This window comes from Pseudomonas marginalis (assembly GCF_900105325.1).
GTDB lineage: Bacteria > Pseudomonadota > Gammaproteobacteria > Pseudomonadales > Pseudomonadaceae > Aquipseudomonas > Aquipseudomonas marginalis.
Map to the genome: position 1 here is coordinate 228,707 of NZ_FNSU01000004.1, position 56,287 is coordinate 284,993.

Annotated in this window: 52 protein-coding genes and 2 tRNA genes (2 of these 54 cut by a window edge); 28 read left to right on the forward strand and 26 right to left on the reverse strand. The window is 61.1% G+C overall.

Annotated elements, in window-relative coordinates; translation table 11 throughout:
- From BLW22_RS31655 to BLW22_RS31670, 3 genes are all read right to left on the reverse strand, one after another.
- Nucleotides 1–845, reverse strand: partial view of an integrase domain-containing protein gene (locus tag BLW22_RS31655; RefSeq protein ID WP_074848422.1) — the 5' portion only. 136 nt of this gene lie to the left of the window's left edge; only the first 845 of its 981 coding nucleotides appear in the window; its start codon is at nt 843–845; its stop codon lies off the left edge, out of view.
- Nucleotides 846–1,747: 902 nt separating this feature from the next.
- A complete protein-coding gene (locus BLW22_RS31665) occupies nt 1,748–3,076 on the reverse strand; it encodes a tyrosine-type recombinase/integrase (protein ID WP_074848424.1) in 1,329 nt (442 codons plus the stop codon).
- A gap of 164 nt (nt 3,077–3,240) precedes the next feature.
- Nucleotides 3,241–3,316, reverse strand: a tRNA-Thr gene (locus BLW22_RS31670).
- A gap of 188 nt (nt 3,317–3,504) precedes the next feature.
- Here BLW22_RS31670 and BLW22_RS31675 point away from each other — a divergent pair.
- From BLW22_RS31675 to bcsQ (BLW22_RS31725), 11 genes are all read left to right on the forward strand, one after another.
- Nucleotides 3,505–3,915 (forward strand): hypothetical protein, encoded by a 411-nt coding sequence (locus tag BLW22_RS31675; RefSeq protein WP_074848426.1) that lies wholly within the window; start codon nt 3,505–3,507, stop codon nt 3,913–3,915.
- 567 nt (nt 3,916–4,482) lie between these two features.
- Nucleotides 4,483–5,532 (forward strand): cellulose biosynthesis protein BcsQ, encoded by a 1,050-nt coding sequence (bcsQ, locus tag BLW22_RS31680; protein WP_083381414.1) that lies wholly within the window; start codon nt 4,483–4,485, stop codon nt 5,530–5,532.
- Entirely contained in the window at nt 5,529–7,748 is a 2,220-nt protein-coding gene (bcsA, locus tag BLW22_RS31685) for a UDP-forming cellulose synthase catalytic subunit (protein ID WP_065925774.1), read from the forward strand. The genes bcsQ (BLW22_RS31680) and bcsA overlap by 4 nt, the downstream gene beginning before the upstream one ends.
- Entirely contained in the window at nt 7,745–10,012 is a 2,268-nt protein-coding gene (gene bcsB / locus BLW22_RS31690) for a cellulose biosynthesis cyclic di-GMP-binding regulatory protein BcsB (RefSeq protein ID WP_027605102.1), read from the forward strand. Before bcsA ends, bcsB begins: the two co-directional genes overlap by 4 nt.
- Nucleotides 10,009–11,205, forward strand: coding sequence for a cellulose synthase complex periplasmic endoglucanase BcsZ (gene bcsZ / locus BLW22_RS31695; RefSeq protein ID WP_074848428.1), 1,197 nt, complete (start codon nt 10,009–10,011; stop codon nt 11,203–11,205). The genes bcsB and bcsZ overlap by 4 nt, the downstream gene beginning before the upstream one ends.
- On the forward strand, nt 11,187–15,026 hold the full coding sequence (locus BLW22_RS31700) for a cellulose biosynthesis protein BcsC (protein WP_074848429.1): 3,840 nt from the start codon (nt 11,187–11,189) through the stop codon (nt 15,024–15,026). Before bcsZ ends, BLW22_RS31700 begins: the two co-directional genes overlap by 19 nt.
- Nucleotides 15,027–15,043: 17 nt before the next feature.
- On the forward strand, nt 15,044–15,709 hold the full coding sequence (locus tag BLW22_RS31705) for an SGNH/GDSL hydrolase family protein (protein ID WP_027605099.1): 666 nt from the start codon (nt 15,044–15,046) through the stop codon (nt 15,707–15,709).
- Nucleotides 15,709–16,374 carry a DUF4397 domain-containing protein gene (locus BLW22_RS31710; RefSeq protein ID WP_065925770.1) on the forward strand — a complete coding sequence of 222 codons (666 nt, stop codon included), beginning with the start codon at nt 15,709–15,711 and terminating at the stop codon, nt 16,372–16,374. Before BLW22_RS31705 ends, BLW22_RS31710 begins: the two co-directional genes overlap by 1 nt.
- Before the next feature lie 17 nt (nt 16,375–16,391).
- Entirely contained in the window at nt 16,392–17,807 is a 1,416-nt protein-coding gene (locus tag BLW22_RS31715; protein WP_027605097.1) for an MBOAT family O-acyltransferase, read from the forward strand.
- 12 nt (nt 17,808–17,819) lie between these two features.
- Nucleotides 17,820–18,944, forward strand: coding sequence for an alginate O-acetyltransferase AlgX-related protein (locus BLW22_RS31720; RefSeq protein ID WP_074848431.1), 1,125 nt, complete (start codon nt 17,820–17,822; stop codon nt 18,942–18,944).
- Between the two features lie 175 nt (nt 18,945–19,119).
- The gene (gene bcsQ, locus BLW22_RS31725) at nt 19,120–20,049 is read left to right on the forward strand and encodes a cellulose biosynthesis protein BcsQ (RefSeq protein ID WP_065925768.1); all 930 of its coding nucleotides are present in this window, start codon (nt 19,120–19,122) and stop codon (nt 20,047–20,049) included.
- Nucleotides 20,050–20,289: 240 nt separating this feature from the next.
- Here the strand turns inward: bcsQ (BLW22_RS31725) and BLW22_RS31730 are convergent, their stop codons facing one another.
- The 5 genes from BLW22_RS31730 to BLW22_RS31750 form a co-directional block, all read right to left on the reverse strand.
- Entirely contained in the window at nt 20,290–21,477 is a 1,188-nt protein-coding gene (locus BLW22_RS31730) for a methyltransferase (RefSeq protein ID WP_074848433.1), read from the reverse strand.
- Nucleotides 21,458–22,147 carry an ABC transporter permease gene (locus tag BLW22_RS31735; protein WP_065925766.1) on the reverse strand — a complete coding sequence of 230 codons (690 nt, stop codon included), beginning with the start codon at nt 22,145–22,147 and terminating at the stop codon, nt 21,458–21,460. Before BLW22_RS31735 ends, BLW22_RS31730 begins: the two co-directional genes overlap by 20 nt.
- The gene (locus BLW22_RS31740) at nt 22,147–22,839 is read right to left on the reverse strand and encodes an ABC transporter permease (protein ID WP_027605092.1); all 693 of its coding nucleotides are present in this window, start codon (nt 22,837–22,839) and stop codon (nt 22,147–22,149) included. Before BLW22_RS31740 ends, BLW22_RS31735 begins: the two co-directional genes overlap by 1 nt.
- A gap of 74 nt (nt 22,840–22,913) precedes the next feature.
- A complete protein-coding gene (locus tag BLW22_RS31745) occupies nt 22,914–23,666 on the reverse strand; it encodes an ABC transporter substrate-binding protein (protein ID WP_065925765.1) in 753 nt (250 codons plus the stop codon).
- 13 nt (nt 23,667–23,679) lie between these two features.
- Nucleotides 23,680–24,453, reverse strand: a complete 774-nt coding sequence (locus BLW22_RS31750) for an ABC transporter ATP-binding protein (protein WP_065925764.1) — start codon at nt 24,451–24,453, stop codon at nt 23,680–23,682.
- 555 nt (nt 24,454–25,008) lie between these two features.
- Between BLW22_RS31750 and gabP the strand changes: the two genes are divergently transcribed.
- Complete coding sequence (gabP, locus tag BLW22_RS31755; protein WP_065925763.1) at nt 25,009–26,400, forward strand: GABA permease; 1,392 nt, start codon at nt 25,009–25,011, stop codon at nt 26,398–26,400.
- 74 nt (nt 26,401–26,474) lie between these two features.
- Here the strand turns inward: gabP and BLW22_RS31760 are convergent, their stop codons facing one another.
- Complete coding sequence (locus BLW22_RS31760; protein ID WP_027605088.1) at nt 26,475–26,879, reverse strand: hypothetical protein; 405 nt, start codon at nt 26,877–26,879, stop codon at nt 26,475–26,477.
- Nucleotides 26,880–26,896: 17 nt separating this feature from the next.
- The gene (locus BLW22_RS31765) at nt 26,897–27,868 is read right to left on the reverse strand and encodes an alpha/beta hydrolase family protein (protein WP_074848436.1); all 972 of its coding nucleotides are present in this window, start codon (nt 27,866–27,868) and stop codon (nt 26,897–26,899) included.
- Between the two features lie 199 nt (nt 27,869–28,067).
- On the opposite strand from BLW22_RS31765, the gene relB reads away from it, so the two are divergent.
- The 5 genes from relB (at nt 28,068) to BLW22_RS31790 (ending at nt 31,621) form a co-directional block, all read left to right on the forward strand.
- A complete protein-coding gene (gene relB, locus BLW22_RS31770; protein ID WP_074848438.1) occupies nt 28,068–28,262 on the forward strand; it encodes a type II toxin-antitoxin system RelB family antitoxin in 195 nt (64 codons plus the stop codon).
- 16 nt (nt 28,263–28,278) lie between these two features.
- Entirely contained in the window at nt 28,279–28,560 is a 282-nt protein-coding gene (locus BLW22_RS31775; RefSeq protein ID WP_235865642.1) for a type II toxin-antitoxin system RelE/ParE family toxin, read from the forward strand.
- A 41-nt stretch (nt 28,561–28,601) separates the two neighbouring features.
- Nucleotides 28,602–29,567: an arsenic resistance protein gene (locus BLW22_RS31780; RefSeq protein ID WP_074848440.1), complete on the forward strand. Its 966-nt coding sequence runs from the start codon at nt 28,602–28,604 to the stop codon at nt 29,565–29,567.
- An 85-nt stretch (nt 29,568–29,652) separates the two neighbouring features.
- Nucleotides 29,653–31,257, forward strand: coding sequence for a hypothetical protein (locus BLW22_RS31785; protein WP_074848442.1), 1,605 nt, complete (start codon nt 29,653–29,655; stop codon nt 31,255–31,257).
- 94 nt (nt 31,258–31,351) lie between these two features.
- Nucleotides 31,352–31,621, forward strand: a complete 270-nt coding sequence (locus BLW22_RS31790) for a hypothetical protein (protein ID WP_027605084.1) — start codon at nt 31,352–31,354, stop codon at nt 31,619–31,621.
- Between the two features lie 129 nt (nt 31,622–31,750).
- On the opposite strand, the gene BLW22_RS31795 is transcribed toward BLW22_RS31790, so the two are convergent.
- The 4 genes from BLW22_RS31795 to BLW22_RS31810 all read right to left on the reverse strand — a co-directional run bounded on the left by BLW22_RS31795 (nt 31,751) and on the right by BLW22_RS31810 (nt 35,473).
- A tRNA-Phe gene (locus BLW22_RS31795) sits at nt 31,751–31,826 on the reverse strand.
- Nucleotides 31,827–31,929: 103 nt separating this feature from the next.
- On the reverse strand, nt 31,930–32,202 hold the full coding sequence (locus BLW22_RS31800; RefSeq protein WP_027605083.1) for an oxidative damage protection protein: 273 nt from the start codon (nt 32,200–32,202) through the stop codon (nt 31,930–31,932).
- Entirely contained in the window at nt 32,199–33,266 is a 1,068-nt protein-coding gene (gene mutY / locus BLW22_RS31805; protein ID WP_065925759.1) for an A/G-specific adenine glycosylase, read from the reverse strand. The genes BLW22_RS31800 and mutY overlap by 4 nt, the downstream gene beginning before the upstream one ends.
- Nucleotides 33,263–35,473 carry an AsmA family protein gene (locus tag BLW22_RS31810; protein ID WP_065925758.1) on the reverse strand — a complete coding sequence of 737 codons (2,211 nt, stop codon included), beginning with the start codon at nt 35,471–35,473 and terminating at the stop codon, nt 33,263–33,265. Before BLW22_RS31810 ends, mutY begins: the two co-directional genes overlap by 4 nt.
- A gap of 325 nt (nt 35,474–35,798) precedes the next feature.
- Here BLW22_RS31810 and BLW22_RS31815 point away from each other — a divergent pair, with 325 nt between their 5' ends.
- The 7 genes from BLW22_RS31815 to BLW22_RS31845 all read left to right on the forward strand — a co-directional run bounded on the left by BLW22_RS31815 (nt 35,799) and on the right by BLW22_RS31845 (nt 41,498).
- Nucleotides 35,799–37,460, forward strand: coding sequence for an OFA family MFS transporter (locus tag BLW22_RS31815; RefSeq protein ID WP_074848444.1), 1,662 nt, complete (start codon nt 35,799–35,801; stop codon nt 37,458–37,460).
- A gap of 169 nt (nt 37,461–37,629) precedes the next feature.
- The gene (gene hisB / locus BLW22_RS31820) at nt 37,630–38,223 is read left to right on the forward strand and encodes an imidazoleglycerol-phosphate dehydratase HisB (protein WP_017849940.1); all 594 of its coding nucleotides are present in this window, start codon (nt 37,630–37,632) and stop codon (nt 38,221–38,223) included.
- Nucleotides 38,223–38,861 carry an imidazole glycerol phosphate synthase subunit HisH gene (gene hisH, locus BLW22_RS31825; RefSeq protein ID WP_065925756.1) on the forward strand — a complete coding sequence of 213 codons (639 nt, stop codon included), beginning with the start codon at nt 38,223–38,225 and terminating at the stop codon, nt 38,859–38,861. The genes hisB and hisH overlap by 1 nt, the downstream gene beginning before the upstream one ends.
- Entirely contained in the window at nt 38,862–39,119 is a 258-nt protein-coding gene (locus BLW22_RS31830) for a DUF2164 domain-containing protein (protein WP_065925755.1), read from the forward strand.
- Nucleotides 39,120–39,158: 39 nt separating this feature from the next.
- Nucleotides 39,159–39,896 carry a 1-(5-phosphoribosyl)-5-[(5-phosphoribosylamino)methylideneamino]imidazole-4-carboxamide isomerase gene (gene hisA, locus BLW22_RS31835; protein ID WP_027605077.1) on the forward strand — a complete coding sequence of 246 codons (738 nt, stop codon included), beginning with the start codon at nt 39,159–39,161 and terminating at the stop codon, nt 39,894–39,896.
- 9 nt (nt 39,897–39,905) lie between these two features.
- Nucleotides 39,906–40,676 (forward strand): imidazole glycerol phosphate synthase subunit HisF, encoded by a 771-nt coding sequence (gene hisF, locus BLW22_RS31840; RefSeq protein ID WP_003171107.1) that lies wholly within the window; start codon nt 39,906–39,908, stop codon nt 40,674–40,676.
- A gap of 66 nt (nt 40,677–40,742) precedes the next feature.
- Complete coding sequence (locus BLW22_RS31845; RefSeq protein WP_065925754.1) at nt 40,743–41,498, forward strand: substrate-binding periplasmic protein; 756 nt, start codon at nt 40,743–40,745, stop codon at nt 41,496–41,498.
- On the opposite strand, the gene BLW22_RS31850 is transcribed toward BLW22_RS31845, so the two are convergent.
- From BLW22_RS31850 to gpmI, 4 genes are all read right to left on the reverse strand, one after another.
- The gene (locus BLW22_RS31850; RefSeq protein ID WP_074848446.1) at nt 41,489–42,268 is read right to left on the reverse strand and encodes a divergent polysaccharide deacetylase family protein; all 780 of its coding nucleotides are present in this window, start codon (nt 42,266–42,268) and stop codon (nt 41,489–41,491) included. The genes BLW22_RS31845 and BLW22_RS31850 overlap by 10 nt on opposite strands.
- Nucleotide 42,269: 1 nt before the next feature.
- The gene (locus tag BLW22_RS31855; protein WP_027605074.1) at nt 42,270–43,586 is read right to left on the reverse strand and encodes a S41 family peptidase; all 1,317 of its coding nucleotides are present in this window, start codon (nt 43,584–43,586) and stop codon (nt 42,270–42,272) included.
- Nucleotides 43,587–43,616: 30 nt separating this feature from the next.
- A complete protein-coding gene (locus BLW22_RS31860) occupies nt 43,617–44,912 on the reverse strand; it encodes a murein hydrolase activator EnvC family protein (protein ID WP_074848448.1) in 1,296 nt (431 codons plus the stop codon).
- A gap of 185 nt (nt 44,913–45,097) precedes the next feature.
- Nucleotides 45,098–46,624 (reverse strand): 2,3-bisphosphoglycerate-independent phosphoglycerate mutase, encoded by a 1,527-nt coding sequence (gpmI, locus tag BLW22_RS31865; protein WP_065925751.1) that lies wholly within the window; start codon nt 46,622–46,624, stop codon nt 45,098–45,100.
- Nucleotides 46,625–46,775: 151 nt separating this feature from the next.
- On the opposite strand from gpmI, the gene BLW22_RS31870 reads away from it, so the two are divergent.
- Genes BLW22_RS31870 through secB form a run of 3 tightly spaced genes read left to right on the forward strand, consistent with a single transcriptional unit; the run spans nt 46,776 to nt 47,967 of the window.
- A complete protein-coding gene (locus BLW22_RS31870; RefSeq protein WP_065925750.1) occupies nt 46,776–47,189 on the forward strand; it encodes a rhodanese-like domain-containing protein in 414 nt (137 codons plus the stop codon).
- Between the two features lies 1 nt (nt 47,190).
- Entirely contained in the window at nt 47,191–47,445 is a 255-nt protein-coding gene (gene grxC / locus BLW22_RS31875) for a glutaredoxin 3 (protein WP_074848450.1), read from the forward strand.
- Between the two features lie 42 nt (nt 47,446–47,487).
- Complete coding sequence (gene secB, locus BLW22_RS31880; RefSeq protein WP_014716520.1) at nt 47,488–47,967, forward strand: protein-export chaperone SecB; 480 nt, start codon at nt 47,488–47,490, stop codon at nt 47,965–47,967.
- A 141-nt stretch (nt 47,968–48,108) separates the two neighbouring features.
- Here the strand turns inward: secB and BLW22_RS31885 are convergent, their stop codons facing one another.
- Both BLW22_RS31885 and BLW22_RS31890 read right to left on the reverse strand, forming a co-directional pair.
- Nucleotides 48,109–49,257, reverse strand: a complete 1,149-nt coding sequence (locus BLW22_RS31885) for an integrase core domain-containing protein (RefSeq protein ID WP_065924691.1) — start codon at nt 49,255–49,257, stop codon at nt 48,109–48,111.
- A 116-nt stretch (nt 49,258–49,373) separates the two neighbouring features.
- Nucleotides 49,374–49,829: a tRNA (cytidine(34)-2'-O)-methyltransferase gene (locus BLW22_RS31890; RefSeq protein ID WP_046070509.1), complete on the reverse strand. Its 456-nt coding sequence runs from the start codon at nt 49,827–49,829 to the stop codon at nt 49,374–49,376.
- On the opposite strand from BLW22_RS31890, the gene BLW22_RS31895 reads away from it, so the two are divergent.
- On the forward strand, nt 49,828–50,268 hold the full coding sequence (locus BLW22_RS31895; RefSeq protein WP_074848452.1) for a hypothetical protein: 441 nt from the start codon (nt 49,828–49,830) through the stop codon (nt 50,266–50,268). The genes BLW22_RS31890 and BLW22_RS31895 overlap by 2 nt on opposite strands.
- 535 nt (nt 50,269–50,803) lie before the next feature.
- Here the strand turns inward: BLW22_RS31895 and BLW22_RS31900 are convergent.
- The 6 genes from BLW22_RS31900 to glnA form a co-directional block, all read right to left on the reverse strand.
- A complete protein-coding gene (locus tag BLW22_RS31900) occupies nt 50,804–51,952 on the reverse strand; it encodes an integrase core domain-containing protein (protein WP_065924691.1) in 1,149 nt (382 codons plus the stop codon).
- A 125-nt stretch (nt 51,953–52,077) separates the two neighbouring features.
- Nucleotides 52,078–53,514: a nitrogen regulation protein NR(I) gene (gene ntrC / locus BLW22_RS31905; protein WP_027605069.1), complete on the reverse strand. Its 1,437-nt coding sequence runs from the start codon at nt 53,512–53,514 to the stop codon at nt 52,078–52,080.
- Nucleotides 53,511–54,596: a nitrogen regulation protein NR(II) gene (gene glnL / locus BLW22_RS31910; RefSeq protein ID WP_024072896.1), complete on the reverse strand. Its 1,086-nt coding sequence runs from the start codon at nt 54,594–54,596 to the stop codon at nt 53,511–53,513. The genes ntrC and glnL overlap by 4 nt, the downstream gene beginning before the upstream one ends.
- A 296-nt stretch (nt 54,597–54,892) precedes the next feature.
- The gene (locus BLW22_RS31915; protein WP_074848454.1) at nt 54,893–55,318 is read right to left on the reverse strand and encodes a cupin domain-containing protein; all 426 of its coding nucleotides are present in this window, start codon (nt 55,316–55,318) and stop codon (nt 54,893–54,895) included.
- Nucleotides 55,319–55,417: 99 nt separating this feature from the next.
- Nucleotides 55,418–55,957 carry a chorismate mutase gene (locus BLW22_RS31920; RefSeq protein WP_065925748.1) on the reverse strand — a complete coding sequence of 180 codons (540 nt, stop codon included), beginning with the start codon at nt 55,955–55,957 and terminating at the stop codon, nt 55,418–55,420.
- Between the two features lie 275 nt (nt 55,958–56,232).
- Nucleotides 56,233–56,287: the 3' portion of a glutamate--ammonia ligase gene (gene glnA / locus BLW22_RS31925; protein ID WP_024072899.1), read on the reverse strand. The gene runs 1,352 nt beyond the window's last position; only the last 55 of its 1,407 coding nucleotides appear in the window; its start codon lies beyond the right edge, outside the window; the stop codon is at nt 56,233–56,235.

Genomic DNA, 56,287 nt, shown 5'->3' on the forward strand with positions numbered 1-56,287 from the left:
TGGTGGGTGATTTGCTCATAGCGTTCGCACGCATAGGCTGCCCGCAATTCGTGGAAGCCTTTGAGGTTGTACTGATGGAGGATGTCCCGTGCAGGACGGACGATTCCCCGTTGGAAATCGAGGTAGGTTTCGTTCGGTGCAAGTAGGTTGCGGCTACCGTCGGGTAAGACCTGTTCGGCGAATTTCAGCGCCTCGCGAATATGATCATCCGCCCTGATCCAGCGAGGTGCCGAGGCACCTGAGCGGTCCCCCTTGGTGCCATCCTGGATGTTGATCTTGCCGTATTGTTCGGCCTCACGTTTTAAGCGCGGCAGGTCGGCCAAAATGGCCTCACGTAAGCGCATGCCGGTGGCTCGCGCAAATTGAGCGATGGCTGCGGCACGCGGCTTCTGGTGTGCGCAAAGCACCTCTACGACCCTCTTCACATGTTCGCGGTCTTGGCCTTGCGGCACCGAACGACGAACACTGGTGCGCCGCATTCCTAGCGCCTTGCTCGGACTCGGTACTTTCACATACTGATCACCGCGAAGCGCTGCCAGGGTCCGATTGACGCTGGACAATCGGTTTTGCGCAGTGGCGATGGCGAGATCGCTGCGCTCAACCAGGTGACGCAGATGCTCCGCGTAATCCAGCAAGGTCTGCCGATCAATCTGCCGTGCATCATTAACTCCCGGGCCATCCTCCGACCGACACCAGCGCACGAACGTCTGCCAACGATCACTGTGTGCTTTGACCGTCCCGTAATGCCCACCGCCAAACAGGTCTTGCAGCGCTTGCGGCCCGGCGTAGCTCAGTTGCCGGCCATAACCGAAATTCCGCCCATCCCGTCTACCTACCAATGCCATGATCAAACTCCTCTCGAAGCCAAACCCTTGAAGCTTTCCCCACGTCATCCCGCCAAGAATGTTGAGTGTTATCAGGGATCAAGGCCCCTGCGACCTGTGAGGGGTGTCCACTAACGCGGGACTGGCGACTCCTTACGACCGGGAGCTTGGGCATCTCATGATCTGGCCTCCTGAACACTTCCGAGAAAGTGGGCGGGTGGAGGCTGCACTGGCTGACGAGACCAACGCCGCGAGATCCTGAGTCGGGTGAAGGCAGTGATGCGATGACCGGGGCATGCCTGACTGTCAGTCAGGTGCAGTCCATTCCTTGGGCTGCGGCACCATCATCTGCATCTCTGTTGCTGGTGACTTCGGTGTTTGTCACGCCGATTGTCACGAGGGGGAATGCCGCAAAGCCTTGTACGAGTTGGGCTGCAGCAGCGGTAGGAGCGCCCGTCTCTTTCCGGAAGAAAGAGACGGGCGCAGGTTGGCGCAATGAAATGGCCAAGCGGATAGGTTGCTGCAGGGCAGCTATGAAAGGGGGAAGTTGCCGCAGTGGGCACACTGGTAAAAGTAGGCATCCATCACATCGCTGTGACCGTGCGAGCCGCCGGACGCTAATCGCACTTTGGGAGAACCACCACGGTGTGGCGTAGCCTTAAAGGTTCTGGCTACCTGGGTTGCTGTCAACGACAGCACTTGCCCGATCTTTTCTACGCCTGTGGATAATTTGGGTCAAGGCTCGAATTTTCGGGAATTCTGCGGCTGTGGATGAAATTATCCACCGGTGGAAATCAGTGGTTTTCCACAGACAGTTGGGTGGGCTTTAGATTTTTTAAATGAGGTCCATCCAAGCAGGGCGGCTTTGCAGCCCCGCTTGGATGGACCCGCGTGGAAGGGCGGACTGCGGTGATCTCATTGGCTTACCCACGTTTGGATGCGCCACGGCTATTTTGTAGGGCGGTGATGTTGTTGCCGACTGGGTGAGCGAATTCGTGAGGCGTTACATGGCCGCTGCGATTGGCATCAATGTAGTTGCTCCACCACGCCATGATCAGCCGGCGCTGCTCCAGAAATTCAGCTTTGTGGATATACGCGGCACGCACACGGTTGCGTTCCTTGTGGCTCATTTGTCTTTCGATGGCTGCGTCGGTCCATAACCCGGACTCAAGCAGGGCGCTACAGGCCATGGTCCTGAAGCCGTGGCCGCACACGTCCTTACTGGTGTCATAGCCGACGTTGCGGAGCATGGTGTTCACCGTGTTCTCGGACATGGGCTTCCAGTACTTGTGGTCGCCCGGTAGCACCAACTCTGAAAAGCGACTGAGGCTGCGCAGGCGCTCCAGTATTTCGATGACCTGCGGCGATAGCGGAACCATTTGAATGTCGCCGTTCATCTTGGTCCCACGTGTGGAGTTGCGTACCCCTTCAATCGGTGCGCGAGTATCGGGGATTTCCCACATGGCGCGTTGAAGGTCGAACTCACTCCATCTAGCGAAGCGTAGTTCGCTGGAGCGGACGAATACATGCAACGTCAACAGGACGGCAAGGCGCGTCAGCTCGCGACCGTTGTAGTTGTCGATGCGTTGTAGCAGTTCGGGTAGGCGGTTGAGGGATAGGGCGGGGCGATGGACTGTGCGCGGCGCGTGAATCGAGCCTGCCAGATCCAGTGCAGGATTCATGGTGATCTGCCGAGCCCTTTTGGCCCCGCGCATGATGGTGGATAAGTAGTTCTGTACCCTTAACGCCACATCCATGGTGCCGCGTTCCTTGATGCGCTGGGTGATCTCTAGCAGGTCGTGGGTATCGAGTTCAGCGATCGGTCGTTGGCCGATGTGCGGGAAGACGTGGGTGCGCAGTCGGCTCATTACTGTTTTTGCATGGCCTTCGGTCCAGCGGCGGGACATATCGGCGTGCCACTCCATGGCAACGGTTTCGAAAAGCAGTGCCGCCCGCTGGGCTACGATCTTGGCCTTCTTCTTTTCTTCCATTGGGTCGAGGTTGTCGAGCAGCAACGCCTTGGCTTCGTCTCGCTTACGTCGTGCGACGGAAAGGGTAACGATGGGGTAATTGCCGATGATGAGCGTACCTTCCTTGCCGCTGGGCTTGGTGTACTTCAAGCGCCAGGTCTTCACGCCATTGGGTTTGACGAAAAGGTACATGCCGCCACCGTCGAACAGTTTGTAGGCGCGCTCGCGGGTTTTGGCCGTGCGGCATTGCAGGTCGCTGAGGGGGATCGCTAGACGTGGCATAGGGGTACGCGCTCCTGACCGGGAAATCGCAGTACCCCTAACATACCCTCGGGGAAGGGGGATTTTGTTGGATCCCGACAGAGGGTCCTGGAACGAAAAAACCCGCCAAAGGGCGGGTTTTCGGGGCTTCCAGAGCATTCGGTGGAATGCAATGGAGCCTAATGTGGTGCCGGCACCAGGAGTCGAACCCGGGACCTACTGATTACAAGTCAGTTGCTCTACCAACTGAGCTATACCGGCGTGTTAGGGCGACGATTATAGCGATTGGCAACGTTCTGTAAACCCCTGAATTCTGACTATTTTTGCAGAACCTGAGCTTTTTTCACGAACGCCCCTTTTTCCGGCAAGCGCGGGTAGGATTCTTCCCTCGTCGCCGGGCGGTCTGGCCGGTGCGATGTTGAGTTCATCCCTGCCTAAGGAAGCCCCACGTGAAACGGATTCTCTCCCTGTGCCTCATCCTCCTCGCCGCCGCTCTCAGCGCGTGCTCCATTACCAAGCCCGGCAACGACCCCGCGCTGGTCGGTACCTGGAAAGGCCTGCGTTCGGAAACCGGCAACTGTCAGTTCCTGTCGTGGACCAACCACCTCAAGGCCGATGGCCGTTTCACCATTACCTTCTTTCGCGATGCGCAGCAGACGCAGGTGATTCAGACCGAGCAGGGGTCGTGGTCGGCGGCCGACGGTAAGAACGAGTTGCGCACCGATGGGGTGCGTTCGCCGGATGTGTACACCTATAAGCTGGTGGACCCGGACACCGTGCATTACGTGAGTGTGGCAGCGGACCCCACCAGTGATTGCCAGGGTGATTATGAATTCACCGAGCGGCGGGTTCATCAATAAGCCTGAGCAGTTGTCCGCTGGCTGACGATGGTCAACGCGTTCGCGCTGGGTATCCTCTTGGTTCAATGGGTGGGTTCATTGAAGGTCGAGGAAGTGTCCAGCGGCGTGGGTTTTGCTTAGTTGTGCATAGACGTCGCGGGCGACCGCCGGGCGGGTTTTGCCTTGAATCCAGGCGCGGTTTGCGTATTCTGTCGCGCGATATGAATAGTAGGTTTAATCGCAAAATCGTGTAGGCAAATTTTCGAGACAGATTTGAGGCAACGGATTATTTGTTTATGGGTATGTCAGATTTGTGCCGTTTTTGACCATCAGGCCAACAAAAATCACGATAAATCGGTGCAAGTTCATGTTCTTACAACGAATGCATTTTTATCGCTGGATTCGTCATAAAAATGGCGCCACGCCGTTCGTCGGATAATATCGAGCTAAAAGCATCAAAATACTGACACCATCAATGTGATATCACAGAATGCCTCGGCCAACACATAACTATAAAAATACAAGGTCAGCTCTTCGCTGACCTTTTTATCGCCTTTAAAGCGCAAACCAGGTGGGGAGGGGCAGTGAGTGAGTCGAGCAGATGACATTTCAAAACTATTCAACAAGCTGGGTGCCAACCCGAATGGCTACCGCGAAATCGACTTTATCCATGAGTTTATCGAGGACGATGTAGAGGTCCTGGAAAGCCCGGAGGTTGTTGCTCCCCCGCCTGCAGTGGCAGCTCTCTTGGATGAAGCCCCATCGGCCCCGTTGTTGCGTTTGCTCGAAGAGCTGAACCATGGCGATGCCGACCACCTGCCACTGTCCGAAGTAATATCGGGCCCGCAAGGCGAGGTGTATTCGGAGCAGTCCACGCCGAAAGTGGTGGTGGTGGTTTCGGTTAAAGGGGGTGTCGGCCGTAGCACCTTGTCTGCTGCGATTGCCAGTGGCTTGCAGCGCCAGGGGCACCCGGCGCTTGCCCTCGACCTGGACCCGCAAAACGCCCTGCGTCACCACCTGTGCCTGGGCCTCGACTTCCCTGGCATCGGCGCTACCAGCTTGCTTAACGAAAGCTGGGAAGCCCTGCCTGAACGCGGCTTTGGCGGTTGCCGCCTGGTGGCGTTCGGTGGCACTGACCACGAGCAGCAGCAGAGCTTGAATCGCTGGTTGGGTCAGGATCCCGAGTGGCTTGGCAAGCGTTTGGCCAGCCTTAAGCTGAACGGCCAGGACACGGTCATCATCGACGTACCGGCGGGCAACACCGTGTACCTCCGCCAAGCCATGTCGGTTGCCGACGCGGTGCTGGTGGTGGTGCAGTCGGATGTGGCGTCGTTCAGCACCCTGGAGCAGATGGACAGCGTGCTGGCGCCATACCTGCAACGCGCAAAACCGCCACAACGCTTTTATGTGATCAACCAGTTGGACGCCGCCCACCGCTTCAGCCTGGACATGGCCGAGGTGTTCAAGACGCGCCTCGGCAGTGCCCTGCTGGGCACGGTACACCGCGACCTGGCGTTCAGCGAAGCCCAGGCCTACGGGCGTGATCCCCTCGACCCTACCGTCAACAGTATCGGCTGCCAGGACGTCCACGCCCTGTGCCGCGCCTTGCTCGAACGCATCGACTCGGACCTTCCATGACCGACAATACGTCCTCCACGCCCTTCGTCGAAGGGCGCGCTGAACAGCGCCTGAATGGCGCCATCGCGCGCTTCAATCGCTGGCCTGCGGCACTACGTACGGTGCTGGTATTTGCCAGTTGCGTGCTCGGTGCCCTGCTGTTTTTTGGCGTTATCAGTGCGCCGCTGGACCTCTACAGCCAATGCCTGTTTGCCGTTGTGTGCTTCATGGCGGTGCTGGTGCTGCGCAAGATCCCGGGGCGCCTGGCAATCCTCGCGCTGGTGGTGTTGTCGCTGGTGGCCTCGCTGCGCTACATGTTCTGGCGACTCACCTCCACCCTGGGCTTTGAAACCTGGCTCGACATGTTCTTCGGCTACGGCCTGGTCGCCGCCGAGTTCTACGCCCTGATCGTGCTGATCTTCGGCTACGTACAAACCGCCTGGCCGCTGCGTCGCACCCCGGTGTGGCTCAAGACCGAGCCGGAAGAATGGCCGACGGTGGATGTGTTCATCCCCACCTATAACGAAGCGCTGAGCATCGTAAAACTGACCATCTTCGCCGCCCAGGCGATGGACTGGCCCAAGGACAAGCTGCGTGTGCACGTGCTCGATGACGGCCGCCGTGATGACTTTCGCGAGTTCTGCCGCAAGGTCGGGGTCAACTACATCCGTCGCGACAACAACTTCCACGCCAAGGCCGGTAATCTCAACGAAGCGTTGAAGGTCACCGACGGCGAATACGTCGCGCTGTTCGACGCCGACCACGTGCCGACGCGCTCCTTCCTGCAAGTCAGCCTTGGCTGGTTCCTCAAGGATCCGAAGCTGGCGATGCTGCAAACGCCGCACTTCTTCTTCTCGCCGGACCCGTTCGAAAAGAACCTCGACACCTTCCGCGCCGTGCCCAACGAGGGCGAGTTGTTCTACGGCCTGGTGCAGGACGGCAACGACCTGTGGAACGCCACCTTCTTCTGCGGCTCGTGTGCGGTGATTCGCCGTGAGCCGCTGCTGGCAATCGGCGGGGTAGCCGTCGAGACCGTGACCGAAGACGCCCACACCGCGCTCAAGCTCAACCGCCTGGGCTACAACACGGCGTACCTGGCGATCCCGCAAGCTGCGGGCCTGGCCACGGAAAGCCTGTCGCGCCACATCAACCAGCGGATCCGCTGGGCGCGGGGCATGGCGCAGATCTTCCGCACCGACAACCCGTTGCTGGGCAAGGGCCTCAAGTGGGGCCAGCGCATCTGCTACGCCAACGCTATGTTGCACTTCTTTTATGGTTTGCCGCGTTTGGTATTCCTCACCGCACCGCTGGCCTATTTGGTCTTTGGCGCGGAGATTTTCCATGCCTCGGCGCTGATGATCGTCGCTTATGTACTGCCGCACCTGGTGCATTCAAGCCTGACCAACTCACGCATCCAGGGCCGCTTCCGGCACTCGTTCTGGAACGAGGTATACGAGACCGTACTGGCCTGGTACATCCTGCCGCCGGTGCTGGTGGCGCTGGTCAACCCCAAGGCCGGCGGCTTCAACGTCACCGACAAGGGCGGCATCATCGACAAGCAGTTCTTCGACTGGAAGCTGGCGCGCCCTTACCTGGTGCTGTTGGCCGTGAACCTGGTCGGCCTGGGCTTTGGTATCCATCAGTTGATCTGGGGCGATGCGTCCACGGCTGTGACGGTGGCGATCAACCTGACCTGGACCCTCTACAACCTGATCATCACCAGCGCCGCTGTCGCCGTGGCCTCGGAGGCGCGCCAGGTGCGTTCCGAGCCGCGCGTCAGCGCCAAGCTACCGGTGAGCATTATCTGTGCCGACGGCCGTGTGCTGGATGGCACTACCCAGGATTTCTCGCAGAACGGCTTCGGCCTGATGCTCACCGATGGTCACTCGATCACCCAGGGCGAGCGCGTGCAACTGGTGCTCTCGCGCAACGGTCAGGACAGCCTGTTCGATGCGCGCGTGGTGTTCAGCAAAGGGGCGCAGATCGGCGCCCAGTTCGAACCCCTCAGCCTGCGCCAGCAAAGCGAATTGGTACGCCTGACCTTCTCCCGCGCCGACACCTGGGCCGCGAGCTGGGGCGCCGGCCAACCGGATACGCCGCTGGCGGCCCTGCGCGAAGTCAGCTCCATCGGCATCGGCGGCCTGTTCACCCTCGGCCGCGCCACCCTACACGAACTGCGTCTGGCCTTGAGCCGCACCCCCAAAAAACCGCTTGATACGCTGATGGACAAGCCATGACCTCGAAGATTTTCGCTCGCCCTCATCCGCGCCGTGCACTCGCGCTGATGATCGCCTCGCTGATGGGTTTCAATACCCTGGCGCAAGCTGCCGAGCAAGCGGTGACCACCGTGCCCGTGCAAAGCACCGACAACGGCTACAGCCTGACCCTCAAGCAATTGGGGCGTCGCGACACCATGAACCTGCAAGGGGTGGAGTCTTCCGACAGCGTCAACTTCGACATTCGTGCCGACGAAGTGGTCAAGGGCGCGCAACTGTTGCTCAAGTACAGCTACTCGCCGGCGTTGCTGGCGGACCTGTCGCAGATCAACGTGCTGGTCAACGGCGAAGTAGCCGCCAGCCTGGCGTTGCCCAAAGAGGGGGCCGGCACTCAGCAGGAACAACTGGTGCAGATCCCGCCGAAGTTGATCACCGAATTCAACCGCTTGAGTCTGCAGTTCATCGGTCACTACACCATGTCCTGCGAAGACCCGTTGCACAGCAGCCTGTGGGCCAAGATCAGCAACAGCAGTGAGCTGAAAGTGCAGGTCGAGCCGATCGTCCTCAAGGACGACCTGGCCGTGCTGCCGCTGCCATTCTTCGATAAGCGTGACGCGCGCCGGGTGAGCCTGCCGTTCGTGTTCGCGACCGCGCCGGACAGTGCCGCCCTGGAAGCGGCCGGTGCGTTGTCGTCTTGGATCGGCGGCCTCGCCAGCTACCGTGGCGCGACCTTCCCGACCACCCTCGGCGAGCTGCCGGCCAAGGGCAATGCCATCGTGTTGGTGCAAACCGCCGAAGCCATGGATGTGCACGGTGTCGCCATCGCCAAGCCGACCGGCCCGACGTTGACCCTGATCGCCAACCCCACCGACGCCAATGGCAAGCTGCTGATCGTCACCGGCCGTGACGCGCAAGAGCTCAAGCGCGCCGCCACCGCCGTGGTGCTGGGTAGCCCGGTATTGGCCGGCAACAGCGTGGTCATCACCAAGCTCGAAGCCCTCGCGCCGCGCCGTCCCTATGACGCCCCGAACTGGCTGCCGAGCAACCGCCCGGTGCGCCTCGGTGAGTTGGTCGAGCAGCAGAAACTCAGTGTGTCGGGCTACAATCCCGGCGCCATCAGCGTTGACATGCGCCTGCCGCCTGACCTGTTCAACTGGCGTGAAGAAGGCGTGCCGCTGCACCTCAAATACCGTTACACCCCACAGCAGGTGTCGACCAATTCCGCGCTGCTGATCGGTCTGAATGACCAGTTCATGAAGTCCGTGGCGCTGCCGTCGGTGACCAACCTGGGCGGCGGTCAAACCCTGCTCGACCAGTTGAAGAAAGACGAAAGCCTGCCCCGTGAAGTGACGACCCTGTTGCCGATCAGCTCGGCATCGCCCAAGTCCAAGCTGCAGTTGCGCTTTATGTACGACTACATCAAGGAAGGCGAATGCCGCGACATTATCGTCGACAACATGCGCGGTTCCGTCGACCCGGACTCGACCCTCGATGTCACCGGTTACCAGCACTACATCGCCATGCCTAACCTGGGTGTGTTCAACGACTCCGGTTTCCCGTTCACGCGCCTGGCCGACCTGTCGGAATCCGCCGTGGTCATGCCGGACAACTTCGGCACCGATGAAATCACCGCTTACCTGACCGTGCTCGGCCGCTTCGGCGAAGCCACCGGTTACCCGGCGACTGCCGTGAAAGTGGTACAGGCCAAAGATGTGCAAAGCGTCGCCGACAAGGACCTGCTGGTGCTCGCCACCGCCGCCAACCAACCGCTGCTCAAGCAGTGGCAGCAGTACCTGCCGGCGACCAGCGATGGCGCGCAGCATCAGTTCCTGTTGTCGGACCTGCCGCGTTATGTGCGCAGCTGGGTCAGCCCCGATCCGGCGGCCAATATCCACAAGGCCAATACCGGGATCACCTTCAACAGCTTGAGCAGCAGCACCTGGCTGGCCGGTTTCCAATCGCCGCTCAAGTCCGGGCGCAGCGTGGTCCTGATCGCCAGCAACCAGCCGCAAGGCCTGCTGGAAGCTACCTCCGCCCTGATCGGCGGCGACGACTACAAAGATTCGATCCAGGGCAGCCTGGCGGTGGTGCAAGGCACGCAGATCAGCTCGCTGGTGGCGGACGAGCAGTACTACGTCGGCAAGCTCAACTACTTCAAGTTCATGCAGTGGCAACTGTCCCAGCACCTGGGGTGGATGCTGTTGATCACCTTCCTCAGTCTGGCGGTGGTCACGTCGCTGATCTACCTGTCGCTGCGTGCCCGTGCAAAACGGCGGTTGGCATGAGCCCGCTGCGTAGCATGGCCCTGATAGCGCTGGGCTCGCTGATGTGTGCTGGTGTGGCGCAGGCGCAGAGCTGCGACTGGCCGTTGTGGCAGAACTATGCCAAGCGCTTCGTGCAGGACGACGGCCGCGTGCTCAACTCCTCCATGAAACCTACCGAGAGCAGCTCGGAAGGGCAGTCCTACGCGATGTTCTTCGCCCTGGTCGGCAACGACCGTGGCAGCTTCGACAAGCTGTGGACCTGGACCAAGGCCAACATGTCGGGGGCCGATATCGGCCAGAACCTGCCAGGTTGGTTGTGGGGCAAAAAGCCTGACAACACCTGGGGCGTGATCGACCCCAATTCTGCCAGCGACGCGGATTTGTGGATGGCCTACGCCCTGCTTGAAGCGGCCCGCGTGTGGAATGCACCGCAATACCGCGCCGATGCGCAATTGATGCTGGCCAATGTGGAACGCAACCTGATCGTGCGTGTGCCGGGCCTGGGCAAGATGCTGTTGCCGGGGCCGGTGGGTTACGCCCATGCCGGTGGTCTGTGGCGGTTCAACCCGAGCTACCAGGTGCTGGCGCAGCTACGTCGCTTCCATAAAGAGCGGCCGAATGCCGGCTGGAACGAAGTGGCCGAAAGCAACGCGCGGATGCTCGCCGACACCGCCAGCAACCCCCATGGCCTGGCGGCTAACTGGGTCGGTTACCGCGCGACCAGTGCCAACACCGGGCTGTTTGTGGTCGACCCGTTCTCCGATGACCTGGGCAGCTACGACGCGATCCGCACCTACATGTGGGCCGGCATGACCGCCAAGGCCGATCCACTCGCGGCGGGCATGCTCAAGTCCCTGGGGGGCATGTCCCGGGCGACGGCTGCGGCGGCCACCGGCTTCCCGCCGGAGAAAATCCACGTCACCACCGGCGAAGTCGAGAAGAACAACGGCTATTCGCCGATCGGCTTCTCGGCGTCGACCATTGCCTTCTTCCAGGCCCGTGGCGAAACCGCCCTGGCACAACTGCAAAAGGCCAAGGTCGACGACGCGCTCAACAAAGCCCTGGCGCCCTCGGCGCCGGACAGCGCGCAGCCGATCTACTACGACTACATGCTCAGCCTGTTCAGCCAAGGCTTTTCCGATCAGAAGTACCGTTTTGAACAAGATGGTACGGTCAAACTTTCCTGGGAGGCAGCATGCGCCGTCACACGCTAGCCATTGCGATTCTCGCCGCCCTGGCCTCGACCGCCAGCTTCGCTGAAACCAGCGACCCGCAGTCCCTGCTGATCGAGCAGGGCTACTACTGGCAGGCGAAGAAAAACCCCGAGCGGGCCCTGGAGACCTGGCAGAAACTGCTTAACCTGAGCCCCGAGCAGCCGGACGCGCTTTATGGCATCGGCCTGATCCAGATGCAGCAGAACCACCCGGCCGAGGCGCAAAAGTACCTGGCCCGACTGCAAGCGCTGAGCCCGGTGCCGCGCCAGGCGTTGCAGCTGGAGCAGGACATCACCGTCAACATGCCGGAAAATGCCAAGCTGCTGGAGCAGGCGCGTGAATTGGGTGAGCCCGAAGACGAGCGCGAAAAGGCTGTGGCCTTGTACCGTCAGATTTTCCAGGGCCGCCAGCCCCAGGGCCTGATTGCCCGTGAGTACTACAACACCCTGGGTTTTACCGCCAAGGGCACCAATGAGGCCATTGCCGGCCTGCAGCGCCTGACCCGTGAGCGGCCCAACGATCCGATCGTTGCGCTGTTCCTGGCCAAGCACCTGGCACGTAACCCGGCAACCCGGCCGGACGGTATCCGTGCGTTGGCCAAGCTGGCCTCGAACAACGATGTGGGCGGCAACGCCGATGAAACCTGGCGCTTTGCGCTGGTCTGGCTCGGCCCACCGAAGCCGGACCAGGTGGCGCTGTTCCAGCAATTTCTCACCGTGCACCCGGATGACACCGAGATCCGCGCGCTCATGGACAAGGGCATCGCCCAAGGCAAGGGCGGCGGTGCCTGGCAGCGTGATCCGCAGATGACCAAGGCATTCAAGGCCCTGGACGACGGCGACTTGAAAACCGCCGAGCCACTGCTCACGGCGCGCCTTGCGCAAAAATCCAATGACGTCGATGCCCTTGGTGGCATGGGCGTGTTGCGTCAACAGCAAGAGCGTTTCAGCGATGCGGAAAACTACCTGGTGCAGGCCACGCGCTTGCCCGGTGGCGCCGCATGGCAGTCGGCCCTGAACGACGTGCGTTACTGGAATCTGATCAGCCAGAGCCGTGACGCCCAGCGCGCCGGCCGCGGTGCCCAGGCCCGTGACCTGGTGGCCCAGGCCGAGCGCCTGAATCCGGGCCAACCGGGTGCGGCAATCGCCTTGGCCGGTTTCCAGGCCCAGGACAACCAGTTCGACGTTGCCGAAGCCGGCTACCGCAAGGTGTTGGCCCGTCACCCTGGCGACCCGGATGCGCTCAGCGGTTTGATCAACGTATTGTCCCAATCCGGCCAGCCGGATGAAGCCCTGAAGCTGATCGACTCGGTGTCTCCGGCCCAGCGCGCCAAGTTTGCGCCGAGCGTGAAAATCAACGCACTGCGCGCTACCCAGGTCGGCAAACTGGCCGAGCAGCGCGGTGACCTGAAGGCTGCGCAAGCCGCCTACCGCCAGGCCCTCGACGCCGACCCGGAAAACCCCTGGACCCGCTTTGCCCTGGCGCGCATGTACCTGCGCGACGGTCAGATCCGCAATGCGCGTGCCCTGATCGACGGCCTGCTCAAGACCCAGCCCAACCAACCGGATGCGCTGTACACCAGTACCCTGTTGTCGGCTGAACTGAGCGAGTGGAAACAAGCCGAGGCCACCCTCGGGCGCATCCCCACCGCCCAGCGCACGGCGGACATGAACGAGCTGGCGATCGATATCGCCCTGCATCAGCAAACGGACATCGCCATCGAAACGGCGCGCCGTGGCCAGCGTCCGGAAGCCCTGGCGCTGCTTGGTCGTTCCGAGTCGCTGACCCGGCAAAAACCTGAGCGCGTGGCGGTGCTGGCTGCTGCTTATGTTGAAGTGGGCGCCCCGCAGTTCGGCTTGGACATGATGCAGAAGGTGGTGGAGAACAACCCCAACCCGACCGTCGACCAGAAACTGCTGTACGCCAACGTACTGCTCAAGGCCAACAAGTACAGCGAGGCGGGCGAGATCCTGCGCGAAGTGCAAGGCCAGCCGTTGACCGAGATCGGTCGCCAGCGCTATGACGATTTGATCTACCTGTACCGGGTCAAGCAGGCCGACGCCCTGCGCGAGAAGAACGACCTGGTGGCGGCCTACGACATGCTTTCCCCGGCCCTGGCCCAGCGCCCGAACGACGCATTGGGTGTCGGTGCCCTGGCGCGCATGTACGCGGCCAGCGGCAACGGCAAGAAGGCCATGGAGCTGTACACGCCGTTGATCCAGCAGAACCCGAACAATGCGCGCCTGCAATTGGGTCTGGCGGACATCGCCCTGAAAGGCAACGACCGCAGCCTGGCGCAATCGGCCAGCGACAAGGCCCTGGCGCTCGAACCGGGCAACCCGGAGATCCTCACTTCGGCGGCACGCATCTATCAGGGCCTGGGCAAGAACAGCGAAGCCGCTGAACTGCTGCGCAAGGCCCTGGCGATTGAAACCGCGATGAAGGCCAGGACCCAGGTGGCCCAGGCCGAACCTCAGGGCAAATCGTATAACCCCTTCGTGGGCTTGCCGGGCCAGCGCCGCCAGGTCACCGACCTGACTGTCGCCGGCGCCGTGCCGCCGCCGATCGATGCACCGACCAAGACCGTCACGTCCAGCGCGTTTGCCAGCGCGACGTCCAACGACCTGAGCGACCCGTTTGTGCCGCCGTCGACCATCGCCTCCATCGACAGCCCCGAGCTGAGCCCGGCACGGCTTGCGCTGGATACCATCCTGCGTGACCGTACCGGGTATGTGGTGCAGGGCTTGAGCGTGCGCAGCAATAACGGCGAGAAAGGCTTGAGCAAGATCACCGATGTGGAAGCGCCGTTCGAAGCGCGCATGCCGGTCGGCGATAACACCATAGCGTTGCGCGTCACGCCGGTGCACTTGAGTGCGGGCAGCGTGGGCAGCGATGCGTTGTCGCGTTTCGGCAAAGGCACCACCACCCCGGCGGGCTCCCAGAGCGACACCGGTGTTGGCTTGGCCGTCGCGTTCGAGAATCCGGATGAAGGCCTCAAGGCCGACGTCGGGGTCAGCCCGTTGGGCTTCCTCTACAACACCCTGGTGGGTGGCGTGAGTGTCTCGCGTCCGTTCGAGGCCAATTCGAACTTCCGCTATGGCGCCAATATTTCCCGGCGTCCGGTCACCGACAGTGTCACTTCCTTCGCGGGTTCCGAAGACGGCGATGGCAACAAATGGGGCGGCGTCACCGCCAACGGCGGCCGTGGTGAGCTGAGCTATGACAACCAGAAGCTGGGCGTCTACGGCTACGCGTCGCTGCATGAATTGCTGGGCAATAACGTCGAAGACAACACCCGCCTGGAACTGGGCAGCGGCATCTACTGGTATCTGCGCAACAACCAGCGGGACACGTTGACCCTGGGTATCAGCGGCTCGGCGATGACCTTCAAGGAAAACCAGGACTTCTACACCTACGGCAACGGTGGTTACTTCAGTCCGCAGCGCTTCTTCTCCCTGGGCGTGCCGATTCGTTGGGCACAAAGCTTTGATCGCTTCAGTTACCAGGTAAAAAGTTCGGTAGGCCTGCAGCATATCGCGCAAGATGGGGCGGATTTCTTCCCGGGCGAAAGCACGCTGCAAGCGTCCAGGGGTAATCCCAAGTACGAGAGCACCAGCAAAACCGGCGTCGGCTACAGCTTCAACGCGGCTGCCGAATACCGTCTCAGCTCGCGGTTCTACCTGGGAGGTGAAATCGGACTCGATAACGCCCAGGATTACCGCCAGTACGCGGGTAATGCCTATCTGCGCTACTTGTTCGAAGACCTGAGCGGACCTATGCCTTTGCCGGTCAGCCCGTACCGTTCCCCTTATTCCAACTGATTAAATCGGAGTCATTCATGCCTGTTTCTGCGATTGCCGGCCTAACCATGCTGGTACTGGGCGAAAGTCATATGAGCTTTCCCGATTCGTTGCTCAACCCGCTGCAAGACAACCTGACCAAGCAAGGCGCGGTGGTTCATTCCATCGGTGCCTGCGGTGCTGGTGCGGCGGATTGGGTCGTACCGAAAAAAGTCGAGTGTGGCGGCGAGCGCCTGCCCACCGGCAAAGCGGTGATCTACGGCAAGAACGCCATGAGCACCACGCCGATCCAGGAACTGATTGCCAAGGACAAACCCGACGTTGTCGTGCTGATCATCGGCGACACCATGGGCTCGTACACCAACCCGGTGTTCCCCAAGGCCTGGGCCTGGAAAAGCGTGACCTCGCTGACCAAGGCGATCACCGACACCGGCACCAAGTGCGTGTGGGTCGGTCCGCCGTGGGGCAAGGTCGGTTCCCAGTACAAGAAGGACGACACCCGCACCAAGCTGATGTCGGCCTTCCTGGCCAGTAACGTGGCGCCGTGCACCTACATCGATTCGCTGACCTTCTCCAAGCCGGGCGAGTGGATCACCACTGACGGCCAGCACTTCACCATCGACGGCTACCAGAAATGGGCCAAGGCCATTGGTACGGCCCTGGGCGACCTGCCGCCATCGGCCTACGGTAAAGGAAGCAAATAATGAAACGCATGACCCTGGGTCTGGCGACCTTGCTCGCCAGTGTCAGCGCCTACAGCGCCGACATCCCGTTGTACCCCACCGGGCCGGAGCAAGACGCAGCGTTCCTGCGTTTTGCCAATGGCACTCCCGGCGAGTTGAAGCTGGTGGCGGACGGTTCCAAGGCCAGCCTGGTGTTGAGCGGGGATAAAGCCGTGTCGGCCTTCCTGCCGGTGGTGGGGGGTGACAAGCCGATCAAGGGCGTGTTGAGCCGCGACGGCAAAAACGCCGACCTGTCGGTGACCGTGGCCCCCGGCGAATTCGCCACCGTGGTCGCGTTGGTCGACGCCCAGGGCGCCACGCGCCAGTTGGTGGTGCGTGAGCAACCGGACGACTTCAACGCGCTCAAGGCTTCCCTGGCCTTTATCAACGCCGATGCCGCCTGCGCCGACGCCAGCCTGGAAGCCGTGGCCCAAAAGGCCGAGCTGTTCAAGAAGGTGGCCGAAGGTTCGCTGCAACGCCGCATGATCAACCCGCTGGAATTGTCGGTGCAGCTCAAGTGCGCCGGTGCTCCGGTGGGCCAGCCGCTGACGTTCACCCTCAAGGCGGGTGAGCGCTATAGCGTGCTGGCCGTCCCTTCGGCTGCAGGTTCGAAGTTGCTGTTCGCTTCCGACGCACTCGCTAACTGATCGGGCCCGACACCACCATGGTCTTTGCCTCACTCGAATTCCTCACGCTGTTCCTGCCGGCCTTCCTGTTGATCTATGCCCTGGCTCGTCCGAGCTGGCGCAACGTCATCCTGTTGATCGGCAGCTGGTTGTTCTACGGCTGGCTGAGCCCGTTGTTCCTGTTCCTGCACATGGTGTTGACCGTGGTGGCATGGGTCGGCGGCCTGCTGGTGGACCGTTCCCGTGAGGACGGCAAAGGCCGGGTGCGCCTGTTGATCGCGTTGATTGTGTTCAACACGGCGGTGCTGTGTTGGTACAAGTACGCCAACATCGTCGCCGGTACCGTGAGCGAGGTGATCACCTGGTACGGCGCCATGCCGCTGGATTGGCAGCGCGTGGCCTTGCCGGCCGGCTTGTCATTTATCGTGCTGCAGGCGATTTCCTACCTGGTGGACGTGCACCGTCATACGGTGCCGGTGGAACGCAGCTTCATTAATTACGCCACGTACATTTCGATGTTCGGCCACTCGATTGCAGGCCCGATCATCCGTTATGACTGGGTTCGCCGTGAGCTTAACCAGCGTTATTTCAACTGGCCGAATTTCTCCCTCGGCGCGCGGCGCTTCATGATCGGCATGGGCATGAAAGTGCTGGTGGCGGACACCTTGTCGCCATTGGTGGACATTGCCTTCCACCTGGAAAACCCCAGCCTGGTGGATGCGTGGATCGGTTGCCTGGCTTATTCGCTGCAACTGTTCTTCGACTTCGCCGGCTACAGCGCCATGGCCATCGGCCTGGGCCTGATGCTGGGCTTTCACTTCCCGGAAAACTTCAACCGCCCGTACCTGGCCAGCAGCATCCAGGACTTCTGGCGTCGTTGGCACTTGTCGTTGTCCAGTTGGTTGCGCGACTACCTGTACATCGCCCTGGGCGGTAACCGCGACGGCGTGTGGCGTACCTATCGCAACCTGTTCCTGACCATGGCAATCGCCGGGTTGTGGCACGGCGGCGACAGTTGGAACTACCTGTTGTGGGGGGCGGCGCATGGTATCGCGCTGTGTGTGGATCGCGCCTGGTCGCGGTCGAGCCTGCCGCGCATTCCGCCGGTGCTGTCGCACATCCTGACGTTGCTGTTTGTGTGCCTGGCCTGGACCTTGTTCCGCGCGCCGGACTTCCATTCGGCACTGACCATGTACGCCGGCCAGTTCGGTATGCATGGCGTGGCCTTGGGTGACGCCATGGCCGTGGCCATGCGCCCGGCCCACGGCATGGCGGCGTTGCTGGGCCTGGTATGCATCATTGCGCCGATCTGGCAGGTGCGTTGCGAGCAGCGTTTCGGTACCCAGCCCTGGTTTGTGGTGGCCGCTTCGTTGTGGCCGGTGGCCGGGTTTGTGTTGTCGTTCGCGCTGATCGCCAGCCGCGACGCCGTACCGTTTCTGTACTTTCAGTTCTAAGGACGCCCGACCATGCCCGCTCCTACCGCGCCGACTCCTCCGAGCGACTTGGCTGTTCGCACCAGCCCCCTGGCGGCCTGGGTGCTGGTGCCCTTCCTGGCGGCGGGGCTGCTGTCCTGCGCCTGGCTGATGGTGAAGGGGCCGATCAGCTTCTTGCCCGCCAAGGTCGACAGCGACATGCTGCTGCACGGTGAGTTGACCCACCGTTTCGCCAAGGAACTGGCCAAGGCGCCGATGGCGATCCAGGCGGCCAACCTGGAACGTGGCGCAAGCTGGCTGGCGTTCGGCGACACCGGCCCACGCGTGCGGCCGGGTTGCCCGGGCTGGCTGTTTATCAGCGATGAACTGCGCATCAACCGCCACGCCCAGGCCAACGCACAGACCAAGGCCCAGGCCGTGATCGACCTGCAGCGGCAACTGGGTGAAAAAGGTATCGAGCTGCAAGTGGTGGTGGTACCGGACAAGAGCCGCATTGCGGTTGCCCAGCTGTGTGGCTTGTACCGACCGGCAGTGCTCAACAGCCGGATTCAGGACTGGACGGCCACTTTGCAGGCCGCTGGAGTGTCCGCGCTGGACCTCACTGATACCTTAAAACCCCTCGGGCCCGAGGCATACCTGCGCACCGACACCCACTGGAGCGAAATCGGCTCCAACGCCGGCGCCCAGGCGCTGGCAAAACGCATCCAGCAACGTGAGATCAAGGCTACGCCCGAGCAAACCTTTGAGATCACCCAGGCACCGCTTGCCGTGCGCCCCGGTGATCTGGTGCGCCTGGCCGGTCTCGACTGGTTACCGCCGAAGTTGCAGCCCCCGGGAGAGTCGGTCGCGGCCAGCTCCGCCCACGAAGCGGGTGGCGCCACCAGCAACACTGATGACCTGTTCGGCGACGCCGGGTTGCCCAATGTGGCACTGATCGGTACTTCGTTCTCGCGCAATTCCAACTTTGTCGGCTTCCTGCAGAAAGCCCTGAACGCTCCCGTGGGCAATTTCAGCAAGGACGGCGGCGAGTTCTCCGGCGCAGCCAAGGCGTACTTCGACAGCCCGGCGTTCAAGCAAACCCCGCCGAAGTTGTTGATTTGGGAAATCCCTGAGCGGGATCTGCAGACTCCATACGACGCGATCAGCATTGGTCGGTAATTTGACGTTTTGCCGTTTATCTAAAAAATAGACGGCTTAGCCATCAAAATAATGACACTTTTGTGCGCTTGAAGCAGACTGCCTGCACAAGGGCGACCATAAGAAGACCTGCGGTAAGCAGTCGTATCAGCTGACCTTTTCACGTCTTTAAGCTTCGCCGTGAGGAGGGTGCGCTATGAGCTTTACCGACGGTCTTCTTGCTCTGCTTGGCAAAGATGTCAGGCGTGACCCCCGTGGCCTGAATTCGCGACTGCACTTTTTTGGCAGCATTCCCGTGGAGGATGGCACCCCCTTTCCCCCTCAAGATTCCACTGTACAGTCCGCACTGATGGAGAAGGCCGAGCGGCGCCCTTGCGTGGTGGCGCTGGTGTCGGTCAACGGAGGCGTGGGGCGCAGCACCCTGGCCACCCTGTTGAGCAGTGGTTTGCAGCGCCTGGGCGAATCGGTGGTGGCGGTGGACCTGGACCCGCAAAACGCCTTGCGCCGTCACTTCGGTGTCGCTCCGACCTCACCGGGCATCGGCCTCGCCAGCCTGCAGAATGCGCATTGGAAACACATCCAGCAGCCCGGTTTTGTCGGCAGCCGCGTCATTACCTTTGGCGACACCGATATCCAGCAGCAGGACACCCTGCAGCGCTGGCTGAAACATGAACCGTACTGGCTGGCGCAGCGGCTGCACGCCTTGGGCCTGGACGCCCGCCACACGGTGATCCTCGATACCCCCGCCGGTAACAGCGTCTATTTCCATCAAGCCGTGAGCGTGGCGGATGTGGTGCTGGTGGTCGCCCAGGCCGACGCGGCGTCCCTGGGAACCCTGGACCAACTCGATGGGCTGCTGGCGCCGCACCTTGAGCGCGACCGAGCGCCGCACGTTCACTACGTGCTTAACCAGCTGGATGAGGACAGTGCCTTCAGCCTGGATATGGTTGAGGCATTCCGGCAGCGACTGGGGACGAAAGAGCCGTTTGAGGTGCATCACGACGTAGGGATCAGCGAAGCCCTGGCGTTCGGCGCCGACCCGCTGGACAGCCAGGCGTTGAGCCTGGCCGGTGACGATATCAATGAGCTTTGCCGTCTGCTGATTGCCCGCAAAAAGCAACTGTAAATGCCGGTTTATGTGCTTGACGCCAGATGCTTATGCACAATTGGTTGTTTGGGCTGTCGCGAAATGATCAGGTTGTGGAGCCATTCTCAACACCCCGCAACTGCCTGTTTTACGTGCGTTTTATTCTGTGAACAAAAAATGAACAACGTGGCTTTTTGCCTGTAGCGCAGGTAGCCACAGGCCTTGTAAAGATTCCATCAACAGAGTTATCCACAGGCTGGGGTGCGACAATCCTGCCCCTTAATCGCGCTCGGCAAGCACCATCAAGTTGCGTGGTGTCAGTGTGGTTTCGCAGAAGCTGCCCACTTCGACCCTGTAGCCACGTTCGCCAAGAAACAGTGCCCGATCCAGTACCAGCCACACTTCAAGTGGGCGCCGAAACAGCCCACGCAGCAATTCCAGGTTCCTGACCTCGGCCAAACGTTGCCAGCCGTGCGCTTCCAGCGCCGCCCAATCCTGTTCACCTGTGGATAACCCTTTGATACTGGCCAACGCCTGGCAGTAGTCGGCGAAGGGTTTGTCCAGCCAACCGGCGGGCAGGGAAGGGGTAGGCAGGTACTCGTCGCAGTGGCGTAACTGGCGTTGTAACTGATCGAAACCCAGGCGGCGCGCCATGGAGATGTCCCGCTGCAGCCGCACGCGTTTACCGGCCGTGACGGTTTCGCTGAGGGGCAGGCCAAGATCGTCGACCGACAACTGCAAGGCTGAAGCACGGCCCGCTTCGGACAGCGGCTGGTAGGCGTCCGTGTTGATGCGGTTGTAGCAGCACGGCGCCACGGCCAGTTGCTTGCAGCCGGCGGCACTGGCCAATTGCAGCAGGCGCACATGCAGGTCGCCGCAGGCATGCAGGGCGACGGGGGTGTGCTCGGGGTCTAGGCTCACGTCCGCCATGACATCTTGCAGGCGGTGGGTGACGGGCAGGCCGTGGTGGTCGCTCAAGGCCTGGCCTGCCGCGATCAGCGCCGGGTCGCATTCCAGGCAGGTCAGCTGTTGGTTGGTGTGCAGCAGGCGGCGGCCGAGGTGGCCCTTGCCGGCGCACCAGTCCAGCCAATGCCGGGGTGTTTGCGCAAACTGCAGCGCGGCGCCGAAGGCTTCGATTTGCTGCCACTTGCGCCCGGGTACGTCGACATTCAGGCGGCGCGCCGCCGGTTGCAGGGGCTGCGTCGGTAACTTATCCACAGCACTGAGGCGCAAGGCTTCGCGGGCCAGTGAGGGAAAAGGCGCCGGCGCCGGTAGGGTGTGGGGATGGTTGTGGCTGGTTTCCGCGTCGGACAACGAGCGTTGACGCAGCCATCGGGCCAGTTGCGGATGCTCGGTTTCCCAAGGCAACTGCCGATGAGTAAAGGGCCGTGGTCGCCACAGCCCTTGGTGCTCGATCAGAAACGCATCCAGCGCCTCGAAGCGGGCTTCAACGTCCCTGGCAGGCATCGACGCGCAGCCAGCGTTCCAGCAGCCTGAAGCCGCGTACCAGCAGGAAGGAGATCAGCAGGTAGAACACGCCGGCGGTGAAGAACATCTCCACCGTCAGGTAGTTGCGCGCGATGATCGTCCTGGCCATGCCGGTCAGTTCCAGCAGGGTCACGGTGCTCGCCAGCGAGCTGGCCTTGAGCATCAGGATCACTTCGTTGCTGTAGGCCGGCAATCCGATGCGCGCGGCCCGGGGCAGTACGATGTAGAACAGCGTCTTGGGCCTGGACATGCCCAACGCACGGGCGGCTTCGATTTCCCCAGGCGGAATGGCCTGGATGGCACCCCGCAGGATCTCGGCGATGTACGCGGCGGTGTGTAGCGTCATGGTGGCGGTGGCACACCAGAACGGATCGCGCAGGTACTTCCACATGAAGCTTGAGCGGATGCTGTCGAATTGGGCCAGTCCGTAATAGACCAGGAACAACTGCACCAGCAGCGGCGTGCCGCGAAAGAAAAAGATATAGGCGTAGGGCAGGGCGCGCACAGACAGGTGCTTGGACGAGCGCGCGATACCCAGGGGGATGGCCAGGATCAGGCCGAGGATCACAGCGATGCTCACCAGCTCCAGGGTCAGGATGGCGCCCTGGATAAACTTCGGCAGCCACTTGATGATGACTTCCCATTCCATTACGTCGTCCTCACGAAGCCGCGGGCGGCGCGTTGTTCCAGGAAGTGCATGGCCACCATCGACAGCGACGTCAGGCCCAGGTAGATGAATGCGGCGACCATATAGAAGGTGAAAGGCTGTTTGGTGACGGTTACGGCGATCTGCGCATGGCGCATGATTTCTTCGAGGCCGATGACCGTGACCAGCGCGGTATCTTTCATCAGGATCAGGAACAGATTGCCCAGGCCCGGCAGGGCGATGCGCCACATCTGCGGCATGATCAACCGGGTAAAGATACGAAACTTCGACAGACCCAGCGCCACACCCGCTTCGCGGTGGCCTTTGGGAATGGAGATGATTGCACCCCGCAGCACTTCCGTGGCGTAGGCGCCGAAACACAGGCCCAGGGCGATCACGCCAGCGGCAAAGGCGCTGAGGGACAGGTCGGGAATATCGAGCAACTCACCCAGTGAGCGCATGGCGTTGATCGTGCCGAAGTAGATCAGCAGCACCCACAGCAGCTCCGGCACACCGCGAACGATTGTCGAGTAAGTACCGCCCAGCCATTGCAACGGCTTGTACGGGGAAGTCTTGGCCAGGGCACCGGCGAGGCCGAGTACCAGCCCCAGGCATAACGCCGTGAGCGCCAGTTTGACGGTCATCAGCGCGCCGGCAGCGAGCGCCGGGCCGAATCCGTAGAGATCGAAATTCATGGTGTCTTCATATCGCGGCAGGCATTGCTGAAAGCCGGCGCGCTCAAGTCAGCGCGCCGGGCAGGCCGTTCAGGTCATTCGATGCTGAACGGGAAGTACTTGTCGTTGATCTTCTTGTAGGTGCCGTCTGCCTTGATCTCTGCCAGGGCTTTGTTCAGGCGCTCGCGCAGCGGGTCGCCCTTGCGTACGGCGATACCGATCTTGTCGCTCTCGACAACCGGGTCGCCCTTGAACTCGTAGGCCAGGCCGTCTTTGCTCTTGAGCCATTCGTACTGCACGTACTTGTCGGCGAGGATCCCGTCGAGGCGGCCGGACGTCAGGTCAAGGTAGGCGTTTTCCTGAGTGTCGTAGAGCTTGGCTTCGGTGTCAGGCAGCTTGTCTTCCAGGTAGGTGCCGGCCAGCGTCGCGCGTTGGGCGCCGATGACCTTGCCCTTCAGGTAGGCGGCGTCGGTCTTGAAGTCTGCGGTGGCTTTGGGCGCGATGAACTGCAGCTTGTTGGAGTAGTACGGGTCGGTGAAGTCGACGGCTTGCTTGCGCTCGTCGGTGATCGACAGCGAGGACACCAGGAAGTCGAACTTCTTGGCATTCAGGGCCGGGATGATGCCGTCCCAGTCGGACACATACACGTCGCACTTTTCGACTTTCATCTTGGCGCACAGGGCGTCGCCGATGTCTTTGTCGAAGCCGACCACTTGGCCGCTGGCGTCTTTATTGTTGAACGGCGGGTAGGCCGCCTCGATCCCCATGGTCAAGGTTTCTGCCATGGCCGTGGCGCTGAACGCCATCGAGACGGCCGCGGCCAGAAGGAATTTTTTATAGTTCTGCATGCATGTTGCTCCGTTAGCGGTTGCTGGACATGAATTGTTTGCAGCGCGCCGAAAGCGGGTTTTCAAACACCTGCTGTGGCGATCCTTGCTCTTCGATCAGGCCCTGGTGGAGGAACACCACTTCACTGGAGACCTGACGGGCGAAGCCCATTTCGTGGGTGACCAGCAGCATGGTGCGGCCTTCTTCGGCCAGCGCGCGGATCACATTAAGTACTTCCTGGACCATTTCCGGGTCAAGGGCTGAAGTGGGTTCGTCGAACAGGATGACCTTGGGCTGCATCGCCAGGGTGCGCGCGATGGCCGCCCGTTGTTGCTGGCCGCCGGACAATTGCGCGGGGTAGGCATGGCGCTTGTCGGCGATGCCGACCTTGTCCAGCAGGGCTTCGGCCACTTCTATTGCCTCGGCCTTGCTCTGGCCGAGCACACGGCGAGGGGCCTCGATGATGTTGTCGAGGATGCTCATGTGCGGCCACAGGTTAAAGTTTTGAAACACAAAACCGATTTCGCTGCGCAGGCGGTTGATCTGCTTGCCGTCTGCGGCCATCAGCTCGCCGTTTTTCGCGGCCTTGAGCTTGAGCTCTTCGCCGGCCACGAGGATCTGGCCCTGGTGCGGGTTTTCCAGCAGGTTGATGCAGCGCAGGAACGTGGACTTGCCGGAACCGGAGGAACCCAGGATCGAGATCACATCGCCGTCGCGAGCGGTCAGCGAGATACCTTTGAGTACCTCCAGCTCACCATAGCGTTTATGCAAGTTGCGGATTTCAAGCGCGGGCGTGGCCTCGGCCATGTGGGGTCCTCATTGTGTTCATTGCGATCTTCGCTGTTGGGCCGCCTTCCTGGCGAGGCGCCAAGCTAGCATAGCGTCCTGATGGCGGCCAACAGCGCGGCGGGCGGTAAACGGGCGGTGTGCGGCAGGGTGTCGCATCGGCACAGCAGGGTGTCGCGCCATCAACAACCGAACAACCGTTTTAACCCGTGAATCCGCAGGCTTCGCGTGAAAAAGGGCGCGATGGTGCCAGCTTTGGCCGGGTGTTGGAAGGGTTAAACGGGCAAACGGTAGCTATCGGCCCTTTTATGGCGCGCCGCGTACTTTTCGTGTGTGTTTTTGGTGCGCTTGTTCGTCTTGAAAGTGAGTCGCACGGTAACGCTATAGCGAAATGCCATTGTTCTCAATGACTTGCGATGACTGGTGAATCGTCCTGCAGGCCGCGTCAATCGCGGTTTTGTAACATTTTGGCGCAAATCTTGCGTAAAAAATAAAGAACGCCCTGTTGGTTTCTTTTCACGAGGAAGAGCCCAGGCCGGGCGGACCGTTTTCGCAATTCCTCGCAAAGGTGTGTCAATGAGTAGTACGCAAAGCTCCAATGACCTCGAACAGGGGCTCAAACCGCGTCACGTCACCATGTTGTCGATTGCCGGCGTCATTGGTGCCGGTTTGTTTGTCGGCTCCGGCCACGCGATTGCTGCCGCTGGCCCTGCGGTCCTGCTGGCATATGCCGCAGCGGGTACGCTGGTGGTCTTGGTGATGCGCATGCTGGCCGAAATGGCCGTGGCGTCGCCGGACACCGGTTCGTTCTCCACCTATGCCGACCGTGCGATCGGTCACTGGGCCGGCTTTACCATCGGCTGGCTGTACTGGTGGTTCTGGGTGCTGGTGATTCCATTGGAAGCCAACGCCGCCGCGACCATTCTCAACGCCTGGTTCCCGGATGTGGCCATCTGGGCCTTCACGCTGATCATCACGTTGCTGCTGACGGCCACCAACCTGTTCAGCGTGAAGAACTACGGTGAGTTCGAGTTCTGGTTCGCGTTGATCAAGGTCGTGGCGATCGTGGGCTTTGTGATCCTCGGCCTGGCGGCGATTTTCGGCTTCCTGCCGACCAGCCAGGTCAGCGGCGTTTCCCACCTCTTTGACACCCAAGGCTTTATGCCCAACGGCATGGGCGCGGTATTGGCAGCGATCCTGACCACCATGTTCTCCTTCATGGGCACCGAGATCGTCACCATCGCCGCCGCTGAATCGAAGAACCCGGGCCAGCAAATCACCAAGGCCACCAACTCGGTGATCTGGCGGATTGGTTTGTTCTACCTGTTGTCGATCTTCATCGTCGTGTCCCTGGTGCCTTGGAATGATCCGACCTTGGCGGCGGTAGGTTCCTACCAGACCGTGCTGGAACGCATGGGTATCCCGAACGCCAAGCTGATCGTCGACCTGGTGGTTCTGGTTGCCGTGACCAGCTGCCTGAACTCGGCGCTGTACACCGCTTCGCGCATGCTGTTCTCCCTGGGCCGTCGCGGCGATGCACCGGCCGTGGCCAAGCGCACCAACAAAAGCGGCACGCCTTACTGGGCGGTATTGCTGTCCACCGGCGCGGCGTTCCTGGCGGTATTTGCCAACTACGTGGCGCCGGCAGCGGTGTTCGAATTCCTGCTGGCCAGCTCTGGCGCCATCGCGCTGCTGGTGTACCTGGTGATTGCGGTGTCGCAACTGCGCATGCGCCAGAAGCGCATGGCGGCGGGCGAGAAAATTGTCTTCAAGATGTGGCTGTTCCCAGGCCTGACCTACGCGGTGATGGTATTCATCGTCGGCACATTGACCATCATGCTGTTCCAGGAAGCGCATCGGGTCGAGATCATCGCGACCGGGGTCTTGAGCTTGCTGGTAGTGGCGGCGGGGTTGTTTGTGTCCAGCCGTCGCAAGGCGCAGAGAGTGGGCGCTGCGGTGCTGAATTGATGTGATGGAATGCGGTGCTCGATTGCGCCGCAGTTCAAATGTGGGAGGGGGCAAGCCCCCTCCCACATTTGGTTTTAGTTGGTGAGGGCCTCGGATGCGGCGACGTAATCCGCCTGGAACTGCGGCGATTCGATCCACGCCAGTGCGGCGGCTTCATCGTCGCTGTCGGTGGCCCACTGCCGATACTCGATCAGTGCCGCCAGGATAAAGTCGGTGGCTTCTTCTTCGCCTTCCTGCTCCAGCACCAGCGCGAGCAGCGGGTGGGCCAGGAATACCGCGCAGAGGGCCTGCTGGCTGGTCTCGCCGGCGGTGCGCATCTCCACGAACAGCTCGGTCAAATCCACTGACTCAAGGTCAATCCGGTCGTCATCGCCGGCAAACGCATCCGGTTTGCTCGCGACGGCGCGCTGGGTGCGGTTCTGCTTGGCCTTGGCCTTGGCCCGGTGGGCACGTTTTTGCTGCTTGTTCGGCGAGGCCATGGGCTCACGTCCTTGGGTCAGGATCTGGGTGGGGTATTGAAGCGCAGGTTGAGGGAAATCCCAAGGGTATCCGCCGTTAATTGACCGTGTTGCAGCCAGGCCAGTGCAATCGGCCACAACCGATCCTGATACTCCCTGCGAAAGAACGCGAAATGTCCGACCTGTTTTTCGCCGATGTCTTCCGGGGCGATGCGCAGATGGGTGCGCTCGCTGCCGTCGAAGTAACCCAGCAACCGTTCAATCGCCGCCACGGTGCCGAAGGGGTCATCGGTGATGCTGATCGCCAGCACCTGCGCCTTCACGCGACTGAATGGCAAGTCCGCCAGGGCCCGCCCGCTGGGCCGCGTCTCATACCTGGGCGTTGGCGTGCTCCAGTCGCGCACCACGCCTGCCGGCGTATCCTCCAGCCAACCCAGGCGCTTGCCGGGGAAATATCCGCAGAGTGCCGTGACCATCGGCATGACCACATGCCATTTGGCAAACATCTGCCAGCGCCCGGCGGCGGCGTAATCGCGCCAGTAGGCGAACTGCGCGCCCACGGTCACGATTCGCCGGATCACCGCGCCGGATGCGCCCAGCCCCGCCGCACAGCCACCAAAACTGTGGCCGACCACATCAATCGGCTGGCCTGGAAACTCCCGCTGCGCCCGCAGCAGGATCGCTTCGAAATCCAGCGTGCCCCAATCCGACCACGACGCCTTGAACCCACGCAACGAACCGCTGCGGGACTCGCCGATGCCGCGATAGTCGTAGGTGATCACGTCAAAGCCGTTGGCAAACAGGTAGTCGGCGAAACGTGAGTAGTGGCGGCAACGCACGGAGGTGGCGGCGTTGATGATGACGACCGGGCGTTCTAGGTCGGTGCGCGGGTGGCGCCAGGTGAAGCCGCCGAGGGGGTGGCCGTCTGCGGCGGATTCCTTGAAGGATTCGCTTTGGCTATTTTGGGGTGTAGTTGCAAGTTCTACTGAAGAGGCGTCATTCAAATTCATCGTTTCGAAGCCCCTGCGTGGATTATTATTTTTTAGTAACAGCTAGCCAGTTTGCCAGCACTTGTCTGCCCTTTGATTGGGTCATTAACCTTCGGCGCTCGCAAAGCGTGCAGAGCCCCGGCGAAAGCCATAGATCCGAGAGAAACGACAGCAAACCATGGACAGATTAGACTGGCAGGCACCTATTCCGGAGGTCGCCATGAGCATCCCACGTTCTCCCATCGTTTCAGAGTTTGAAACTGAAGAGCAGGCTGCCAGCTACGACCGTTGGTTTCGTGCCAAGGTACAGGCTTCCATTGATGATCCTCACCCAAGTATTCCACACGATGAGGCAATGGCAGAAGTCGAGAGGATGCTGGAAGAGAGGCGCAAAGCTCGTCGTGCTGCTCGTTAAATAGCGACCTGAGGCTATCGTCGCCTTGACCGAAGTTATTGATTACATCGAGCAGTACAACGCCGCTTCCGCCGCTTCGTTGCACCGTACGATTGTGGCGGCCGCTGAGGCTTTATCGTCAATGCCACACGGATTCAGGCAAGGGCGCTTGTCCGGCACTCGTGAAATGGTTGTTCATCCAAACTATCGGGTCGTCTATCGCGTTATGGAACAGGTCGAGATCCTGACCGTATTGCATACACGCCAAGAATATCCTTCAGAGGCGACCGGTCCGCTGCACTCGACCTCGCGCCAGTAGACGCATAGGCTTGCACCTCTGCGATCCACCAGAGCGTTTTCATGACCCGCGACACCCTCGAACACAACCAGATCCCCCTCTACTTCGCCGCTGTCCTCCTGGCTGGTGCGTTCGGCCTGCTCGCGCCTTCGTTGGCCCAGGGCCTCGGCGCGCTGGTCACGCCCGCCATCGCGGTGTTGATGTATGCGATGTTCCTGCAAATTCCTTTTCTGGACCTGCGCCAGGGCTTGGGCCATAAGCGCTTTCTGTCGGCGCTGCTGCTGGCCAATTTCATCCTCGTGCCGCTGCTGGTGTGGGGGTTGACCCGTGGCCTGGTGGAGCGCCCGGCGTTGCTGGTGGGCGCATTGCTGGTGTTGCTGACGCCGTGTATCGACTATGTGGTGGTGTTTACCCATATCGGTAAAGGCGACTCGCGCTTGATGCTGGCGGCGACGCCGGTGCTGTTGTTGCTGCAGTTGCTGCTGTTGCCGGTGTACCTGGGGTTGATGCTGGGGGCGCAGTCCGGGGTGGTGGTGCAGGCGGGGCCGTTTATCGAGGCGTTCCTGTTGTTGATCGTGCTGCCCATGGGGCTGGCGGTGATCACCACATTCCTGGCACGGCGCTCGTCGGGCGTCAGTGCTTGGAGCGACGCCTGGGCATGGTTGCCGGTGCCGGCGATGGCGCTGGTGTTGGTGGTGGTGATCGGTTCGCAAATCACTTCGGTGGTGCGTGACATTAACCTGTTGCTGCCGGTGATCCCGGTGTACGTGGCGTTCCTGTTGCTGGCGCCGGTGATCGGGGCGTTGGCTGCGAGGCTGTTCGCGCTGCCGGCGGCGACGGCACGGGCGGTGACGTTCAGCGCATCGACGCGTAACTCATTGGTGGTGTTGCCGCTGGCCCTGGCGTTGCCAGAAGACGTGCGCGGCGTGGCGGCGACGGCGGTGATCCTGCAAACCCTGGTCGAGTTGGTGGGCGAGTTGATCTACGTGCGCCTGATCCCGAGGCTGGTGTGGCCTGCTGGTCGGTGAAACGTGAATGTTCAGGTTTGTTCAGGTGCTATTAGGGATACGTTCGGCACCCTAGGTCGGCGTTCCCTACCTGACAGGCCAACCCATGGATCACTGCAACCGTTTCCGCCTGGAGTCCCTGGGCATTTTCCTGTTCGCGCTGTTGCTGTTCACGCTGGGTATCTGGGACCAGCAACCCCAGGGCTTTGACGGGCGCTGGGCGCTGTTCCTGCAGGAAATGTTTCGCCATGGCGCGAGTCTTTTCCCCACCACCTATGGGCAGCCTTACGCGGACTACCCTGGTACCGCGACCTTCTTCAGTTACGTATTTGCCCGGTTGTTCGGTGCGCCCAACCATTTGGCCAATGTGCTGCCCACTGCCCTTGCATCCGCCGGGGTCGTAGCCTTGATCTATCGCTTGCTGGTCCCGGCGAGTCGCCCGTGGGCGTTGCTCACGGTGCTGCTGACGTTGCTCACCACCCAATTGCTCGAAAAGTCCCGCTCGGTATGCCTGGACCAGATGGTGGCGGTGCTGTGTGTCGGCAGTTTCTACCTGCTGCACAGTGGTGAGCGCCTGGGTTCGCGGCTCAGGCAACTTGCGGTGTTCCCGCTGTTCATCCTGGGTTTCGCGATACGCGGCCCGCTGGGCTTGATCGAAGTCTGCGGCGTGGTGTGCGTGTATTGGGCGCTGGGCAGACCTGGAGCGCGGGTCAGGCAGGTGTTGATCCACGGCATCGTCGGCCTGGTGTTGCTGGCGGCCTGTTGGTGGCTGTTGGTGAAGCTGGCGCGCATCAGCGGCGGCGATGGGTTTGCCGATGAAGTGTTCAAGATGCAAGTGGGCGGGCGCCTTGATGAAAGCGGCGAGCCGTTCTATTTCTACTTCCAGCTGAGCCTGTACCGTTACTTCCCCGTGGTGCCGCTGGCGTTGGTCACATTGGTTGCGCTGCGTCATCGTTGGGCGGAGCGGTTTGATGATCCGGTGCAATTGGTGGTGCGGCTCGGTGCCTGTGGGTTGATGATCCTGCTTGGCTTGTCGGTGCCGCATTTCAAGCGTGCCTATTACATTCTGCCCATGGTGCCGATGTTTGCGGCTGTCGCGGCCTATGGGCTGCTTCAGGCGCAAGGCTGGCTTTCGGGCGTGCGTAGGGGCTACGAGTGGCTTGTCGCGGCGCTGCCGGCGCTGTGCGTGGTTGCCGTGTTTGTCTGTCGGCATGGGTGGCAGAAGCACGGTTACTGGCCTAACGTTTCGTTGCCGCTACTGATTGCTGTCCTGTTGGTGCTGCAAGTGGCGGCGCTGGGTGTCTGGCGACGGCCGCAGCGACTGGTGTGGCTCAGCCTCGTTGCATTGGCGGCGCAATGGCTGGTGTTGGTGGCTGTCGTGGAGCCGGCCAAGGATTTGCAGTTCGATACCCGGAGATTCGTGGGGCAGGTGGAGGCGCTTCGCGTGAAGCAGCCGGGTACCTTGGTGTTTCTCAACCTGGGGCGTGATACCTGGGCCGTGCGCTACATGATGAACCTGGACCACGACGAGCAGCCCGTGTTTATCGCGGGTAACGAGGTTGGACGGCTGGATGCTTTGCCCCGTCCTGCCTGGGTGATCGTGGCACGCAAGGAAACGGCGCTGTTGCCGGGAACGCCCCTGGAGCGCCTGCAGCCGAGCCTAGAGGGGCGATTGAACGACAACCCGCTGATGGTGTTTTTGCTGAAGTGACCTGGCACCTTGCTGTATGTTTGCCGATCGAGTGACCGGTCGGTCAAATTGGCTGTGCCGTTTTTTGAACTTGCCGTATTGGAAGCACAGGGATATGACGAAAAAGGACTTTAAGCGGCCCGTCAGTGGCTACGTAATTGAGCGCTCGCGAATCGGAAGGCTGAGCATTGGCTTTGATGGCGGTTGCAGCTATCCGGCGATGATCAATGTGTTGAGGGCGGTCTTCGAGCGTTACGGGCGCCTGGTACGCTTTGGCGAGCAGCTGTCAGCCCAGGGCTGGCTGGATCGGGTGGAAGAGCGCGGCTTTGAGATATCCGATCAGGAGCGGGTGGCAGTGTTCACATTGATGTCGGATCGCAGCTAACTGAAATCCCCTGGGGCGATGCTCGATCGCCCCAGGCGGCATCTATAAATCCCCGACAACAAAAAGCCCGCACTGGGCGGGCTTCTTGTGGGCTTTCGGGTGGTTTTTGCACCACCTGAAACTAATTAGTGGTGCCCAGAGACGGAATCGAACCGCCGACACGGGGATTTTCAATCCCCTGCTCTACCGACTGAGCTATCTGGGCAACGGGGCGCATTAAACGGGTTTTTCAGGGGGTCGTCAAGCAAGTTTTCAAAAAATATTTAATTATTACCGTCGCTTACGTGCCGATCCCGATTTTTGATCAATTATTGAGCAGGCGGCACGTAGCCGTCAGCCTTGGCGTAATCCTCGCCGGAAAAGAACTTGTCCATTTCGCCTGACAGGTATTTACGGTCTTCGGCGTTCATCATGTTCAGGCGTTTTTCATTGATCAGCAGCGTCTGGTGTTTCAGCCAGTCGCCCCATGCCTGGGCGGAGATGTGATCGAAAATGTCCTGGCCCTTCGCACCTGGGTACGGAGGGCGTTCCAGGCCTGGCAATTCTTCGTTGTACTTGCGGCACATTACGGTGCGGGTCATGACGACTCTCCTGCGTTCAATACATCGGCCGCGCGTTTCAGCAGTTTCTTTACCGGGGCGGCAAGGCCCAGGCGCGGCGGGGTGGCGAGGTTATACCAGAGCCAGTCGGCCTCGGCCACGTGATGGGCGGATTCCTCGACCTGCACCAGCCAGGGTTCGATGGCCAGCTGGAAGTGGCTGAAGGTGTGGATCAGCCCCGGCAGTGCCTGGTGCTCGCCCAGCTCGAGAGCGTGCTGGTTGGCCAGGTGTTCGAGGTCTTGCAGGTCGTCCAGTTCGGGCAGGCTCCACAAGCCGCCCCACAGGCCGGTGGAGGGGCGGCGGTAAAGCAGGATGGCGCCTTCGGCATTGGCCAGCATCGGCATCAGCGTGCGCTTCTGCGGGATGCTCTTGCGCGGCTTGGGGATCGGGTAGCGTGTCTCCAGGCCGAGCAGGTGGGCTTCGCAGCCTTTTTCCAGCGGGCACAGCAGGCAGCTGGGCTTGCTGCGGGTGCAGAGGGTGGCGCCCATGTCCATCATCGCCTGGGTGTAGGCGTTGACACGATCATGGGGTGTGAAGCGCTCCGCGGTGGCCCACAGCTGCTTGGCCACCTTGGGTTCGCCGGGGTAGCCCTCTTGTGCGGTGAAGCGCGCCAGCACGCGTTTGACGTTGCCATCGAGGATCGGCGCGCGCAGGCCCATGCTCAGGCTGGCAATCGCGCCGGCGGTGGACAGGCCGATGCCGGGCAACTCGGTGAGTTTTTCCACATCCCTGGGAAACTCGCCGCCGTACTCGGCCACGATGATTTTCGCGGTCTTTTGCAGGTTGCGCGCCCGAGTGTAATAACCCAGGCCGGTCCACAGGTGCAGCACTTCGTCCTCCGGCGCGGCGGCCAGGGCTTCGACCGTTGGCAGGGAGGCCATGAAGCGGTCGAAGTAATTGAGCACCGTGCTGACCTGGGTCTGCTGCAGCATGATCTCCGAAACCCACACCCGGTAAGGCGTGATGCCCTGTTGCCAGGGCAGGTCATGGCGGCCGTGGCGGTCGTACCAGTCCAGCACCGCCGTTGAAAACTGCTCGTTTTTCATCGTTTGAACAGGCCTTTCAAAGCATCTTTGAGCTGCGGATTGACCTTGTCGAGCTTCTCTTCCAGCTTCTCGCTGAGCTTGTTGCCGGCCGCCTTGATCGCGACCTGGCTCAGGCCGTCCTTGTCCAGGCGGCAGGCCTTGGCACCGAGTTCCAGTGGGCCACGGCAGCGCAGCGGCACTTCGATGCCCTGGAAGTTGGCGCCGACTTCGCAGGCCGGGTCCGGTACTTCGCGCTGGTCGCCTTCGACGATGATGCCGACGCGGTAATCCATGCCCAGTACGCGCAGGTCGACGTCACCGTTGCCATTGACCGCCAGCCCGGGGATGCGCACTTTCAGGTCGGGGTTGTTGGCGACGCCGTTACGGAAGGTCAGGTTGCCCTTCAACTCCTGGAACGGTGTGTCCTTGCCGCGTTGTTCGCCGCTCAAGGTCTTGCGGTTGAGCAGGGCGATACCGGTGCACAGTTGCTGCTCGAGGTTGGCGTTGAGCAGCACGCCGTTGTTGATCACAAAGCTGGCGGTACCGTTGAGGCTGTCGATCAGGGCTTTCTGGCTGTTGCCGCGGCCGCTGAGGTTGCTGTCGAGGGTGACCTGGCCTTTCACCGGCGGCGTTTGCCCCTGGGCCTGCAGGATGCGTTCGACCGGCACCTGCCTGATCCGGCTTTGCAGGGCCAGCAGCGGAATGTCCTGGCGCACGTCCAGGCTGCCGTTGGCCTGGAAGGTGCCGTTGTAGAGCCCGCCGCTCAGGGTGTCGAGCTTGAGTTGGCCGTCGACGCCGGACGCTTTCAGCACGGCATTCTGGATCGGCAATTTACTCAGGGTCAGTTGGCCGAAGGCGAGGTCGGCATTCACATCCAGCTTGCGCAGATGGGCCAATGGCAGCAGTTTGTCGGTGCTCCAGGCGCCTTTGGTCGGTGCTTCCGGCAGTGGCGTGGTGCCCCCGGCCGCCATGGCGCCGGCTTCGCTGTTCTGCACTTCGGCCTGGCGGGCGGCGGTCGCGCCCTTGGCGGATTCGGACTTGGCCGGCAGGTAGTTGTCGGCGTTGAAGGTATCGCCCTTGAGCTGCACGCGCAGCGCCTGCTTGGCAAAGTCGTCCACGGCGATACGACCGGTAAAGGTGCTGCCATCGAGTTTCAGGTTCAGGTCTTCCAGCGCCAGGCTGGTCGGCGTGCCCTTGAGGCGGCTGACCAGCTCGACCTTGCTCAGGCTGCCCTCGGCCATGGGCGGCAGCGGGTTGCCGACGCTGTCGAGGAACTTGGCCAGGTCAAACTGGGCGATGGACAGCGCGCCGCTGAGTTGCGGGGTCTTGTCCAGGTCGTTGACCTTCAGTTCGCCCAAGGCGCGCAACTGGTTGGCCGAGAGCTTCAGGTTGGTCCATTCGGCGATATTGGCCGCCTGGTCCACCAGTAACTGGCCTTGTGTGGAGAAGGTCACGGTCTTGCCTTGCAGCGGCTCGCCAGTGGCTTCGCCGGTGACTTTCATGTCTTCGAACTGGTAGCGCTTGAGCGCGCGTTCGATACGCAGGTTGCCGTTGAGCTCGGTCTTGACGCGCATCACTGGCTGGTTGCTGCCGAAGAAGGCGGTGAGTTTCACCGGGATGCTCGCACCTTCGTGCACGGCGCCGGTGCTCAGCTGGATACTTTCAGCGCTGAATTGCTTGCCGGTCTGTTCATCGTTGTATTCGACGCGGGCGTTGTTGACCGTCAGGCTGTCGATATCCAGGCGGATCGGCTTGGACGGTTTTTCCGCTTCGGGCTCGGCAGGCGCTTGCGCTGGCGCGGGGGTTCCGGCAGTTGCCACCGGCGCGGTCTTGCCGATGTCTTCCCAGTTGCCATGGCCCTGCTTGTCGCGGTTGAGGCGCAGGTTCAGGCCTTCGACACGCACATCGCTCATTTGCACCTCGCGACGCAGCAGCGGCAGCACGCGTACCGACAGGCCAAGCATTTGCAGGTCGGCGAAGGGTTGGGTCGGCGTGGTCAGGGTCGCCACGCTGGCTTCGTGCAGTTCCAGGCCGAGCCAGGGGAACAGGCTCCAGCCGATATCGCCATTGAGCGTCAGCTCGATGTGGGCCTTGTCGCGGGCAATCTGGCGAATCTCGTCTTTATAGTCGTTGGGATCGAAGAGATGGGTCAGGGCAAAGCCCAGAGCCACAATGATCAGCAACAGCCCGAGAAGTACCAGACCCAGGATTTTGCCGAACGCTTTCATGGGCGAGTCCTTGTATGTCGATTTCAAAATTTAGCCGCAGAGTATAACGCCCGACGGCCTGCGTCAGGTCACCGATCGTTACATTGTATCCATAGGGGCGAAAACGGGTTTTTGACGCCAATAAAACCGAAAAATCGCAAAAAGATGATGTCATTTTGGTTTTTCTGTCACTCGCTAATGCTAATCTTCGGCCGTTCGTTCGCCTTCTGCGACTTATCGTCGCGCCAAAATGGAGCTTCACTCTACAAAAACGGCCACGCTTTGCGTGCAAGGCCGAGGGAGAGAGCGCCTGACGAACGCATACTAATAACTGGGGGATTCATCAATGAGCACTAGCACTGTGGCCGGCACTACTGCCGCCCAGCCTGCGTTCCTGTCCAAGGAGCGCATTATCGCCAAGCCCGGCTTCAACCGCTGGCTGGTTCCACCGGCCGCCCTGGCCATCCACCTGTGCATCGGCATGGCCTACGGCTTTTCGGTGTTCTGGCTGCCGCTGTCCAAGGCGCTGGGTATCACTAAACCGGTTGCCTGTGCGCCGGACATGAGCTTCATCGCCCAAGTCTTCTCGTCCCAATGCGACTGGCCCATCTCCATGCTGGGCTGGATCTACACCCTGTTCTTCATCTTCCTGGGCTGCTCGGCAGCGATCTGGGGTGGCTGGCTGGAACATGCCGGGCCGCGCAAGGCCGGTGTTGTGTCGGCGTTGTGCTGGTGCGGCGGCCTGCTGATCTCGGCGCTGGGTATCTATACCCACCAGATCTGGCTGATGTGGATCGGCTCCGGGGTCATTGGCGGTATCGGCCTGGGCCTGGGCTATATCTCGCCCGTATCGACCCTGATCAAGTGGTTCCCGGACAAGCGCGGCATGGCCACCGGCATGGCGATCATGGGCTTCGGCGGCGGCGCAATGGTGGGCGCCCCGCTGGCTGCTGCGCTGATGGGGCATTTTGCTTCGCCGACTAGCGTGGGCGTATGGCAGAGTTTCCTGGTCATGGCTGCGATCTACTTCGTGTTCATGATCGGCGGCGCGCTGTCCTACCGCGTTCCACCCACTGGCTGGAAGCCTGAGGGCTGGACCGCACCGGCGAAAAAAGCCAGTAACGCGATGATCACCCACCGTCACGTGCACGTGAATGTGGCGTGGAAAACCCCGCAATTCCGTCTGGTATGGCTGGTGCTGTGCCTGAACGTGTCGGCCGGTATCGGCATCCTCGGCATGGCTTCGCCGCTGCTGCAGGAAGTGTTCGGTGGCAAGCTGCTGGGTGTCGATGTGCCGTTTGGCCAACTGGACGCCGGGCAATTGGCGTCGATTGCCGCCATCGCTGCGGGCTTCACCGGCCTGCTGAGCCTGTTCAACATTGGTGGTCGGTTCTTCTGGGCGTCGTTCTCCGACTACCTGGGGCGTAAAAACACCTACTTCGTGTTCTTCGCCCTGGGCTTTGCCCTGTATGCGCTGATCCCGAACCTGGGGCACCTGGGCAACGTGGCGCTGTTCGTGGCGGCGTTCTGCATCATCCTGTCGATGTACGGCGGTGGCTTTGCGACCGTCCCGGCCTACCTTGCCGACCTGTTCGGTACCCAGATGGTCGGCGCGATCCACGGTCGCCTGCTGACCGCCTGGGCAGCGGCAGGCGTGCTGGGCCCGGTGCTGGTGAACTACCTGCGTGAGTATCAACTGAGCATCGGCGTTGAACGCGCTGCGGCCTATGACATCACCTTGTACATCCTCGCCGGCCTGCTGGTGCTGGGCTTTATCTGCAACATGCTGGTCCGCCCAGTGGCCGACAAGTACTTCATGACCGATGCAGAGCTTGCCGCAGAGCAAGCGCTGGGCCATGACAAGGGTGCCGATGCCAGTACTTCCCTGGAGTGGAAAGCGGCCTCCGGCACCGTGCCATTGGCAATTGCCGCCTGGCTGGTGGTGGGTATTCCGTTGGCGTGGGGTGTGTGGGTGACCCTGCAGAAGACGGCGGTACTGTTCCACTAAGTTGAATACAAGCGGGCGCACCATCCTGGAGCGCCCGCTTGTGTATACATGTCTATCCCCGACCTTCCCCGCCTCAACTCGTCAGTCTTATCCCCTTCGATGTTTCTGTTTAGCGCCCGCGCCCCTATAATGGCTGCCTTTTTCGCCCAATGATTTTGCGGAGCTGGTGATGGCCGAACGTAAGGCGTCCGTCGAGCGCGACACTCTGGAAACCCAGATCAAAGCCTCGATCAACCTGGATGGCACCGGAAAGGCCCGATTTGATATCGGTGTACCTTTTCTTGAGCACATGCTGGACCAGATCGCCCGTCACGGGCTGATCGACCTGGATATCGTCAGCAAAGGCGACCTGCATATCGACGACCACCACACGGTGGAAGACGTAGGCATCACCCTCGGCCAGGCGTTTGCCAAGGCCATCGGCGACAAAAAAGGCATCCGTCGCTACGGCCACGCCTATGTCCCGCTGGACGAAGCGCTGTCGCGTGTGGTCATCGACTTCTCCGGCCGCCCAGGCCTGCAGATGCACGTGCCGTACACCCGCGCCACCGTGGGCGGCTTCGACGTCGACCTGTTCCAGGAATTTTTCCAGGGCTTCGTCAACCACGCACTTGTCAGCCTGCACATCGACAACCTGCGTGGCACCAACACCCACCACCAGATCGAAACCGTGTTCAAGGCTTTCGGCCGCGCGCTGCGCATGGCCGTGGAGCTGGATGAGCGCATGGCTGGGCAGATGCCCTCGACCAAGGGCGTCCTGTAATGCAGACGGTCGCGGTTATCGATTACGGCATGGGCAACCTGCACTCGGTGGCCAAGGCCCTCGAACACGTAGGGGCCGGCAAGGTGCTGATCACCAGCGATGCCAGCGTGATTCGCGAAGCCGACCGCGTGGTGTTCCCCGGTGTGGGGGCGATCCGCGATTGCATGGCCGAGATCCGTCGCCTGGGCTTTGACAGCCTGGTGCGCGAAGTCAGCCAGGATCGTCCGTTCCTCGGCATCTGCGTGGGCATGCAAGCCTTGCTCGATCGCAGTGAAGAGAACGACGGCGTCGACTGCATCGGCCTGTTCCCCGGCCAGGTGAAGTTCTTCGGCAAGGACCTGCACGAAGACGGCGCCCACCTGAAAGTCCCGCACATGGGCTGGAACGAAGTCAGCCAGGCGGTGGATCACCCGCTGTGGCACGACATTCCGGACATGGCGCGCTTCTACTTCGTGCACAGCTACTACATCGCCGCCGGTAAACCGCGCCAGGTGGTGGGGGGTGGGCACTACGGCGTCGACTTCGCCGCAGCGTTGGCCGAAGGTTCGCGTTTTGCCGTGCAGTTCCACCCGGAGAAGAGCCATACCCATGGCCTGCAATTGCTGCAGAACTTCGCCGCCTGGGATGGGCGCTGGTAAATGGCCAGGAAGCCGAAGCTGCCGATCTTGAACCTCACGCCAGAGCAGGAAAGTGAGGCTACCCTCAAGATCAAGCGCTTCATGGAAGACCGCTTCGAGCTCAAGCTGGGCTCGTTCGAGGTCGCCGAGATTCTTGAGCTGTTCACCACCGAAGTGGCTCCGCACTATTACAACAGGGCGATTTTCGATACGCAGACGCTCCTTAAAGAAAGGTTCGAAAGCATCGAAAGCGACCTGTGGTCGCTTGAGAAACCCTGATTTCCCAAGCATTGCTGAATATCGAATAAGGTTTGCCAGATGCTGATTATCCCCGCTATCGATCTCAAGGACGGCGCCTGCGTCCGTCTGCGCCAAGGCCGTATGGAAGATTCCACCGTGTTCTCCGATGACCCGGTGAGCATGGCTGCCAAATGGGTGGAAGGGGGCTGCCGGCGTCTGCATCTGGTGGACTTGAACGGCGCCTTCGAAGGCCAGCCGGTCAACGGCGAGGTGGTCACCGCGATCGCCAGGCGCTACCCGAACCTGCCGATCCAGATCGGCGGCGGTATCCGCTCCCTGGAAACCATCGAGCATTACGTCAAGGCCGGCGTGAGCTACGTGATCATCGGCACCAAGGCCGTGAAAGACCCGGCCTTCGTCGCCGAAGCCTGCCGCGCGTTCCCGGGCAAGGTGATCGTGGGCCTGGACGCCAAGGACGGTTTCGTCGCCACCGACGGCTGGGCTGAAATCAGCACCGTGCAAGTCATCGACCTGGCCAGGCAGTTCGAAGCCGACGGCGTGTCCGCCATCGTTTATACCGACATCGCCAAAGACGGCATGATGCAGGGCTGCAACGTGCCGTTCACCGCTGCGCTGGCGGCGGCGACGAAGATTCCGGTGATCGCTTCCGGCGGCATTCACAACCTGGGCGACATCAAGTCACTGCTGGACGCCAAGGCCCCCGGCATCATCGGCGCCATCACCGGCCGTGCGATCTACGAAGGTACCCTGGACGTCGCCGAAGCCCAGGCTTACTGCGATGCCTACAACGGCTGAGGACTGACCATGGCGCTGGCCAAACGCATCATCCCTTGCCTGGACGTCGACAACGGTCGCGTGGTCAAGGGCGTCAAGTTCGAGAACATCCGTGACGCCGGCGACCCGGTGGAAATCGCCCGTCGCTACGATGAGCAGGGTGCCGACGAGATTACTTTTCTCGACATCACCGCCAGCGTCGACGGCCGCGACACCACGCTGCATACCGTCGAGCGCATGGCCAGCCAGGTGTTTATCCCGCTGACCGTGGGCGGTGGCGTGCGCACCGTGCAGGACATCCGCAACCTGCTCAATGCTGGTGCGGACAAGGTCTCGATCAACACTGCTGCGGTGTTCAACCCGGAGTTCGTCGGCGAAGCCGCGCAGCACTTCGGCTCGCAATGCATCGTGGTCGCCATCGACGCCAAGAAAGTCTCCGGCCCGGGCGAAACCCCGCGTTGGGAGATCTTCACCCATGGCGGTCGCAAGCCGACCGGCCTGGACGCGGTGGAGTGGGCGATGAAGATGGAAGGCCTGGGCGCCGGGGAAATCCTGCTGACCAGCATGGACCAGGACGGCATGAAGAACGGCTTCGACCTGGGCGTGACCCGCGCCATCAGCGATGCGCTGGGTATTCCGGTGATCGCTTCCGGCGGCGTCGGTAACCTGCAACACCTGGCCGACGGCGTCATCGAAGGCCATGCCAGCGCGGTGCTGGCGGCGAGTATTTTTCACTTTGGCGAATACACCGTTCCCGAGGCCAAGGCCTACATGGCGGCGCGCGGTATCGTCGTTCGCTAAACGTTGCTGGACACCATGGCAGGCGCGCGGCACTCTCTGCGCTTGCCATGGATTCCGGTAGCCTTCATGTTCAAGACCCTGCTGCTTGCCCTCGCCAGCACCTCCATCTTCATGGTGAGTGCGGCCCACGCCGAAGAGCCGTCCGACGCTTCCCTGGTATTGCTGACGGAAAATTTCCCGCCCTACAACATGGCCAAGAACGGCAAGAACTTCGCCAGGGACGAGAACATCGAAGGCATCGCCGTGGACATCGTGCGCGAAACCTTCAAGCGTGCCGGCATTTCCTACAATCTCACCCTGCGTTTTCCCTGGGAGCGAATCTACAAGCTTGCCCTGGAGAAACCCGGCTATGGCGTGTTTGTGATGGCGCGCCTGCCGGATCGGGAAGCGTTGTTCAAGTGGGTCGGCCCCATCGGCCCGGACGACTGGGTGCTGCTGGCCAAGGCCGACAGCAAGATCCAGCTCGACGACCTGGAGCATGCGCGCCGCTACAGGATCGGCGCCTATAAAGGCGATGCCATCGCCGAGACCCTGGAGAAGCAGGGCCTTAACCCGGTGGTGGTGTTGCGTGACCAGGACAACGCGCAAAAGCTCGTGGATGGCCAGATCGACCTGTGGGCCACCGGCGACCCGGCCGGGCGTTACCTGGCGCGCCAGGTCGGTGTGACCGGGCTCAAGACTGTGCTGCGGTTCAACAGCGCCCAGTTGTACCTGGCACTGAACAAGGATGTACCGGATGAGACGGTGGCCAGGCTGCAGGCAGCGTTGGATCAGTTGCGCTCTGAAGGGCGGGTGGAACAGATCATGGCGGACTATTTGTAGCGGTAGACGCCGTTCTTGCCGTGCCCCGCCATGGCTTGATTGCTGCGCACACTGATCATCAGCTTGATATCAATCCACTCGATGCCCTGGGCCTGGAGCTTGGGCAATTCGCGCTCGAGCACCGCCAGCGTCTGCGGATAGGGGTGGCCGATCATCACCGCCGAACCCTGTTTATGCGCCAGCTTGATCGCGGTTTGCAGCTGCGTGGCAATCGCCGCTTCGGTGCGCTCATCATCGAGGAATACATCCCGCGAGACATGGGCCAGGCCGATCTTCTGCGCCTCGGCGGCGGCCACGGTCTGTGCGCTGGTGCGGCTGTCGACGAAGAATTTGTTGCGCCGCTGCAGTTCCGCCATCAGCCAGGCCATGGCGGCCGGCTGGGCGGTCATGCGACTGCCCATATGGTTGTTGATGCCGGCGGTGTAGGGCACGGCCTTGAAGGCGGCGTCCAGGCGTTGGCCAAGTTCTTCCATGGAGAGTTCCGGGTGCCAGGCGAACGGGCCGGTGGCGGGGTCCATGGGCATGTGCAGGATCACGATCTTGCCGGCCTTGTGCGCTTCGCGGGCGAATTCGGCGGCGTGGGGCGTGTCGGGCATGATCGCCGTGGTCACCGGCCCAGGCAGGGCCAGCACGCGACGATCCCGGGGCAGGTTTTGCCCCAGGTCGTCGATGATGAGGGTCAGGTAGGCTTTGTGGGATTCGCCGGCAGGGGCCGCTTGGGCGACCCCTGCCAGGCTGCACAGCACAGCGATGATCAGGGCAACACGCATATCAACGGCTGCGCGTAATGCTCAGGCCCTTGAGCAGGCTCAGCGCCTGGGCCAGCTGGTAGTCATCGTCCTGCGGCATCGGCTTGGCTTTCTTGCTGCTGCCGGTTGGCTGGTCGGCACCGCCGTTGCCATTGCCCAGGTGACCTTGCAGGTCTGCTTCCTTGTAGTACTCGCTGTCGATTTCGTTGGTGATCTTGGCCTTGCGCACTTCGATGTCCGGCACGATGCCCTGGGCCTGGATCGAGCGGCCGTTCGGCGTGTAGTACAGCGCGGTGGTGATCTTCAGGGCGCGATCGTTGTTCAGCGGCAGCACGGTTTGTACCGAGCCTTTGCCGAAGCTGGTGGTGCCCATCAGCACGCCGCGCTTCTGGTCTTGCAGGGCGCCAGCGACGATTTCCGAGGCCGAGGCGCTGCCGCCGTTGATCAGCACGGCCAATGGCACGTTCTCGCTGAGATCGTTGCCGGTGGCCGAGAAGCGCAGCTCGGAGTTGGCGATACGGCCCTTGGTGTAGACGATCAGGCCCTTGGTGATGAAGTGGTCGACCACTTCCACCGCCGACTGCAGCACGCCGCCCGGGTTGTTGCGCAGGTCGAGCACGATGCCGCTGAGTTTCTTGCCGTTGTCCTTGCGCAGCTTGGCCAGGGCCTTGGCCACTTCGTCGCCGGTCTTGACCTGGAACTGGGTGATGCGGATGTAACCGTAGCCAGACTCCAGCAGCTGGCTCTTCACGCTCTTGACCACGATGGTCGCGCGGGTGAGTGTCACGTCAAACGGGTTGCCGCCGTCGCGCACCAGGGTCAGGGTGATTTTCTGGCCGATCTTGCCGCGCATCTTGTCGACGGCTTCGGTCATGGTCTGGCCGCGGGTCGGCTGGCCGTTGATCTTGACGATAAAGTCACCGGCCTGGATGCCGGCCTTGGACGCCGGGGTGTCATCGATGGGCGAGACCACCTTGATATTGCCGTCTTCGGCGCCGACTTCAATGCCCAGGCCGCCGAACTCACCGCTGGTGCTTTCCTGCAGCTCGGCAAAATCTTCCGGACCCAGGTAGGCGGAGTGCGGGTCAAGGTTGCTGAGCATGCCCTTGATGGCATTCTCCAGCAGGGTCTTGTCGTCTACAGGTTCGACATAGGCGGCCTTGATCCGGTCCATGACCTCGGCAAAGGTGCGCAGCTCGTCCAGCGGCAATGGCGCCTTGGTGGTCGCGGCCGTGGCGGCGGGTGCAGCCGGGGCGGCCTGGTCGGCAAAAGCCAGAGGCGCGCCGATGACCAGGGCGATCGTCAGGGCCAGCGAAGTGAGGCGGGACAAATGCAGCATGTCGAACGAACTCCTAATGTAGATGCGACCCTATCCTTGGGACCGGCACCATTGTGCGGGATCGCTCGGGCGACCCTGCTGACGAATAGCGAAGTACAGCGCCGGGGTGTCCTGGCCACCACTGTTACCGACAGTGGAGATAGATTCACCGGCTTTTACAACATCACCTGCCGACTTGAGTAACGTCTGATTGTGGCCATAAAGGCTTAAATAGCCATTACCGTGGTCGAGAATCACCAGCAAACCGGCGCCCCGCAGCCAATCGGCAAACACCACGCGCCCGCCATGTACGGCGTGGACCTGGCTGCCGGCAGAGGCGCTGATCATCACCCCGTCCCACTTGGCACGGGTGTCATCGCCCCGGGTTTCCCCAAAGCGTGCCAGCAGTCGACCATCAACCGGCCATGGAAGTTTGCCGCGGGCTGAAGCAAAAGGCCCGCCGAACGACTCGCCGGCACTGGAAACCAGCGGGCCAGGGGCGGCATGTACCGGTTTGCGCGGCGCCGGGGCATCGGTGGTGGCTGCCAGTTCGGCCTCACGCTGGCGCTTTTTTTCCGCTTCCTGCTGGGCGATCAGCGCTTTCTGTCGCGCCTCTTCGGCCTCGCGTGCCTGGCGTGCCAGGGTTTCTTCGATGGTCTTGAGCACTTTGGCCAGGTCGGCCTGGTCCTGCTCGCGGGCCTGCAGCTTGGCGTCGCGGGCCTTCACGTCGTCATTGAGCTTGGCCAGGGCCAGCTGGCGCTCCTTGCGGACCTTGTCCAGCTCGTCGCGCTGGGCGCTGAGGCTGGCTTTCTGGTCCTCCAGCTGCGACTGCTGGTTGGCGATTTCCTGTTCGACGTTGGCCAACTGGCGCAGGGTCTCGTTGAAGCTTTTCAGTTGCTCCAGGCGGGCCTTGCTCAGGTAGTCGTAGTAGGTCAGGGTGCGCGCGAATTTCTCCGGGTTCTGCTGGTTGAGCAGCAACTTGAGGTATTCCTGGCGGCCGCTCTGGTAGGCGGCGCGGGCCTGGATCGCGATCAAGCGTTGCTGTTCAACGCGTGCGCTCTGGAGTTTTTTTTTCTCAGCGTCGAGTCGCTCCAGTTCCGACTCGCTCTTCTTTAGTTCTTTTTGCAGCTCCTGGACCTGCTTCTCCAGCTTGCCCATTTCGGTTTCCGTGCCGCGCAGATCTTTCTGCACCCCGGATTTTTCTTCCTGGAGCTTGCCGAGCAGTTTTTTCAGCTCGGTAATGTCCTGACGCGTAGCGTCCAACTGTTGTTGAGTTTGTGCGCGCTCGTCGGCAAACGCCGGTTGGAGCAGGCAGACAAGAGCGAGGGTAATCAAGGCGCGAAGCATAGAGGCGGGCGACACCAGGGAAAGGGACGGCCTAGTATGCCCGCCAAGCGCTGCAAAAAAAACGCCCAATTCGGCCTGGAAGGCAAGATAGGTGCCGAGCGGCGGTGGTATGGCAAAAAGACATCTACCAAACACCGCAGATCCCATGTGGGAAGGGACAAGCCCCTCCCACATGTTTGTTGAGATCAGACCAGAATTGAGGTCCCGGTCATCTCTTTGGGCTTCTCCAACCCCATCAGCATCAGCATGGTCGGTGCCACATCCGCCAGCACGCCGCCTTCACGCACTTTGAAGTCGCGCTTGCCTACATAGATGAACGGCACCGGCTCGGTGGTGTGGGCGGTATGGGCCTGGCCGGTGGTTTCGTCGGACATCTGCTCGCAGTTGCCGTGGTCGGCGGTGATCAGCGCTTCGCCGCCGACTTTTTCCAGGGCCTCGACAATGCGGCCGACGCACAGGTCCAGGCATTCCACGGCCTTGGTCGCAGCTTCCAGATTGCCGCTGTGGCCGACCATGTCACCGTTGGCGTAGTTGACCACGATCACGTCGTAACGCTGGTGGTCAATGGCGTCGACGATCTTGTCGGTGACTTCCGGCGCGCTCATTTCCGGCTGCAGGTCGTAGGTGGCGACTTTCGGCGAAGGGATCAGGATGCGTTCTTCGCCTGGGAACGGTTCTTCACGGCCGCCGGAGAAGAAGAAGGTGACGTGGGCGTATTTTTCGGTTTCAGCGATACGCAGCTGGGTCTTGCCGTTCTTCGCCAGGTAGTCGCCCAGCACGTTGTCCAGGCTGCCGGCAGCAAAGGCAGCGGGGGCCGGGATGCTGGCGGCGTATTGGGTCAGGCCGACGTATTGGACTTTTGGCTGGCGCGCCCGCTCGAATTCCTTGAAACCGTCTTCGACAAACACACGGCTCAGCTCGCGGGCACGGTCGGCGCGGAAGTTCATGAACACCACGGCGTCGCCGTCTTCGACCTTGACCGGCTCGCCGATGGTGGTGGCCTTGACGAATTCATCGCTCTCGCCACGGGCGTAGGCAGCTTCCAGGCCTTCCTGGGCGGTGGCGGCGTGGAATTCGGCCTGGCCGTCGACGATCAGGTTGTAGGCCTGGGACACGCGGTCCCAACGGTTGTCGCGGTCCATGGCGAAGTAGCGGCCCACCAGGCTGGCGATGCGGCCCTTGCCCAGAGCGGCGAAGGTGGCGTCCAGCAGCTCGATGGAGGATTGCGCGCTTTTTGGCGGGGTGTCGCGGCCATCGAGGAAGGCGTGCAGGTAGATCTTGTCGGCGCCGCGCTTGAAGGCCAGCTCGGCCATTGCCACCAGATGGTCCTGGTGACTGTGAACGCCGCCGTCGGACAGCAGGCCCATGAAGTGTACGGCTTTGCCGGCGGCCACTGCTTTATCTACCGCTGCGCAGAGGGTCGGGTTCTCGAAGAACTCGCCATCGCGGATCGATTTGGTCACGCGAGTGAAGTCTTGATAGACCACTCGTCCGGCGCCGAGGTTCATGTGGCCGACTTCCGAGTTGCCCATCTGGCCGTCCGGCAGGCCCACGTCCATGCCCGAGCCGGAGATCAGGCCGTTGGGCACCGTCGCGGTCAGGCGGTCGAGTACGGGCTTCTTGGCCGCGTACACCGCGTTGTCGTGGTGGCTTTCACTGTGTCCGAAGCCATCGAGAATTATCAGGACCAAAGGTTTAGGCGTGGTAGTCATAGATCCTCTCGCGGCGGTAATAAAGGAAGGCAATTGAAAAGGGAGTGGCAGTTTAAAGCGAAGTTCCGACCACGTCACCGCTTTACGGGGGTTGGCCCCCCCTGACGGCTGTGTATACTTACCGCCATTTTAACGCCCTGGAACCTCCTTGATGGTTGATCACCTGATTGCATTTGCCACTGCCCACTATCTGCTCGTGGGTGCCTTCGTCATCCTGCTGGCGCTGCTGATCGCTCACGAATTGAGCCGTGGTGGCCGCAGCCTGAGCACGTCGGAGCTGACCGCGCTGGTCAACAAGGATGAGGCCATTGTGGTGGATATCCGCCCAGTCAAGGATTTCGCCGCCGGCCACATCGTCGGTGCCCTGAACATTCCTCAGGACAAGCTGATCGCGCGCCTGGCCGAGCTGGAAAAGCACAAGGCCAAGACCATCATCCTGGTCGACGCCCAGGGCCAGCACGCCGGTACCCACGCCCGCGAGATGCTCAAGACCGGTTTCACCGCCGCCAAGCTGTCCGGTGGCATCAGCAGCTGGCGCGCCGATAACCTGCCGCTGGTGAAGTGATATGAGCCAGGTCGTCGTATATTCCAGCGATTGGTGCCCTTACTGCATGCGGGCCAAGGCCCTGCTGGAGAAAAAGGGCGTTGCCTTCGAAGAGATCAAGGTCGATGGCAAACCCCAGGTGCGTGCCGAAATGGCCCAGAACGCGGGGCGCACGTCAGTGCCGCAGATCTGGATCGGCGCCAAACACATCGGTGGTTGCGACGACCTGTTTGCCCTGGAGCGCGCCGGTAAACTCGATGCGCTGCTGCTCGTCTGACTCCTAACCCCTAAAAGACCCCAAGATCAAGAAGGATCTGCGATGACTGACCAACAGAACACCGAAGCAGCAGAAGCCCAAGGCCCACAATTTTCGCTGCAGCGTATCTATGTGCGTGACTTGTCGTTCGAAGCGCCGAAAAGCCCGGCTATCTTCCGCCAGGAATGGACCCCAAGCGTTGCCCTGGACCTGAACACCCGTCAAAAGGCACTGGAAGGCGATTTCCACGAAGTCGTGCTGACCTTGTCGGTCACCGTCAAGAATGGCGAAGAAGTGGCCTTCATCGCTGAAGTGCAACAGGCCGGTATCTTCCTGATCCAGGGCCTGGACGAAGCGTCCATGAGCCACACCCTGGGTGCGTTCTGCCCGAACATCCTGTTCCCGTATGCCCGCGAGACCCTGGACAGCCTGGTCACCCGTGGTTCGTTCCCGGCGTTGATGCTGGCTCCGGTGAACTTCGATGCCCTGTACGCTCAAGAGCTGCAGCGCATGCAACAGGAAGGCGCACCGACGGTTCAGTAATCTCGAACCCGACGCAGAACCCAATGTGGGAGGGGGCTTGCTCCCGATAGCGGTGGATCAGTCACGTAGATGTCGACTGACACTCCGCCATCGGGGTGTAGAACCGTAGACATCGTTTACATCTGAAACCGGGGACATCGTTTACACATTTGAGGCCTGGACGCGGGTCATACCTCGTCCAAGCCTCCCCAAGGGATAATCACACAGGTACAAATCCCAAGCTTCATCTTCAGCTTCTTTGAGCCCTATCCTTTCCCCGGACAGCGCCTCGCTGATAAATACCAACTTGCCGTTCCACTTGATCGATCCGTCCTGCCTGACGCTTCGAACTTTCATTTCTGCCGGATATTCCACATCGGGCAAGCATCCTGGATAAATTCGGGTGGACGGCACATACAAGTCTCCCGGACGTTTCATGCCGAGCGCTTCGTGAGGGCGTACGTAATTAAACTCATGCCTGAAATGCTCCAGCAAAAGCTGCTGCTCGACTAAGTTTTTCCCTAAGGGCAACTCAAGTTTCAAGCTACGGTGCATTCGTTCATGGCGACCATTCTGGGCGGGTCTTCCCGGCATGGTTCGCTCGGGATAAATACCCAGCCGAATCCACCAAACTGCCAGTGTGGATATTCTTGCCAGGCCAGGAGAGGCGAACGGTACCCCGTTGTCCGAACGGATAACTTCCGGCATGCCGTACTCCTGAAAAAGCCTCTCAAAGGCCTGTTTTACAGGCTGGGTCATGATCTTGGGATGGGCCCTGCACGCTAAAATCAGCCGCGACGCATGGTCTGTGACGGTCAAAGGGAAGCACATCTGAGCATTAAGCATCTTGAACTGCCCTTTGTAGTCAGCACACCACGTCTTGTTAGGTTCGTCGGCCTTTCGCATTTGTGCGTGGGAAATGCTGTGTCGGCGTTTGAAGCGCCGCTTTTTGACGAGCCCAAGTCGGTCAAGCCATTGACCGGCCGTACTTGGAGAGGGCCAGGTGACGGAGGGATCTTCCAGCCGTAATAGCTCGAGAAGCTTTTTCGGCCCCCATTTATCGTGAGCCTCCTTCATCGCGACTACACGGGCCAAAATCTCGTCGTCGGTTTTATTTGGGCTGTTGTGAGGTCGCCGGGACAGTTCGGATAAAGACCTCAAATCGCCGTCGTGCCGGGCAATCCACTTATCGACGGTAGGTCGGCTAACGTCAAAGCGGCGTGCCAACTGGCTTTTGGTGAAGTTGCCAGAAAGCCAATCAGCTACCAGCTTGATTCTTTGATTCATGGGGGACTCTTGGTTCCAGGGCATGATCAGTTACCTCCTGATCATGCGTATTAGCCTGTAAACCATGTCCCCGGTTAGAAATGTAAACGATGTCCCCGGTTTGTACCGGGGCAAGCCCCCTCCCACATTTGTTATGTGTGCTATTTGAAGCCGAGTTGGCGCCAGCCTTCGTAGACGGCAACGGCGACGGTGTTCGACAGGTTCAGGCTGCGGCAGCCTTCGCGCATCGGCAGGCGCAGGCGATGCCCGTCCGGCAGGGCGTCGAGTACGTCGGCCGGCAGGCCACGGCTTTCCGGGCCGAACAGGAAGGCGTCGCCTTCGGCGAAGCTGGCATCATGGAACGGTCGCGAACCCTTGGTGGTGAACGCGAACAGCCGTGGGTGGCCCAGGCTTTCCAGGCAGCTGGCCAGGTCGGCATGGCGCTGCAGGGTGGCATACTCGTGGTAGTCCAGGCCGGCACGGCGCAGGCGCTTGTCGTCCATGTCGAAGCCCAGGGGCTCGATCAAATGCAGGTGGCAGCCACTGTTGGCGCACAGCCTGATAACGTTGCCGGTATTCGGCGGAATTTCTGGTTGAAAAAGGATGACGTGAAACATGCACGGCTCCGAAGGCAAAGATGCGCTGCATTCTACCCCTGAAGAAGACCCAAGACCGAAGCTAATGCCGAGGGTCATGGGCTCATTGGCGATTGTCGGCCTGATGGTGGGCCTGATGATCGGCCGCCTGACCACCCCTGACCCGGTCGAGTTGCAGCAGATAGAGACGGCGGCGGACGGTGTGGTGGTGTGGTTCAACAGCGAACCCAAGCTGCACGGCGAGCACGTCGACGGCACCGTGGCGCTGTTGTTCGATGCACAAGGCAAAGCCGCCAGCGGGCAGCTCAAGGTCAACGACAAGGATGTGAACTGGCGCGTGCGCAAGACCGATGCGGGCTTGCTGCTGAACCTGGTGGCGGCTCGGCCGTTGCGCGGGGAGTGGAAGGGCGAGGAGGTCGATGACCGCTGGCGGCTGGAGATCCATCTCCAAGAGCAATAAAAGAGGGAGTTCCCGGCCTGCCTGTACCAGGGCTCCCAAAACGGGGTGAAGCCAGAGGCTTCGGTGTTAAAGAGGGAATCCCCGGCCTGCCTGTACCGAGGTTCCCGAAAGCGGTGTGGAGCGCGACGCGGTTCGCATCAAGCACCCCGGGTGTAAAGAGGGGATTCTCGGCCTGCCTGTACCAAGGTCCCCGAAACTGGGTTGTACAAGGGTTATTGCAGGGCGCGTGCCAGACTCGCCAAACTGTGCCAAATAATTTCATCAGAAAGCGCAAAGCCCCGGAATACGGGGCTTTGGTGTTTTCGGGGTTCAGCATTTTTTTAACAAGAGGCTTGCCTCGGGCTTGGAACGTGTGCGCGATGCTAGAACAGGGTGCATTGAAGCGGTGCACGGTTCTGAGTCCGTGTGGAGGTCCAAATGTGAGAGGGGGCTTGCTCCCGATGGCGGAGTGTCAGTCGATATCTATCTGACTGATCCACCGCTATCGGGATGTAGAACCGTAGACATCGTTTACATCTGAAACCGGGGACATCGTTTACACATTTGAGGCCTGGACGCGGGTCATACCTCGTCCAAGCCTCCCCAAGGGATAATCACACAGGTACAAATCCCAAGCTTCATCTTCAGCTTCTTTGAGCCCTATCCTTTCCCCGGACAGCGCCTCGCTGATAAATACCAACTTGCCGTTCCACTTGATCGATCCGTCCTGCCTGACGCTTCGAACTTTCATTTCTGCCGGATATTCCACATCGGGCAAGCATCCTGGATAAATTCGGGTGGACGGCACATACAAGTCTCCTGGACGTTTCATGCCGAGCGCTTCGTGAGGGCGTACGTAATTAAACTCATGCCTGAAATGCTCCAGCAAAAGCTGCTGCTCGACTAAGTTTTTCCCTAAGGGCAACTCAAGTTTCAAGCTACGGTGCATTCGTTCATGGCGACCATTCTGGGCGGGTCTTCCCGGCATGGTTCGCTCGGGATAAATACCCAGCCGAATCCACCAAACTGCCAGTGTGGATATTCTTGCCAGGCCAGGAGAGGCGAACGGTACCCCGTTGTCCGAACGGATAACTTCCGGCATGCCGTACTCCTGAAAAAGCCTCTCAAAGGCCTGTTTTACAGGCTGGGTCATGATCTTGGGATGGGCCCTGCACGCTAAAATCAGCCGCGACGCATGGTCTGTGACGGTCAAAGGGAAGCACATCTGAGCATTAAGCATCTTGAACTGCCCTTTGTAGTCAGCACACCACGTCTTGTTAGGTTCGTCGGCCTTTCGCATTTGTGCGTGGGAAATGCTGTGTCGGCGTTTGAAGCGCCGCTTTTTGACGAGCCCAAGTCGGTCAAGCCATTGACCGGCCGTACTTGGAGAGGGCCAGGTGACGGAGGGATCTTCCAGCCGTAATAGCTCGAGAAGCTTTTTCGGCCCCCATTTATCGTGAGCCTCCTTCATCGCGACTACACGGGCCAAAATCTCGTCGTCGGTTTTATTTGGGCTGTTGTGAGGTCGCCGGGACAGTTCGGATAAAGACCTCAAATCGCCGTCGTGCCGGGCAATCCACTTATCGACGGTAGGTCGGCTAACGTCAAAGCGGCGTGCCAACTGGCTTTTGGTGAAGTTGCCAGAAAGCCAATCAGCTACCAGCTTGATTCTTTGATTCATGGGGGACTCTTGGTTCCAGGGCATGATCAGTTACCTCCTGATCATGCGTATTAGCCTGTAAACCATGTCCCCGGTTAGAAATGTAAACGATGTCCCCGGTTTGTACCGGAGCAAGCCCCCTCCCACATTAGACCTCGATAGATTGGAGATCAGGCGTCGTCGCCCTCATCGTCATCACCACCATCGACCTTCATGCCCAGCTCCTTGATCTTGCGCGTCAGGGTATTGCGACCCCAACCCAGCAACACGGCGGCATCGCGACGGCGGCCGGCGGTGTGCTTGAGGGCGGTTTCGATCATGATCCGCTCGAAGGCCGGTACGGCGCTGTCCAGCAGGTTCGACTGGCCGCGTGCCAGGGCCTGGTCGGCCCATTGGCGCAGCGCCTGTTCCCAGTTGGTCACCGGTGCCGAATCCTGCGGCAGGCTCAACAGCTCCGGCGGCAGGTCGCCGATATGCACTTCGCGGCCGGACGCCATCACGGTGATCCAGCGGCAGGTGTTCTCCAGCTGGCGCACGTTGCCGGGCCATGGCAGGTTCTTCAGGTATTCCTCGGTCTCGCTTTTCAGCAGCTTCGGCTCGACGGCCAGCTCCTGGGCGGCGCGGCTGAGGAAGTGGCGGGCGAGGGTCGGGATATCTTCGCGACGGTCCGACATACGTGGGATGTGGATGCGGATCACGTTGAGACGGTGGAACAAGTCTTCACGGAACTTGCCGGCGTGCACCAGGGTTTCCAGGTTCTGGTGAGTCGCGGCGATGATGCGCACATCGACCTTGACCGGTGTGTGCCCGCCCACGCGGTAGAACTCGCCGTCCGCCAGTACGCGCAGCAGGCGGGTCTGGGTGTCGGCCGGCATGTCGCCGATTTCATCGAGGAACAGCGTGCCGCCGTCCGCCTGTTCGAAGCGGCCGCGACGCAGGTTGGCTGCGCCGGTGAACGCGCCTTTCTCATGGCCGAACAGCTCGGACTCCATCAGATCCTTGGGGATCGCCGCCATGTTCAGCGCGATAAACGGCGAGGCCGCCCGCGGGCTGTGGCGGTGCAGGGCGTGGGCCACCAACTCTTTACCGGTACCCGACTCGCCGTTGATCAGCACGGTGATGTTGGAATGGCTCAAGCGCCCGATGGCGCGAAACACTTCCTGCATCGCCGGCGCTTCACCGATGATTTCCGGGGTGCGGGTCAGGGTCGGCGGGGCTTCCTGGTTCTGCTGTTCCTGGGCGTGCTGGTTGGCGCGCTTGACCAGCGCCACGGCCTCGTCCACATCAAATGGCTTGGGCAGGTACTCGAAGGCGCCGCCCTGATAGGACGCGACAGCGCTGTCCAGGTCGGAGTGCGCAGTCATGATGATCACCGGCAGGCGCGGGTGCTGCTCGCGAATCCGCGCCAGCAGGTCCAGGCCACTGGCGCCGGGCATGCGGATGTCGGAGATGATCACGTCGGGCTGCTGGCGCGCCAGGCGGCTCATCACCCCGTCGGCGCTGTCGAAGCTCTGGGTGGTCATGCCTTCCTGTTGCAAGGCTTTCTCGAGGACCCAGCGGATAGAACGGTCGTCATCGACGATCCACACAGTTTCACTACGGCTCATGTCGATGGGGCTCCTTGTTCCAGAGGCAGAAAGATCGAGAACGTGGTGTGGCCGGGATGGCTTTCACATTCGATCAGACCCTGGTGCTGGCTGATGATGTTCTGGGTAATGGCCAGGCCCAGCCCGGTACCGTCCGGGCGGCCGCTGACCATGGGAAAGAAGATGGTTTCCTGAAGTTCCGCAGGAATGCCTGGGCCGTTGTCGATGATCTCGACCTTGGTCACCAGGCGATGGCGCACGTGGCCGATGGTGAACTGGCGCAGGGCACGGGTGCGCAGGCTGATGCGGCCAAGGCGCAGCTCGTTCTGGCTGCTGATGGCCTGCATGGCGTTGCGCACGATGTTGAGCACCGCCTGGATCATCTGCTCGCGGTCGATCAACACGTCGGGAATGCTCGGGTCGTAGTCGCGCACCAAGGTGATGCAGCCCTGGCTTTCGGCTTCTACCAACTGACAGACGCGCTCAAGTACTTCGTGCACGTTGGTCATCGCCAGCGACGGCAGCTTGTTGGAGCCGAGCATGCGGTCCACCAGGTTACGCAGGCGGTCAGCCTCTTCGATGATGACGTTGGTGTAGTCCTTGAGGTGCTCGTCCGGCAGCTCGCGGGCCAGCAACTGTGCCGCGCCGCGAATGCCGCCCAGCGGGTTCTTGATCTCATGGGCCAGGCCGCGCACCAGCATCTTGCTGGTCTCCTGCTTGGACAGCTGGGCTTCTTCCTTGGTGATGCGCAACAGGCGGTCGCGGGGGTGCACTTCGAGCAGCAGCAGGGTCGCGCCGTTGCTCAGGATCGGGGTGACGGCGTAGTCGACGGTCAGCGTCTGGCCGGTCAGTGCCGTGAGCATCGCTTCACGCTTGGTGAACGGATGTGCCTGCTCCACCGCCTGGCGCAATGAACTCAAGGCTTCGGCCGACTCGGTGAACAATTCGCTGATGAACTGCCCATGGCTGCGCTGGCCGCTGATGGCCAGGAGCATCTCCGCCGCCGGGTTCATGTACTCAAGGCGCAGGTCGTCATTGAGCAGGATGGTCGCGGTAGTCAGATTGTCGAGTAACAAACGGTGCAGTGCATCGCTGATGGTCATCGGGACCTCTTTTGGAGCAAGGCGCGGGCTTGAGGCACGCGCTGATACAAGGAAAATGCAAAAACCAAACCAAGGCTCCGAAAAGAAGCGTTAATCCCCAGAAATAGGGGTTTAAGGCGCGAAACTGTGGCGTTCTGCCAGCTTGGCCGGGAAGTTTCGAACCAAAATGGGGTGAGTCAGTGGGAAGGGTGCAGGTCGTCGCACCAATATAGTGCGGTTTTGTGAGGTTTGTTCAGGAAGTGATGAGAGAGCGCTCTCGGCGGCTGTGCGAGAGCGATCTCAGTGGTGGGGCTTTATCAGTGTGGCTGGGAGAGTGGCATGCCCGCGCTGCCGGCGTAAAAGACCAGCAGTTCCACCGGTGTGCTCCCGGTTCTGCCGCGATGGACTGTGCCTACCATCTCGGCCAGGGTTTGCCCTTGTGTCAGGGTGAGGGCTTGCCCACCTTTACGGGCTTCAACGATCAACTCGCCCGAGAGGATATACGCTGCGTTCGGCATGGGGTGGCTGTGCCAGGGTAACTGCGTATTCGCGGGGATCTTGAGTCGCAACAGCGTGAGTTCCGGCGGGCCGGAGGGATAAGCCTTGTAAGGTGTTCCGTCCCATGAAGCGCTGCTCTGCAGCAGGATTTCCTTTTCGATTTGCACGACGTTTTTCGGCTGGCTGCTGCAGCCTAGGGCAGACAAGCAGGCCGCTGTTGCGATCAAGCATTTGAGGGCTTCCATGGTTTGGTTTCATCCCGTTCGCTGAGTGGCCGGCCAGGCTACGATCGCTGTTCGGGGAGGGATGCCGGAAGGTGCCTAAAATAATGTGGGTGTCATCCGTTATTGGCCTGTGCGAATACACAGCTCGGCCGTGGCGCGGATCATCGCCAGTTGCCGCAGCGGGTCGTTCAGCGGCTCATGCACCGCTTCGGCCAGCCAGTGAGGGCACTGCGGGTCGGTACGTTGGGGGGTGAAGTCCGCCAGTTGTTGCAGCAGGCGTGTTTGCAATTGATCCAGCTGCGGGCGAATCTGCTTCACCAGGTCCGGGCGCGGATCGTCGGGTGCCTTGCCCTGGAACTGCCAATCGGACAGGTGGGTGTACTGCACCAGCTTGTTTGCCTCGATCTGGGCCGAGAAGAATTGCTCGGCGGCGGCGGGTGCCAGTTTGTAGCTCGGCGCCTGGGCGACAACGCTGGCGATCACTTCTTGTTCGCGCTTCTTATCCTCTACAGGTTTTTTGCTGTCCCATTTGCTCAAGGCCACCTGGTCGGCGATCTCCAGGCGCTCGGCGATGCTGTTGAGTAAAGGCTCAAGCGTAGGTGGCGCAGCCAATGCACTGGCGCTGATAAAGAACAAAGTGAACGCAAGTCGATGTTTCAAAGGAAATCCCCCTGTAGGAGCGAGCTTGCTCGCGAAGGTCGTTAACGATAACGCGTAAATGTTGAAGAAATGCGGTGCCCTGGCGTTTTTCGCGAGCAAGCTCGCTCCTACAGTGGTCGCGTAGGGCTCAAGCCAACCCCAAATCCACCGCCCTCCGTCTTCGATGGTCAGCCATATGCTCGACCGCCGAGCAGCCACCTGACAATCCCCAGGCAAAAAAAGACCTCCCGAAGGAGGTCTTTTCGCATCACGCCACCTTAAGCAGCGCTACCGGATCAGCAGCTGTAGTACAGCTCGTATTCCAGTGGGTGTACGAAGGTGCGTACTTTG

Excerpts from the sequence above, each read along its gene's own strand:
- BLW22_RS31885 (WP_065924691.1), bottom strand. The coding sequence starts at position 49,257 with ATGCCCTGGAACCAAGAGTCCCCCATGAATCAAAGAATCAAGCTGGTA.
- hisB (WP_017849940.1), top strand. The coding sequence starts at position 37,630 with ATGGCCGAACGTAAGGCGTCCGTCGAGCGCGACACTCTGGAAACCCAG.
- BLW22_RS31720 (WP_074848431.1), top strand. The coding sequence starts at position 17,820 with ATGCCCGCTCCTACCGCGCCGACTCCTCCGAGCGACTTGGCTGTTCGC.
- BLW22_RS31860 (WP_074848448.1), bottom strand. The coding sequence starts at position 44,912 with ATGCTTCGCGCCTTGATTACCCTCGCTCTTGTCTGCCTGCTCCAACCG.
- gabP (WP_065925763.1), top strand. The coding sequence starts at position 25,009 with ATGAGTAGTACGCAAAGCTCCAATGACCTCGAACAGGGGCTCAAACCG.
- BLW22_RS31735 (WP_065925766.1), bottom strand. The coding sequence starts at position 22,147 with ATGGAATGGGAAGTCATCATCAAGTGGCTGCCGAAGTTTATCCAGGGC.
- bcsZ (WP_074848428.1), top strand. The coding sequence starts at position 10,009 with ATGAGCCCGCTGCGTAGCATGGCCCTGATAGCGCTGGGCTCGCTGATG.
- BLW22_RS31750 (WP_065925764.1), bottom strand. The coding sequence starts at position 24,453 with ATGGCCGAGGCCACGCCCGCGCTTGAAATCCGCAACTTGCATAAACGC.
- BLW22_RS31855 (WP_027605074.1), bottom strand. The coding sequence starts at position 43,586 with ATGCTGCATTTGTCCCGCCTCACTTCGCTGGCCCTGACGATCGCCCTG.
- gpmI (WP_065925751.1), bottom strand. The coding sequence starts at position 46,624 with ATGACTACCACGCCTAAACCTTTGGTCCTGATAATTCTCGATGGCTTC.
- bcsA (WP_065925774.1), top strand. The coding sequence starts at position 5,529 with ATGACCGACAATACGTCCTCCACGCCCTTCGTCGAAGGGCGCGCTGAA.
- BLW22_RS31765 (WP_074848436.1), bottom strand. The coding sequence starts at position 27,868 with ATGAATTTGAATGACGCCTCTTCAGTAGAACTTGCAACTACACCCCAA.
- hisF (WP_003171107.1), top strand. The coding sequence starts at position 39,906 with ATGGCGCTGGCCAAACGCATCATCCCTTGCCTGGACGTCGACAACGGT.
- BLW22_RS31815 (WP_074848444.1), top strand. The coding sequence starts at position 35,799 with ATGAGCACTAGCACTGTGGCCGGCACTACTGCCGCCCAGCCTGCGTTC.
- BLW22_RS31890 (WP_046070509.1), bottom strand. The coding sequence starts at position 49,829 with ATGTTTCACGTCATCCTTTTTCAACCAGAAATTCCGCCGAATACCGGC.
- BLW22_RS31745 (WP_065925765.1), bottom strand. The coding sequence starts at position 23,666 with ATGCAGAACTATAAAAAATTCCTTCTGGCCGCGGCCGTCTCGATGGCG.
- relB (WP_074848438.1), top strand. The coding sequence starts at position 28,068 with ATGAGCATCCCACGTTCTCCCATCGTTTCAGAGTTTGAAACTGAAGAG.
- bcsQ (WP_065925768.1), top strand. The coding sequence starts at position 19,120 with ATGAGCTTTACCGACGGTCTTCTTGCTCTGCTTGGCAAAGATGTCAGG.
- BLW22_RS31705 (WP_027605099.1), top strand. The coding sequence starts at position 15,044 with ATGCCTGTTTCTGCGATTGCCGGCCTAACCATGCTGGTACTGGGCGAA.
- ntrC (WP_027605069.1), bottom strand. The coding sequence starts at position 53,514 with ATGAGCCGTAGTGAAACTGTGTGGATCGTCGATGACGACCGTTCTATC.
- BLW22_RS31810 (WP_065925758.1), bottom strand. The coding sequence starts at position 35,473 with ATGAAAGCGTTCGGCAAAATCCTGGGTCTGGTACTTCTCGGGCTGTTG.
- BLW22_RS31845 (WP_065925754.1), top strand. The coding sequence starts at position 40,743 with ATGTTCAAGACCCTGCTGCTTGCCCTCGCCAGCACCTCCATCTTCATG.
- BLW22_RS31715 (WP_027605097.1), top strand. The coding sequence starts at position 16,392 with ATGGTCTTTGCCTCACTCGAATTCCTCACGCTGTTCCTGCCGGCCTTC.
- hisH (WP_065925756.1), top strand. The coding sequence starts at position 38,223 with ATGCAGACGGTCGCGGTTATCGATTACGGCATGGGCAACCTGCACTCG.
- BLW22_RS31780 (WP_074848440.1), top strand. The coding sequence starts at position 28,602 with ATGACCCGCGACACCCTCGAACACAACCAGATCCCCCTCTACTTCGCC.
- BLW22_RS31900 (WP_065924691.1), bottom strand. The coding sequence starts at position 51,952 with ATGCCCTGGAACCAAGAGTCCCCCATGAATCAAAGAATCAAGCTGGTA.
- BLW22_RS31740 (WP_027605092.1), bottom strand. The coding sequence starts at position 22,839 with ATGAATTTCGATCTCTACGGATTCGGCCCGGCGCTCGCTGCCGGCGCG.
- BLW22_RS31830 (WP_065925755.1), top strand. The coding sequence starts at position 38,862 with ATGGCCAGGAAGCCGAAGCTGCCGATCTTGAACCTCACGCCAGAGCAG.
- glnL (WP_024072896.1), bottom strand. The coding sequence starts at position 54,596 with ATGACCATCAGCGATGCACTGCACCGTTTGTTACTCGACAATCTGACT.
- BLW22_RS31710 (WP_065925770.1), top strand. The coding sequence starts at position 15,709 with ATGAAACGCATGACCCTGGGTCTGGCGACCTTGCTCGCCAGTGTCAGC.
- BLW22_RS31895 (WP_074848452.1), top strand. The coding sequence starts at position 49,828 with ATGCACGGCTCCGAAGGCAAAGATGCGCTGCATTCTACCCCTGAAGAA.
- BLW22_RS31730 (WP_074848433.1), bottom strand. The coding sequence starts at position 21,477 with ATGCCTGCCAGGGACGTTGAAGCCCGCTTCGAGGCGCTGGATGCGTTT.
- mutY (WP_065925759.1), bottom strand. The coding sequence starts at position 33,266 with ATGAAAAACGAGCAGTTTTCAACGGCGGTGCTGGACTGGTACGACCGC.
- secB (WP_014716520.1), top strand. The coding sequence starts at position 47,488 with ATGACTGACCAACAGAACACCGAAGCAGCAGAAGCCCAAGGCCCACAA.
- grxC (WP_074848450.1), top strand. The coding sequence starts at position 47,191 with ATGAGCCAGGTCGTCGTATATTCCAGCGATTGGTGCCCTTACTGCATG.
- BLW22_RS31915 (WP_074848454.1), bottom strand. The coding sequence starts at position 55,318 with ATGGAAGCCCTCAAATGCTTGATCGCAACAGCGGCCTGCTTGTCTGCC.
- BLW22_RS31785 (WP_074848442.1), top strand. The coding sequence starts at position 29,653 with ATGGATCACTGCAACCGTTTCCGCCTGGAGTCCCTGGGCATTTTCCTG.
- BLW22_RS31700 (WP_074848429.1), top strand. The coding sequence starts at position 11,187 with ATGCGCCGTCACACGCTAGCCATTGCGATTCTCGCCGCCCTGGCCTCG.
- BLW22_RS31790 (WP_027605084.1), top strand. The coding sequence starts at position 31,352 with ATGACGAAAAAGGACTTTAAGCGGCCCGTCAGTGGCTACGTAATTGAG.
- hisA (WP_027605077.1), top strand. The coding sequence starts at position 39,159 with ATGCTGATTATCCCCGCTATCGATCTCAAGGACGGCGCCTGCGTCCGT.
- BLW22_RS31760 (WP_027605088.1), bottom strand. The coding sequence starts at position 26,879 with ATGGCCTCGCCGAACAAGCAGCAAAAACGTGCCCACCGGGCCAAGGCC.
- bcsB (WP_027605102.1), top strand. The coding sequence starts at position 7,745 with ATGACCTCGAAGATTTTCGCTCGCCCTCATCCGCGCCGTGCACTCGCG.
- BLW22_RS31870 (WP_065925750.1), top strand. The coding sequence starts at position 46,776 with ATGGTTGATCACCTGATTGCATTTGCCACTGCCCACTATCTGCTCGTG.
- BLW22_RS31800 (WP_027605083.1), bottom strand. The coding sequence starts at position 32,202 with ATGACCCGCACCGTAATGTGCCGCAAGTACAACGAAGAATTGCCAGGC.
- BLW22_RS31665 (WP_074848424.1), bottom strand. The coding sequence starts at position 3,076 with ATGCCACGTCTAGCGATCCCCCTCAGCGACCTGCAATGCCGCACGGCC.
- BLW22_RS31850 (WP_074848446.1), bottom strand. The coding sequence starts at position 42,268 with ATGCGTGTTGCCCTGATCATCGCTGTGCTGTGCAGCCTGGCAGGGGTC.